We start from the raw sequence: 57,671 nt of genomic DNA, 5'->3' as shown, positions 1-57,671 counted from the left end.
TCGGAGAAGGGTATTTGGCAGAGATGCTCCATGAACTCGTCGAGAAGTATAAACTGTTGAACAGTAAAAAAGATCTCCAAGTGATCTCCAGATTGCCAGATCCCGATATCCGAACTTTATTTGACGCCGAGATTGTTCAGCTTATTGTAGAGAACTTATTGTCAAATGCCTATAAGTATAGTGAAAAGGGAAATATTGAAGTCAGTCTTCATTATGAAAAAAATCAATTAGTCAACTGGGCAGTATTGACAGTCTCCGATACAGGATGTGGAATTTCAGCAAAAAATATCGATTCAATCTTTGATAAGTTTTATCAGGTATCAAGACCTGGAGTGCAAGGTACTGGTATCGGTCTGGCTATGGTCAAAGAATTGATTGCGATTCATCAGGGCAAAATTAATGTAGACAGCACCGAAGGCGTAGGCACAACCTTTACAGTACGATTTTTAGCAAACCATGTTATTGTCGAAAAAGAAGAAGAGCCAACTGCCAACTGGGATCAGGAAAATGTTGAAATAGAAAGCGTACGTCCGCTACTTCTATTGGTCGAAGATGACCCTGATCTACGGGATTATCTAGGTGATATCCTACAGACACATTATCAAGTCTTACGAGCAGAAAACGGCTTGAGCGGATTTAAAATCGCAAAAGAGCAAGTTCCAGATTTGCTCATAAGCGATATTATGATGCCCGATATGGATGGCTTTCAATTGGCTGAAAAATTAAAAGAAGATCGGGTCACGAGTCATATCCCCTTAATTCTGTTGACCGCTAAAGACACCGATTTAGATCGACAGCGCGGCTATGACTTAGGAATAGATTCCTACCTGACCAAACCGATCGGACGAACATTACTGTTTAAACGTATAGACAATTTATTACGTAAGCAGAAGAATATGTATGCAACTATTTTACAAAAGATAAAAGCCGATACGTTCGAAAGCCAGCCTTCAGAACAAGCGATGCCCAAAGAAGATCTTTGGCGGGAAAATATTTTTGTGCAAGACTTTGCAAAGATCGTGGAGCAGCATATGCAAGATGAGGTGCTTGATGCCACTACATTAGCAGAGAGAATGAACATGAGTCAATCCACCTTGTATCGAAAACTCAAAGGGATAACAGGTAAAAATATCAATCAGCTTGTGCGTAAGATACGAATTCATAAAGCCGCCGAATTGCTCCTTTCAGGACGTTACAATGTCACTGAGGTCTCTTTTATGGTAGGCATCAATAGTGCCATTTATTTCCGGCAATGCTTCAAAGAAGAATTTGGAAAGCTCCCTTCCGAATACCAAAAATCAACGATCAATAGCAAAAAAGCTTAAAATTAGAAAATCTGTCTCAGATGTTTTAAAAACGTATATTTTGACCGAAAAACATATGTTAATTGACGGATTTATATATGGTCAGACTGCTCAAAATGGGCTAAGTTTGACCTTATAATTCAATTATAAATCTAGTTAAGAGCCGCAGCGATGCAATTTATATAACCCATATAAATTATGATTAACCATCCTGATGTATTTGCTGACTAGATTCATTTATTTACTGTTTAATTAGTATAACTATTTATGAACAACCTAAAAATTGTTTCTGTTTATGCCATGTTGAGCGTTGCGCCAGCTTTGGTATATGCTCAAGGAAAGATTACGGGGCAGGTTACAAACAAATCAAATGAGCCTATTCTAGGAGCGAGTGTTATTGTTGAAGGCGGAACGAATGGAACCACCACAGACAAGTCGGGTAAATTTGAACTGAACGCCAATAAAGGTGTTCTCGTCGTATCTTATATTGGGTACAAAACGCAGAGAATACCATTAGATGGTACGACAAATCTCAAGATTCAACTGGACAATGATGACCATGTCTTAGAAGATGTCGTTGTTGTCGGTTACGGAACACAGCGCAAAGCGACGTTAACCGGATCTATTTCCGAAGTGAAAGGTAAAGATCTTGTTAAAAGTCCCCAACCCAATTTATCTAATGCCCTAGCAGGACGCTTTTCAGGAGTGGTCATCAACAACCGTAGCGGTGAACCCGGATATGACGGATCTTCAATTACAGTACGTGGACAAGCAACAACAGGAAATAATGATGTCCTAGTTGTCGTAGATGGAGTACCCGGGCAAGTAGGAGGGTTAGAACGGTTAGATCCAAATGATATTGAGAGTATCTCCGTACTCAAAGATGCTTCAGCAGCAATCTATGGTAACCGTGCCGCCAATGGGGTTATTCTAGTCACAACAAAAAAAGGAAAAAGCGGTAAACCATCCATATCCTATAGTGGAAATTTGGGCTTAAGTTCCCCAACCCGATTGCCAAAGATGGCAGATGCGGCGACTTATGCCCTATTGAGAAATGAGATAGCTCAAGGCACCAATGAAGCAGGAGGCATGAATCAAATTTATTCCGAAGATCAGATCAAATGGTTTAAAGATGGTTCCAATCCACTCTTGTATCCCAATACAAATTGGGCAGATGTTACATTGAAAAATACCGCCCTTCAAAGTCAACATAATCTATCGGTTTCAGGAGGCAAAGAAGACGTTCGTTATTTCATGTCTCTAGGATCAGTATATCAAGATGGTTTGTTCAAAGAAGGAGTGACAAAATATAAGCAGTATAACTTCCGTAGCAATCTAGAAGCAGATGTTACAGAACGTTTAAAAGTTGGTTTATCCCTCGCCGGAAGACAGGAAAGTAGAAAATTTCCAACGGCATCGGCTGGAGATATTTTTAGATCCATCTATCGTGCATATCCTACAGTAAATGCATTTTACCCTAATGGATTACCATCAAGAGGTATTGAAGGAACAAATCCAGCCGTAATCGCAACAGACAAAGGTGGTACAGTAGATAATCCAAAGCAAGTGTTCAATGGGATCTTACGAGCAAGTTATAAATTACCTTGGTTAGAAGGTCTATCTGTAGACGGTTTCCTCTCGGTGGATAAATCGATGAATTTTAGTAAAAACTTCAGTGTACCTTATGTTTTATATGATTACATTCAATCAGAAGATAAGTATAAAGAATCCATTGTCGGAGGAAATAACAATAAAGCGACCTTGACTGAGTCCCACACAAATGAATCGTTGATTACCAACAACATTAAATTGAATTTTGAACGAAAATTTGGAGCACATTCAATCAGTGCGTTTGTTGGTTATGAGCAAAGTAAAGGGCATTTAGAATATTTTGATGCGCAGCGTTTCAATTATCTGTCGACCAAATTGCCAGAACTGTCACAAGGAGGATCTGCTGCTACAGATTACCTAAATTCGGGTTATAGTACCAATTATACCCGTAGAAGTATCATTAGCCGTGTCGCCTACAACTTTAGCGAAAAGTATTTATTTGAAGGACAGCTTCGGGCAGATGGATCATCCATATTTCCAGAAGGAAAAAAATGGGGATATTTCCCATCCGTCTCAGCAGGTTGGCGTGTAAGTAAAGAAGACTGGTTTGCTGATCAAATAGGTTTCTTTGATGATCTCAAGATCAGAGCTTCTTATGGTACATTAGGAAATGACAATGTAAAAGGATTTCAATACTATGATAACTATACCTTAGTAGGAAATGGCTTTGTTGCACTGCTGGACGATAAAAGTCAAATCGAGCCCAATGTGAAACTGGCAAAATTAGCAAATCCAGCCATCACTTGGGAAGTCTCTAAAAAACTGGACATCGGTTTGAATGCACAGTTCTTAAAAAACTTTACTATTGAAGCGATTTATTTTCAACAAAAAAGATCAGATATCTTAACAGAAAGAAATGCATCGATTCCAGCAATATCAGGTATCGTCAATCCATATAAAGAAAGTAGTTCCACACCTCTTGTACCTTCAGAAAATATCGGTAAGGTAAACAGTTCAGGTGTTGAAGGAACCTTGACTTATCAAAAATCAGGAGACTTTAGCTGGGGTGCATCAGGTAATATTACTTACGCAAAAAGCAAAATTATATTCATCGATGAAGCCAGCGGTACCCTTGACTATCAACGTCAAACAGGGAGACCACTAGGGACATATTTGCTCTACAATGCAATAGGACTCAACAGATCAACAGAAGATCTTGCTGGATCACCTCAAGCAAAAGGTGCTCAGGTCGGAGATTTGATCTACGAAGATTTCAATAATGACGGTAAGATCAGTGCAGATGATATGTACCGTACAAAATATGGTAACATTCCACAGATCACTTATGGGTTCAATCTAAATGCGGCCTATAAAAATTTCGATGCTTCCATTTTATTTGCAGGTCAAGCCAAGGTCAGCCAATATGTACTTCCCGAGTCCGGTACCGTAGGAAATTTTTACAGCACATGGGCAGACAATCGTTTTCATGCCATCGGCAATCCGCAAGGAACATATCCAAAAGTATCTGACCGAGCATCTTCGGCTGTCAGTGGCGGACAGTACAATAATACCTTTTGGTTAAATGATGCCTCTTTTTTACGATTGAAGAATGTTGAGATCGGATATTCACTATCAAGTGACGTATTATCAAGATTAAAATTGGGAGGTCTACGCTTTTATGTCAACGGATTTAATCTATTGACCTTTACAAAAGTAAAAGATTACGATCCCGAAGGAAACAGTGGAAGCGGTCAGTTTTATCCGCAACAGCGCATAATTAATTTTGGTGCAAATTTAAAATTCTAAGGAGGTTTAACAATGAAATCATTACATAAATATATCGCATTATTAGGCTTAGGAGCTATTATTTTGTCCGCCTGTAATAAAAATCTGCTGGAAGTGACCGCTACAGATCGAATCTCCACAGATGCCATCGAAAGCGATACTGCAGTCCTCGAAGCTTTTATCATGAATAGGTATCTGGGGGAGAAAATTATATCCAATGAAGCAGACGGCACAAATCCAGGTTTTGGACGTGGATTTGAATATTCATTATGGTCATCCGTCACAGACGAATCGATGTACACCAATGATGACGCAACTTGGGTTGTGCTACGTGGACAGCTATCCCCTGAAAATACGGGTGCTACAGGATCAATTTGGGCACGTAGCTACCGCAGTATCAGAGAATGCAATTATGCCAAAAAAGTGTTGGCCAATATCACCATGAGCGCAACACATAAACGTCATCTCGAAGGTGAACTTCAATTTATACGCGCCTTCAGATACCATGATTTGATTCGCAATTTTGGACGTGTTGTCTTGATGGGAGATACCGTATACGGTTTAAATGATGATTTAACCAAAGCAAATCTGTTTGAAAGAAAATCGATCCAAGAAAGCATGGATTATGTCATTAAAGAATTAAATGAAGCAATTGAAAAATTGCCAGCAGACAATCATCAAGCAACTTGGGTAGCTGGTCGAGCGACCAAAGGAGCAGCGATGGCATTAAAGTCCAGATTACTACTGTACGCAGCAAGTCCACTTTATAATGCAGGAACATGGGCAGACGCCGCAAAAGCAGCGCAGGATTTGATTTCGCTCAATAAATATAGCCTGTTTACAGGTGGTTATAGAGAATTATTTTTAACAGATCGTAACCCCGAAACTATTTTTGCACGCTATTATACCAAAAATGCCAACCATGTGCATTTAGAAATCGCCAATGGCCCCAATGGTTATGGCGGTTGGGGAGGCAACACACCATTTCAAAATTTAGTCGACGCGTATGCCATGAAAAATGGACAAGTTCCATTCAATGAAGATGGTACAGTAAACACCGCTTCCGGCTATAATCCAAACAATCCTTATGTCGATCGTGATCCTCGTTTTGATGCGACCATTTTATACAATGGATCCATTTACAGAGGACGCGCTGTTGAAACTTTTACACCAAAAGGTCAAGACAGTCAAGAGGGTAATGACAACTGGAACACATCCAAAACAGGATATTACCTGCGTAAATTTATGAATGACGCATATCCATTGCAAAATCCTTGGGGAAATGCAGGATTCCAGCCTTGGAATTATTTCAGGTATGCCGAGATTTTATTGAATTATGCAGAAGCAGCAAATGAAGCCTATGGACCAGATGTTCTTCCAGCTGGAGGTACGCTGACTGCAAGACAGGCATTAAATCAAGTGCGTGCTAGACCATCAGTTGAAATGCCGGCGATAACCGGCGGAACATCAAAAGACGAATTTAGAAAGCATGTACGCTATGAACGCCGTGTAGAATTAGCATTTGAAGAACATCGCTTCTATGATGTCAGACGATGGAAAATTGCGATGGTCACTGAAAATGTTCCAGCATACGGTGTGACGATCACAAAAGATGCAAATGGCTTTGTCTATAAACGCAAAGAAGCCATCTCCGGACGTTCATTTGAGGAAAAACATTATTGGCTTCCGATACCACGTTCCGAAATCTTATCTTCAAATGGGCAGTTGGAACAAAATCCATCCTATTAGTCCATTTAGTTGAAGGTAGATAGGTATGCATGTTTGATAAATGATACATTTCAGGCACGCATACCTATCTCTTTAAATTTTATTTTATAAAGAAAAACAGATCATGTACATGCGGTTTACAATTATAACATTCTTATTGATCAACATTGCAGCAAGTGTCTTTGCACAAGGATATAAGTACGGTCCTGCAGACAAAGATTTTGCTGGTTATTTATTTGCGTATTTCAAAGGAAATGCGGTAGAAGACGAAGCAGTATGTTTTGCTATCAGTACCGACGGTTATACTTATCGGGCATTAAACAACAATCAGCCAGTCCTAGATTCAAAGAAAATCAGCAAAACAGGTGGAGTGCGCGATCCACATATCCTTCGTGGAGAGGATGGTAAAACTTTTTACATGGTCATTACCGATATGACCTCATCTAGTGGTTGGGATTCCAATAGGGGGATGATCCTCTTAACATCCCAGGACCTGACAAACTGGAGCCATTCGCGCATTGACATACAAGAGCGCTTTAAAGGTCAAGAAGATCTCAAAAGAGTATGGGCACCACAGACCATATTCGATCCGGCAGTTGGAAAATATATGGTTTATTGGTCTATGCAGCATGGTGCAGGAGCTGATATTATCTACTATGCGTATGCAAATAAGGAATTTACAGATTTCGAAGCAGAACCAAAAGTACTTTATCTTCCCAGAAATGGCAAATCATGTATCGATGGAGATATAATATTAAAAAATGGACTATTCTATCTCTTTTATAAAACCGAAGGTCATGGCAATGGCATAAAACTAGCAATAACAGATTCCCTGACTTCAGGAAAGTGGATAGAACAGCCCGGTTACAAACAGCAGACCAAAGATGCGGTAGAAGGATCGAGCGTTTTTAAATTAAATCATTCCGATCAGTACATCTTAATGTATGATGTATATGGAGTAGGCAAATATCAGTTTTGCGTATCCGAAGACCTTGATCGTTTTAAAGTTATAGACCATGAGATCGATATGGATTTCCATCCAAGACATGGATCCATCATACCCGTTTCAAGACAAGAACTACTAAATCTGACGGCAAAGTGGGGGACACCAAAAGGAATAAATCTAACATTTAAGAAAAATCCCATATTAGATGGTTTTTATGCTGACCCTGATGTGTTATATTCCAATAAAACCAACGCATATTATATCTATCCCACTAGCGATGGCTTTGATGGCTGGGGCGGTCATTATTTCAAAACTTTTTCATCTTCAGACCTCAAAAACTGGAAGGATGAGGGCGTCATTTTAGATCTAAAAAAAGATGTGCATTGGGGACCCCGTCATGCATGGGCACCTACCATTACCGAAAAAAAGATCAAGGGAGACTACAAGTATTACTATTACTTCACTGCTGCGCAAAAAATAGGAGTTGCAGTATCCGATCTTCCGACAGGACCATTCAAAGATTCAGGCAAACCTCTGATTGATTTCAAACCCGCAGGAATAACAGGAGGGCAAGAGATAGATCCAGCAGTATTTAATGACCCAAAGTCGGGCAAAAGTTATCTGTACTGGGGAAATGGATATCTTGCCGTAGCAGAACTTAATAAAGATATGATCTCCATTAAGAAAAATACCGTCAAGGTACTTACACCTGATAAAACCTTTCGCGAAGGCATATATGTATTTTATCGTCATGGTCTTTATTACTTTATGTGGTCGGAGGAAGATACCCGTAGCGAAAATTACCGTGTACGTTATGGAACATCCAATTCACCTGATGGTCCCATAACGATTCCACAACATAATTTGATATTACAAAAAGATGCAGCTCAGGGTATTTACGGTACAGGGCATAATTCGGTATTACAGATACCCGGAACTGACGAATGGTATATCCTCTATCATCGGTTTAACTACCCTGATGGTATCAATATGGGCGATGCTGCAGGCTATAACCGTGAAGTGTGTATAGATCGTTTATATTTTGATGCACAGGGCGCCGTTATACCAGTTATTCCCACACATTAGTACATTACTTAGCATAAAAAAGTACCATGATAAAATCATTCAAAAATATCACCCTTTTACTGGCTTCCTTAAGTATAGGATGCACTTTAGGGTATGGCCAGCCAGGATTTGGTGTCGCACAACGTATCAATACAGAGTGGCGGTTTCACCTGGGAGATACCGACGGACAGCTTTCAAAAGACCAACATGATCGTGCTTGGAGCAAGGTCCAGTTGCCGCATGATTGGAGCGTCAAATATCCATTGAGCCCAAGCTTAGCAAGTGCAACAGGCTATTTGCCAGGAGGTATTGGCTGGTATCAAAAACAATTATCAGTACCGGTGGAAGATCAAGGTAAAAAAATCTTTCTTTACTTTGAAGGCGTTTACAACAGAAGTGAAGTTTTCATAAACGGAAAATCAATCGGCAAACGACCAAATGGATACATTTCATTTTCGTACGACATTACACCCTATATCGAGTTTGGAAAAGCCAATACAGTTTCAGTCCGCGTAGACCATAGCCAAAGTGCAGATTCGCGCTGGTATACCGGATCAGGTATTTACCGTGATGTCTGGATCGTAAAATCCAATCCCATCCATATCGATCAGTGGGGTGTATACGCCTATCCGGAGTTGAAATCAGGAAAAGGTAGCTTACATAGCGAAGTCACCGTGGTCAACAGTCAAAATACGAGTAGTCCCATTCTTATAAAACAAGAGTTGATCGATCTCAATAGCAAAATCGTAGCACAGAAATCGCATAAGCTAACATTAGCTGCATCTGATAGAGCCACCATTCAGCAAAAGCTTTTTGTTGCAAATCCACAACTATGGAGCTTGGCCAATCCGGTGCAGTACACGTTGAAGACCACGATCTGGCAAAACGGTCAGTTGATCGACCAGTCCGAAGTCAAGACCGGTTTCCGTACCTTCACATTCGATCCCAACAAAGGTTTCGCTTTAAATGGAGAGTGGATGAAAGTAAAAGGAGTCTGTATTCATCATGATGCCGGAGTCTTAGGCGCAGAAGTATATCCAGAGGTGTGGAGACAACGACTGCTCACCTTAAAATCACTTGGTGTCAACGCCATTCGGACCAGTCATAATCCGCAGGCTACTTCCCTTTATACCTTATGTGACGAACTGGGTTTACTCGTCATGAATGAAGCATTTGACGAATGGGAATTTCCTAAAAGAAAATGGTTGCAAGGTTGGAATTTTGGCACACCTGGTTTTCAGGGAACCTACGATTTTTTTGAAGAGTGGGGAGAAAGAGATCTGGCCGATATGGTCAAACGAGATCGAAATCACCTTTCGATCTTTGCCTGGAGTATAGGCAATGAAGTCGATTATCCCAACGATCCCTATTCACATCCCATTCTTGGAGGAGAGAAAACGGAGGGCGGCTTTACCCAGGCCTCTTATGGAGGATATAAAAAAGATGCTCCAGATGCCATGCGCTTAGGTGATATCGCTAAAAAACTGGTAGCAGTCGTCAAAAAATATGACAGCAGTAGACCGGTTACAGCGGGCTTGGCAGGAGTCGCGATGTCTAATGAAACAGCCTATCCAACAGCACTTGATATTGCAGGGTACAATTACACCGAAAGCAAATATCAGGAAGATCACCAGCGCTATCCAAAACGTGTTATTTTCGGTAGTGAAAATAGGCATGATATGGCAGCATGGCAGGCTGTGCGCGACCAAGAGTATATATTTGGACAGTTTTTATGGACAGGCATAGATTATTTAGGAGAGTCAGGAAGGTGGCCTTCACGCGGGTTTTATTCAGGTTTGTTGGATTTTGCCGGATTTATCAAGCCTCGCGGTTACTTTCGTAAAGCTTTATGGTCAGATACACCCACCGCTTATCTAGGAACATATCCATTGAGCGGTCGCGCAGGAGCGACAGATGTCTGGTCCGCTTTAGAGGCAGAAGAAGGAAAACGCAAAAATGAAGCACCTTCGATGGATGCTTGGCCAATTTGGAATTATCAAGAAGGACAACAGATAAGAGTAGTCTGCTATACCAATAGTGCACATGCACGACTGGAATTAAATGGACAACTTGTAGGCCAAGAAAAGACCTATGATGATCGATCGGGAATTATCTTTTGGGATATCCCTTATGCAGCAGGAAGGCTCGAAGTTGTTGGATTAGATCAAGATCACAAAGAAATCGTGCGACATGCTATCCAGTCAAGTCAGCGTCCAGCAGCTATCCAATCCACCCGAGTTGGAGATCCTAAGGTACACCATGATGGCGTTATTCAAATTGCTTTACAGATTGTTGATGAGCAGGGTATCCCGGTGGTGCTTTCTGAAGATGAGATCACATGTGATATCGTTGGAAATGGAAAACTATTGGGTATGGAAGCAGGAAACAATGCTGACATGGGAGATTATACCGATAATAAACAACGAGTTTATCATGGCAAAATGATTGTCTACATTCAAGCATCCGGAAAATCAGGAGATCAGATTGACGTAAGATTTACCGCACCTTGGTTAAAATCAGCACGTGTACAATACACCATTAACTAAGATGTATGCAGCAGAAGAGGATCAGTATATGGATCCTCTTCTGCTGTATTGATATGTTTTTACCTGTTTCATATTTTCTTGTTTTGGTATCAATACTAATTATCTTTACTTTCTTTCCTCTGTGCAGATTTATACTATTGAGATCATAGAGACAATACGGTATCACTTTTGCGCCACTACCCCCCCCCAGTATATTTTCTTGATGTCCAGTCACATTACTTTAAATTAATTTCACATCTGAATTATTGGGATACCAAGCATAAAATAAGTTTTCATCCGTACTTGTATTTGTTGCCTGTGCATTTTATTGACCTCAATATCAACTAAACCATGAAATACAGTGCACTGCACCCTTGCGGAGTATTAACTATATTTTTTTTAATAATTATAAAAATATATCTTATTTACGGACAAACTTTGTAAAGTTCAGTCCAAATAACAAATTTTTGCTACTTTACCATACGCCGGAAATGAAGAGAACGTCAAATAAGTGTACCTTTGACATTATTTACTGTCCTAAATAACGGGGTAGAAATCTATTTATTCAAAAAGTATTTACAGGATTGAAAAGAACAATTATTATTTGGTTGCAGGTTTGCATTCTATTTTTTTTTACAGTAATATCTGTTTTGTGTACATCCCTTCAGGCTCAGGAATCTCCGTATCTGTTTAACAATATGGGCATCAAAAATGGTTTGTCAAATAGTCGCGTTATTGCGATTTCGACAGATCAAAAAGGATTTTTGTGGTTTGGCACAGCATCGGGACTGAATCGATTTGATGGTTATGATTTTAAGATTTTCTTGCATAATGAAAAGGATACAACAAGTATTAATGATAATTACGTTGATAAGATAATCAAGGGGCCACTCCATTCGCTTTGGATCTATACTCCTAAAGGCTGGAATAAATATGATCTGAAAAGTGAAAAATTTGAATCAAGACCACGCTCTTGGTTATCTAGAATTGGTCTCCCACATGAGTGGTTCAAAACAATCGTAAGCGATCCATTTGGAAATTTTTGGTTCCTCTATCCCGGTGAAGGGATTTACAAGTACATAACGAAGAGTCGTCAATCATATCTTTTCAATACGACCAATAGCTTACATCCACTCTACAGCAATGATATTTCATCATTGACCTTTGATCCTCCAGGTAATCTTTGGGTTGTCTACGCAAATGGGATGATCGAGGTGCGTCGTTATTCGGATCATAGGTTGATCAAGCGATATTCTATTTCTGAAAATATCAGTTCTCAGGACTATCAGATTTTTATAGATGCTGAGGGCGATGTTTGGGTTTATGTACCTGGGAAAAAAAATCCTGTATATTGGTATAAGTTAAAGGAAAAGGTGTGGGTTGTTCTTGATACCTATTCAAAACGATTTCAACTCAATAATGATATTGTCAATGGGATCGTGCAGGATGATCAAGGTAAAATCTGGATTGCTACTGATCATGGAGGCATCAATGTTGTGGATAAGTCAAAGGAATCAATTCATTATATTTCCAATGATTTTAGCATAAAAGAAATTTCACCAAGTAATGCGATCAAGTCGCTTTTAAAAGATCCTTCGGGTACGATTTGGATGGGTACTTTCAAATCGGGTATCAATTCGTACAACCAAACTAAGTCATCTTTTCCACATTTTCGCCACAATCCAAAAAATTCGACAAGCTTACCTTTTGATGATGTCAATTGCTTTGCAGAAGATCAGGTTGGCAATCTGTGGATTGGCACGAATGGACGAGGTTTACTTTATTTCGATCGAGTAAAACAGACTTTTACAACATATTTGCAGGGAAATAAGGGTAATGGACTTTCGAGTAATATCATTTCGAGCCTCTATGTAGACCGAGATAATAAACTTTGGATCGGAACTTATTTCGGGGGACTTAATTGTTATGATGGAAAGCAGTTTATTCAATATCGGCACCATAGCAAAATTCCTCATAGTCTTTCTGATGATAGTGTCTGGGAAATATTTGAAGACCGAGCAGGAAGATTGTGGATCGGGACGTTGAATAATGGGATGCAGCTCCTGGACCGTAAAACCAATAAATTTATAGATTATCGCTACGATCATCCTTTTAACTATTCGGTCAATGCTATTATTGAAGATAGAAAAGAAAATCTATGGGTAGGCGGATCAGCAGGTATCGAGTTATACGATAAGAATAGAAAACTGCTGCAACACTTTGCTTATGAGCAGGGAATTGAAAATAGTATATGTAATACCACAGTCTTAGATATCATTGAAGATGCTAGAGGATGGATATGGATTGCGACGCGTGATGGTCTCTCCATTTACAATCCAGAAAAGAAGAAATTTTTCAAATACCATAAAATAGATGGATTGCCGCATCAAACAATATTGCGCCTGATCAAGGATAAAAAAAATAATATCTGGGCAAGTACGCCCAACGGGCTGTCAAAGGTCACAGCTCATTATTCCTCCGATCAAGTAAGATTGTCTTTTAGAAATTATGATGAAACGGATGGTCTTCAAGGTAATACTTTTAATGACGATGCAGCTTTTATTACTCGATCCGGTGAACTGGTTTTTGGAGGAAGTAATGGATTTAACCTTTTTTTTCCTCCTTCTGATCAATTAAAAAGAAAAAATTATCCGCTTTTTTTCACGGATTTACAGCTGTTTAACAATAGCGTTCGGGTAGGGGAAAAGTATAATGGCCAAGTCATTTTATCAGAGAGTATATCAGCTACACAAAAACTATCACTACAGTATGATCAAAATGCAATTGCCATCCAATTTGCAGCACTTAATTATATAGATCCCGGGAAGATCACCTATAGTTATCAATTACAGGGTCTGCATGATAAATGGGTAACGGTAGATGGCAATAATCGAAAGATTAGTTTTACAGGATTAACACCAGGCTCCTATACACTTGTCGTGAGGGCAGAAGAAAATGGGGTTATTAATCCCGTTTATGCTAAACTGGAAATTAAGATTTTACCACCATTTTGGGCTAGTACGTGGGCATATGTATTTTATGTATTGGTTATCGTAATAGGTTTATGTTGGTCAAGATATCGAATTATAAGTAGTGCTCGAATCAAGTTTAAAAAAGAACAGCAAGAACTGGAGCAGCTAAGGCGTCAAGAGTTAGATGCAATGAAAATTCACTTTTTTACGAATGTGAGTCATGAGCTTAAGACACCGCTCTCTCTGATTATAACACCTATAGAAAAATTTTTGGAACAAGCTTTCCCTGAAAATGAATCTCGACAGTTTAGGTTGATACATCGAAATGCCAGACGTTTGCTGAATATGGTTGATCAACTATTGGATTTTCGAAAACTGGAATTGGGAGAACTTCATGTGCATAAAAAAACTGCTCGAATATTTGAGTTTTGTAAGGAAGTATTTGAAACGTTTTCTGATTTAGCGGAAAAACGTAATATTCATTTTTCTTTCAGTATCATGGGTGAGGAGAGAGAAATAGAATTTGACCCAGATAAAATAGAACGCATATTGTTCAATTTATTGACAAATGCATTTAAATTTACGCAAGAAGGGGGACATGTAACCTTGTCTGTTCGTAATCTCGACAATAAGTCCATAGAAATAAGGGTTATTGATACAGGAATAGGAATTGCCAACGATAAATTAGAATTAATTTTTGAGCGTTTTTATCAAAATAAAATGCCGGATAATATCATGAATCAGGGGAGTGGTATTGGACTATCCATCAGCCGTGAATTTGCAAAGCTTCATCAAGGTACATTGCATGCCGAAAGTCAAATCGGACAAGGGAGCGAGTTTATTCTTCGATTAGCAATACAATCTGAGCCAGATCACAAAATAATACCTGAAGGTACTGTTATTCCTGTTGAAGATAGAAAACAGTCGCTTAAAAAGACGGTCTTATTGGTAGAGGATAATGAGGATTATCGCCACTACATGAAAGAGTTTCTCGAACCTTATTTCAACATTATTGTGGCATGTAATGGTAAGGAAGGATGGCAGAGGGCACTTTCCGAACATCCAGATCTTATTGTCAGTGATCTCAACATGCCAGAGATGAACGGTGCCGAGCTCTGTCAAAAAGTAAAGGCAGATAAAAGAACTGCATTTATTCCCGTTATTTTGCTTACAGTAGTGAGTTCTGAGCATAGTCAGCTTCAAGGATTGGAAAAAGGTGCTAATGACTATATTACAAAACCGTTTCGGATGGAAATGTTAATTTCTAAGATGAAAAATCTCCTGACGCAGCAGGACCGATTCAAAGAAACTTATCAAACACAGGTCAGTGTGACTACAAGCGAACTCGATACAACCTCCGCCGATAAGGAGTGGATTAAAAAAGTGCTGACCTATATCGAAGCAAACATGGGCAATTCGAGCCTTTCGGTACAAGGTCTCGGCGAGGAGTTTGCCGTGGGCAGGGCGACCCTATATCGAAAGATTTTTGAATTAACAGGCAAGACGCCTGTTGAATTTATTCGTAGCGTCCGTTTACAACGTGCACAGCATATGTTGGAAACTAAGCAATGGTCCATCGCCGAAATTGCCTATCAGGTCGGATTTACTGATCCTAAATACTTCAGCAAAGTGTTTCGGGAAGAATTCGGTATCACACCTTCTACGTATCAAGAAAAACACCGTTAAAATGATTAAATAGGGGAATTTGAAACATTTTTCCCCCTATTTAATGCAAAAAATCCCCCCTCATTGCATCCTCAATATGCTAATTTTGACCTTACGGTATAACCAATTTGATTAACCACTCAGAATACCGTAAAGGGAAATAATTTCAAAATTATAAACGAACTGATTAAATATGATATGCTTGTCCACTGACAGTCATTCGACCTGTCTTGAACGCTCAACAGTACTATTTTCTAAAAAAGTAGCCTTTTTAGGAATATTTATGGCGTCAATCACCTGTATGGCTCAGGCTCAAAATCGCATTTCTGGAAATGTGGTTGATGAGCAGAGGCGCCCATTGACCGGTGTCAATGTTAGTGTCAAAAATTCAAATCATGTTACATTAACCAATACCACGGGAGATTATTCGATAAAAGCACTACCTACCGATACGCTTATTTATACTTTCGTTGGTTACTTACCGCAACGTAGGTTAGTAGGAGATCTGAAGGCGATCAATATCCAGCTGTATAAGGACAATATCCAGATTGATCAAGTAGTCGTAGTCGGGTATGGCAAGCAAAAGCAACCCACTGTGACAGGATCTGTGAGTGTTGTGGATGGAAAGGATCTTGTGCAAACACCTGTAGCCAATGTAACAAACATGCTTGTAGGGCTAGCTCCAGGTATTACTGGCGTGCAAAGCAGCGGTGAGCCCGGTCAAAATGCAACTGCACTGCGTATCCGTGGCATATCAACACTCAATGGATCTAATCCCTTGGTCGTGATCGATGGGGTACAACAACCAGCAGAAAATCCTTTTACGATGTTGAACGCGATCGATGCTCATGATATTGAAAATATCAGTATCTTAAAAGATGCTTCAGCAACAGCTGTATATGGTATCCGAGGTGCCAACGGAGTGATTATCGTGACGACAAAAAGAGGCAAATCTGGAAGACCTTCTTTTAACTTCTCTGCAAATAAAGGGTATACGACACCAACTTCATTGATTCCTATGACTAACTCGCACGATTTTGCTTCGAGTAGAAATGAATCGATCCGTAAACTCGATGCATCGGGAAATGGTGTCTATAATAATATGTTATTTTCCGATGATGAGCTTTGGAAATTTAAAAACAACCGCGACTATACAGCTGCTGAAATTGGAGCGATGTCTTTGACGGCACAGCAAAAAGAACAGCTACAAAATAGTCCAGCATTATACTATACAAGCCACGATTGGTACAAAGAATTGTTTAGCGGAAGAGGTAATCAAAATCAATACAACTTAAACGTATCAGGAGGAAGTGAAAAATTCAAATATTCCAGTTCAATCGGTTATTTTGATCAGACCAGTATTCTCAATTATACAAAAATAGCAGGTGCCGATGTAGATCCTAAATTTTCAAGATATACATTTAGAAACAATTTTGATATTGATGTCGTCAAAAATTTGCAGATCAGCATCAATATTAGCGGGCAATTTTTGAAAAATAAGATTGCCAATCCCAAATCGGACAACTTTAGCAATGTTGAAACTTCGGATTTGGCATCGCGTTATCAAGCGATACTCATGAATATTAAACAGGGGCCATTTATTTCCCCGGGAATTGTTGATGGTCGTATCGTTCTACATTTTGTTGGTGCAGATGGTAGCCCGACCAACCCGATCGGTACAGTAAAAGGAGGAAATGGAGGATATCCGAGTCAGGTAATCAATCCTTTAAATCTAGTGACGAGAGGATATGGTGTGACACAAGGAACAAACTTAAGTGCACAGACTGTCCTAAAACATAAGATGGGGTATATCACAAGAGGTCTAGCATCACATTTTACTGTCGCATACGATGATAATTATGCCAAAGGATATACAGTGACCCCTGGCGTACCCACTTACTCGGCTTACCGAAATCCGCAAAACCCCAATGATATCGTCTACATAGGCGGTATGGTCAATGCTGATAATAGCTTGACAGATTATTTATTTAATTCGAGTTTCAGAAAGATCTATTATGAAGCCGGAGCAGATTATTCTCGGGATTTTGGCAAGCATCATGTATCGGGCCTAATATTGGCAAATGCTCAAAAATATATAGCCAATAACTTAGCTTTTAACACTCCTTCAGGGTTAATGAGTTTAGTAGGCCGTGCGACCTATAATTATGCCGAACGCTATTTGGCCGAAGTCAATATGGCATACAATGGAACGGAACAGTTTGCCCCGAGCAATCGCTTTGGTTTTTTTCCTGCATTTTCTGCTGGATGGATTATCTCAAAAGAATCCTTTTTGGAGGATAGTAAATGGTTAAGTTTTGCTAAAATCAGAGCGTCCTATGGCGAAGTGGGTAATGATCAAACTGAGGCAGCACGCTATCTGTACCTAACCAATTCCTGGAGTCTGTCCGATCCCAACAACGGCTATTATTTTGGAAGTACAGATGGATCCACGACCAATCCACAAATTAGCGGAGCGATCGAATCAGCTGTTGGAAATCCACGAGTGGTTTGGGAGCGTGCCAAAAAGACCAACGTACAGCTCGATTTGAAATTTTTCAATGACAAGTTAGCATTTTCAGGTACCTATTTTGCCGAAAAGCGATCAGATATTTTAGTCCGGCCCGCTATTATTCCAGCAAATCTGGGTGTGGCTGGCACACCTGTTTCCAATGTAGGAAAGGTTAGCAATAGCGGATGGGAATTTGAGTTAGGCTGGGATGATAAGATCGGTGATGATTTCGCTTATTTCTTCAAAGGCAACTTCTCTTATGCCCGCAATAAAATTGATTATATGGCAGAAGCTGCTTTCCCTTATCCTTGGATGAACCAAACGGGGTATATGATTGGTCAGCCTAAAGGTTTGGTCGCTGATGGGTTTTACAATACTGCATCAGATCTTGCGAATCGACCTTATAACACCTATAGCAATCTCGTGGATGTAGGTGATTTGAGATATAAAGATATTAATGGTGACGGTCTGATTGATAATAAAGATATGATTCCGATTGGTCATCCTGTATTTCCATTGATCTCCTATAATTGGCGTCTAGGGATGTCCTACAAAGGTTGGGATATAGCTACGTTGTTTATTGGTACAGCCAAGGGCTCTTATGATATTAGTAATACCTATTATGGTGGCAACCGCATTGTAGAGGCGGTTAATGATGGACGATGGACACAGGAAAAATATGAAAATGGACAGGACATCTTTTATCCAGCTCTTAATGCCATTGATGGTGTATCGCAAGCTTCGAGAGTAAAAAGTACATTTTGGTTACGTTCTACAGATTTCTTGCGATTGAAAAATGCTTCGGTAGGATATACCATTCGAGATAGTAAAGTGTTGCAACGGGCAGGTTTAAGTCAAGTACGTGTTTTTGCAAGTGGAAATAACTTGATTACATGGACAAAACTGGTTAAAGGGATTGATCCAGAATCAACAAGCCAAAATAGTAATGGCTATATCTTCCCGCTTGTTCGGACGTACAACTTAGGCATGAATATTTCATTTTAAAAATTACAATTATGATCTATATAATACAACGCTATTGGCGAAAAGCTCTGTTTGCTTCGCTACCCTTTGTGATCTTGGGAAGCAGTATATCCTGTCAAAAAGATTTTTTACAGGTTCCTCCAGGCGGTAACCCTACCGTTGATACAGTTTTTAACCAATCATCAAATGCTTATAATGCCATAGCAGGAGCATATTACGCGTCTTTGCGCCAAGGTTTAAACTGGAGTGGTTATTATTCTCCGAGTACTGATGATCAATTGGCAGGAAGTCAGGCATTCTGGGTCCAGATACCAGGCAGTGTGGCTGCGGTATCCATTCTTGGTGGCGGTTTTACACCCAATTTCAATAGTCAGGACATGGGTTCCAATGGTGGATATGGCAATGATGGCTATACCGATAATTTTCAAGCGATCCGCAAGGCATATCTTGTCAAGGAAAATATAAGTCGTGTACTTGATATGACAGATGCGGATAAAGCAATAGTAAGGGCAGAGATGCAAGCTTTAATTGCCTACCGTTATACCCAAATGTTTATCATGTATGGCGGAGTGCCCATTATATCGCAAAGTTTTCCACTGACGACCATAGACAATTTGGATGCATTGGCCATACCACGTGCTCCGTTACAAAATGTGCTCGATACGATCGTGACTTGGTGTGATCAGTCTGCAGCGACCTTGCCCTCACGTTGGGCAGATAATTCACTGGGGCGTATGACTAAAACGGCAGCTTTGGCCATCAAGGCTAAAGCGCTGATGTATGCGGCACGTCCGTTGTTTAATTCAGCGACACCTTACTTACAGTTAGGTGCAAATAATAATCTGATCAGCTTTGGAGTCTATGATCCACAATTGTGGAATAAGGCATTGGCGGCTAGTGAAGCGGTTATTAAAGAGGCAGAAGGAGCCGGTGGATTGCATATTATTAATACGGGCAATCCGCTTGAAGATTATGGTACAGCGACTTCTACCCCAAGCAACCGTGAGGTCATATTGGCTTTCAAACAGCAGGTACCTTCATCTGGTGGTGCAGGACCGTATAATATTTTTAATGTAGTCAACTATCATTATCAAGCCAATGGTGCTGTTTTATCAAGCAGTATGCTCGAAAATTATTATCAAGCAGATGGTACTGATCAAACTTGGCCAGGTGTTGGTCAGACAGCGCCATTTTCAGAGTACATCAGCAAATTTAAGCAGATGGAACCCCGTATGCGCGCCGATTTTAATGGATGGGAAATGCAGGCTGATAATAATCCAGGTGACCCCATATGGCATATGAATGAGCACTATAAAGATATCAATCATTTTGGAGCAGGACAACCTACTAAATTTTATTATAAAGCTGGCCGTCGAGAGTGGTTCGACTTCCCGATCTTTCGCCTTGCAGCATATTATTTAAGTTCTGCAGAGGCTTACAATGAAATAGGTCAAGTATCTGAAGCCTTGAAACGCTTAAATGTTGTGCACCAAAGAGCAGGACTTCCAGCGATTACTGAAACCAACAAAGAAAAATTACGTAAGATCATCCAGCGTGAATGGGCAATTGAGTTTATCCAAGAAAAATACCGTTTCAATGATTTGAAACACTGGAAAGAGAGCAATATTGATCAAGGTATTATCGGAGGACCTATTCGTTTCCTTGCTTTTAATAATGGTGGAGATGCATTGCCTTCAAAAAATACAAATTATGGAAATACAGTTCGTTATAATGGGTTTTGGCACCCGAGACAATTTTTGAATCCTTTACCGCAAAGTGAGGTGAACAAAGGTTATCTCATTCAGAATCCTGGATATTAATTGGTAAGACTGAACCTATTAGAAGACTTTAAAATATGAATACCTATTCGATGATAAAAAAAGCTACAGCCCTTCTTTTTGCAGTTTGGTCGGGCGGCACATCGCTTGTCATGGCTCAACAACCTGGTGATATGATCACCACGGATTCCAGTGCCGGCTGGAAAGCAAAAAATTACGCTTCAGTAAGCGGTAAAGATTTAGAGAAAACACCTGTTGCCAACTTGACTAATACCCTTTATGGCCGTTTAAATGGATTGATGGTGGCGCAAAGCAATGGACAGCCTGGGTACGACCAAGCATCTATGTTGATGCGTGGCAGAGGGACTTATGATCAGGCTGCTATAGTCTGCTATGTAGACGGATTCCAAGTGGATATATCCTTTTATTTTCAATATCTATCTGCTGGTGAGATTGAAAATATTACCCTGTTAAAAGACCCGGTTACCTTAGCTACATTTGGCATGAAAGGAGCTAATGGGATATTGTGGGTGACTACAAAGCGGGCTAAATCAGGTCAGTTTCGGGTAGATGCACAGATGATATCCGGAATCCAGCAGGCCGCAAAGATTCAAAAGCCCTATGGTGCATATCAATATGCTAGCCTTTACAATCAAGCGATCAGTAATGATCGCTATGCGATCAATGGAAATCGTTATCAATGGACTCCAGCTTATAATGATGCTTCATTGCAAGAATACAAAGACGGACGAGGAACGGATGTTGATTGGTTAAACGAGTCGTTAAAAGAGAATGCTCGTTATACCAATGCATATGTGAATATGCAGGGAGGACTCCATGAGGTGGCCAAATACAATCTTTTTATGGACTATATGGATCAAGCTGGCTTGTTCAATATTCCTAGTTCATCTGAGTCAAGCCGCAATGCAGGTATTAAACGTTACAATCTGCGATCAAATGTGGATTTAAAATTCTTTAAAATTTTTGAAGGTAAAATTGATTTAGGTGGTCGAATTGAAAGTTATAATCAGCCATTTAGTAACAATACTTATGATAATGCTCGCAATTTTTGGAGAGAATTAACAACTTACCCCAATAATATTTACCCTGTACGCGATCCGATTTCAGGACAGTGGTCGGGCAATACTTTATATTCCAATAACCCAGTGGCACAATTAAATGCTGTAGGTATGTACACGGCACATGATCGCACTTTACAAGGTAACTTTAGTTTACGTGAAGATTTGGGTTTTCTGACTGAGGGCTTATACTTGGAGCAAGCCCTATCATTTAACACTTGGTCCCGCGTGATCCAAAATAAAACGGCAACTTATGCACGTTATTATGAAGGTAAACCCGCAACGTCTGATCAAAATACGCCGATCAAGTTTGGAACGAATACGCCTTATGGCCAGTTGACCTGGAAACAATCAAATTTATCTGCTGGATATAATCGCCAATTTGGAGTCCATTCTGTTCATGCGGTGGCTAATTATTATGCTAGTGACATGGTTCCTGATGCCAATGAGGATGCATCTAAAATTGCCTACCATTATCAGCAAATTGCTGGAAGAGCAAGATATGGCTACCAAGATAAGTATCTAGCCGAATTGGGCTGGTCCTATAGTGGATCCGATTCGTATGCTCCTGGGCACAGATGGAAATTCTATCCTGCCGTTTCACTGAGCTGGGTCTTATCGGAAGAAGGATTTCTGAAAAATAATGCGGTTGTCAGTCATGCCAAACTTCGCGCATCAGTAGGCAAGAGCGGCAATGATCAGACCTTGCAAGGGAGATATCTCTACCAACAATACTACCGTTTTTTACCTGGTAGCGTAACCGGCAATACGGATCTTTCATTCAATGGAGGCATTGGTTTGGGGCGTCTAGCAACACCAGATATCACCGCCGAACAAAGCATGAAATATGAGCTTGGACTGGATTTAACGATAGCAAATAAAGTAGATTTACAGGCCAATTGGTTTAGCGATAGACGAAGCGGTATTATCACCAGAAACAATCTTGTTGCAGGTTATTTAGGTTATACAGGAGCTGATATGTTACCTTTTCAAAATATAGGAAAGGTGACTAATGAGGGTTTTGAATTGGGTGTAAGCTATACTGATCGTATCGGTGATGTCCAAGTCAATATGGGTGTGATGGGTACCTACGCGCGCAATAAGATCACTGAACAAGCAGAAATATCAAATAAAAATTCCTTCTCCAATACCACCGGACTTGCCATCGGTACCCCAATGGGGTTGGTCGCAGATGGATTTTATCAATTTGAAGATTTCAATCCAGATGGTAGTCTAATCGCAGGTTTGGCTAAACCTAGTTTTGGACCTGTTCAGCCCGGAGATCTCAAGTACAAAGACTTGGATCAAAATGGTTTTGTAGATCAAAGTGATATCACGAAAATTGGTAGACCTAGTTATCCTAAATTATATTATTCATTCAATCTAGGCCTATCTTACAAAGGTGTGGATCTTTCAGCTTTGTTTCAGGGCGCTTCTGGCTTAGATGTCAATTTATTGGGAGCGGCATATAATCAAGTGGTGCCTTTTGTTGGAAATACCACTATTTATCCAACAGCCGGCAATGCTTGGGCATATTATCCGACAGAAGGTATTGATACACGAAATACAGCGACCTCTCCGAGACTAACGACGCAGAGCAATGCTAATAATTATACCAATTCTACGTTTTGGATGAAAAATGCGGATTTTCTCAAATTGAGATCACTACAGATTGGTTATACTTTGCCTGCTGATGTATCACAAAAATTCCATATGGAAAAATTCAGGGTATTCCTCACTGCTGTCAATCCATTTGTTTGGTCTTCTTTTTATCGCCAGTACAATATGGATCCAGAGACTCCTGCCGGATATCCAGCACTTCAATCTTATAATGCAGGAATTTCGTTTACCTTTTAATTGTTAAATTTATGTATCTACGTGACCATATATCTTTTAAATCCATTTTTGCACTAGCACTTTTGGGCTTATCAAGCTGTGGCAAGTCATTTTTAGACACCCGCCTTGACACCCAGCCCATAGAGCACAATATAGATGATAACTACAATAGTTTGATTCAACTGGCCAATGCACCCTACGCATATTTATCCCAACGCAATGAATTTTCCGCATTAGATGGAAACCTCTTTGCCGCCGTGACCGATGAAGCAGTGCAGACCAATTCGGTAGGTGATGTGTACCTGTTCAACAACGGTAACTGGGGTGCCTTCAATAATCCCGACGACCGGTACAATATGTATTATTCAGGCATTTATTCGGCCAACTATTTTTTGGAGTATCTCACCAAAAAAGGCGGTGATTATAAAGCCCTACTGGCCGTCAATCGCGACACGATCACCCAGGAAGCACGTGTGAAATATCAAAACGATGTAGTCTCCATGGGCTGGTCGATTGCCGAGGTGCACGTATTGCGTGCCTATTATTACTTTGAGCTCATTAAACGTTATGGAGGTGTACCGCTATTGACAAAAACATTCTCTGTTAATGAAAAACCAGCTATTGCAGCTTCGTCTTTTCAGGATATCGTTGACTTTATCGTCACCGAGATCGACAGCCATCACAGTAAATTGCAGCCAAACTGGAAGACTTCTGCCTTTGCTAATCAGGATGGGCGGTTTAACCAGGGGGCGGCGCTCATGCTTAAAGCACGTGTACTGCTCTATGCAGCGAGTCCACTGCATAATCCAGGTAATGATATCGTAAAATGGCAACGTGCGGCCAAGGCAGCAGCCGAGGCAATTAAGTTTGCCGATCGTATGGATGATGCCGGTGGTAAAAATGCATTGGATAATAATTACAGAAATTATTTTCTGGGCAATAATACTTTGAATAGTGCTGAAACCATTATGGCTATACGCTACACCGCAAGCAATGATTTAGAAAGAGCCAACTATCCAGTCGCTACTGCGGGCGGGCGAAGTGGAATTACGCCCACAGAAAATTTAGTCTCGGCGTATGAAAAACTTGGTGATTTTTCGTCCAGCATGCCATATGCAAACAGGGATCCAAGATTGGAGTATACCATCGTATTTAATGGAAGTAACTGGAATAACCGTAACATCGATCAATCTGCTGGTGGAACGGATGATATGACACGTATGAATGCAAGTAAAACGGGTTATTACTTGAAAAAATTTGTCAATGATAATGTCAACTTGATCAATAATGCCATTAATCCGCATAACTGGCCACTATTTCGTTATGGCGAGCTGCTATTGATCTATTCTGAAGCTATGAATGAAGCCTACGGTCCCGATCAGGCAAATGGTTTCGGATTGACAGCAAGGGAGGCGCTGAATAAATTGAGAGCACGTCCTAGTGTCCATATGCCGGCTGTGCACGCAAATGGCAAAGCAGCTCTGAGAACAGCCATCAAGCACGAACGTCAAGTTGAATTGGCATTCGAAAATCACCGCTACTGGGATTTGATCCGGTGGGGCGACGCCGCAACTGTACTGAACCAGACGATCTACGGAGCAACGATCACAAAAAATGGATCTGGATCGGTAATCTATGGAACCAAAGCTGTTCAAAATCGCGTTTTTGTAGCGCCAAAGATGAATTTATATCCATTTCCGCAGGCCGAAATAAATATTTCAGGTGGTTTACTGGTTCAAAATCCAGGTTGGTAGCAAGCACTTCTAAATTTTTTAAAACATGAACGTGATGAATCTAAAAAATAAAATATATGTTACCCTAATGGCTTGGGCACTGTTGATATCCTTCTCTGCTTGTCAAAAGGATGATTCAGCAAAAGAATATGGGAGTTCCGTGATTTATATGCCTCAGAGCGTTAATTTTTCCTTGGGATCGACTGCTATATACCCCGTACCCGGATCATCCAATGGTATAAGTCCTACTGGTATGAACTACGAGGTTGACGAAAAAACGAATAAAACGAAGATCATTTTAGGAGCATCATTGTCTGGAACGACAAAAGGAGCTTATAGTGTCGATATTAAGGTTAATGCAGATACGGTTGAGCAGTTATTGAAGACGGGTGTATTAGGTTCTCATTATAAATCACTGCCTGCAACAGGTTATACCCTACCGAAAAAATTAGACGTGTCGGAAAGTGGATCGGCTACATTTTACTTAGAGGTAGACAATAGCGTGATCACGGATCCTGAAAATTTTGGAAAACATTTAATCTTAGCGGTAGAAATTATCAATCCAAGTCGATATATCCTAGATAAGAAACGATCGATTACTTTAGTAGATGTTAATATAGCTGGATTATTTCCTTCCGCAAATTCAAGTTCGGAGATCAATGTTACTGCTGGTACAACAATCACCATCGCAGGTCAGAATCTGAACAAGGTAACGGCATTGAAACTTACTCATACACAGATTGATCTTTCTATTGTATCCCAGTCCGCTAACAGCATAGAGGTGAAGGTGCCCGATATGGATGGTATTTCGAGGACTACCATTGATTTGGTGACGCCATTTGGTACAACAACAAGCGCATTTGAACTTATCAATTTGGATCTTGCTTTTAAGGTCTTTACAGATAGCTATGGTACCAATATTACTGCAAATACCGATGGTGATGATTATGGATCGTCGCAATCCATATCAACAAATGTGGCCAAAAGAGGAACGGGCTCTTTAGCCATCAATTATGCTGCGAACAATTATTCACCAGGCGGTATTCTTAATACGGCAGGTTTTGAAGATAAGGGATATCATTACATCACTTTTTGGGCCAAAAGCACAACCAAAGGTGCCGGAAATGAAGGCATACAGATGTCACTAATGGGAGATGGAATGCCTGAGGGATACGGTAATGATTTTGCAGGGATTGCACTGATACTGACTAATGAGTGGACCTATTATAAAATTCCGATCGGAAAAAGTGCGAGTAAACCGATGTGGAGTACAGGCTCGACATTCCGAAAATTGGGATGGAGATTGAATAACTGGAACGTTCCTAAAGATGAGGTGATCTACTTTGACGATATTCTATTTGTAAAATAAAAAAATTAAAGTTTAACATATATATTATTATGGCTAAAAAATCCTATTTATTGTTATTAACACTGTGTTTTTATTTGTGTTGTTGTTCGAAAAATAATGCAGAAATAATCTCTGGTGCTGCCGAAGTAAAATCCTTGGATGCCTCATTTACTCAAGTATCCAAAGTTTCTGTGGCTGGTAGCCCTTATGACGGAGAGTTATATCTTTCGTACAGTGGGGGAAATGGTGCTTCCTTTGATACGGGTACTACGGTACCTTCTACAGGTGTTTCGGGTCTTACTGCAACCTTGCAAAAGGGGCGCCTAGAAAAAGGATATGGTTCCCTTCTTTATCAGATAAGCGGAAATCCTTCAAATGCCGGGACAGCTTCATTTGCAGTTTCCTTTGGTGGAAAATCAAGTGTAATCCAACTCGAAGTAAAAGAAAAAACAAACCCCAATCTACTGTATTGGGGATTCTTTGATGATTCTGGAACAACAATGTCATTTTACAATGGCTTTGGTAAAAAACCAAGTATGGCTATGATGTTCAATGGATGGCATGCCACTGGTGAACGTGATTTCCCTACAGCTTTTTGCCAAGAGGCGAGTGCTGCTGGTTATGTGCCTCATGTGACATGGGAACCTATGATGGGACTTGAAGAGTTGATTTCAGGTAAATACGATGCTGATATCAAGCGATATGGCGAAGCATTAGCAAAATTTGGTAAACCTGTGGTATTGCGTTTTGCTCATGAATTTAATGGTGATTGGTATCCATGGAGTATTCATAATGATCAACTTGTCCCAGTATCTACCTATATAAAAGCATTCCGTTATGTACATGACAAAGTACGTGCTGCCGGAGGTACAAATGCTCGTTGGGCGTGGGCTCCAAATAACGCTAATGGCAACAAAAATCCTCAAACTGTAGAGTCGTACTATCCTGGAGATGCCTATGTGGATTTGATCGGTATGGATGGCTACAACTTTGGAACCTCACAAGATTGGTCTTCTTGGCAAACTTTTGCGCAGGTATTTGGTCCGCTTTACAATCGTTTAACTGCTGCTTATCCTAACAAACCTATATTTATTGCTGAAATGGGATGTTCATCTACAGGAGGTGATAAAGCAGTTTGGGTTAAGGATATGTTTACACAATTAGAAACACAATTTCCTAAAATAAAATCCTTTGTTTGGTTTAATATTAACAAGGAAACAGATTGGCGTTTTACACACGAACAGCATGTAATTGATGCCTTTAAATTAGGATTGACTAACCCAAGAGTGGCGAGCGATCCGACATTGGGAGGCGCAATACAATAATTCAAAAATCTATATAAAAAAAGAATAGCTATAAAAGTCGTATTTGAAAAACTTGGAATATGGAAACCTTTTTGGGAGTTAATAGGTGAAATTGACTCCCGAAGAGCAGCATATAAAGATTTTAGAGAAAGAAAATATAGATTCACAACCTCAACTCGAGATATTAAACTATTTCGAACCATCATGTGCAAAGGGAATTGCGAAGTATCAAAAAAGACCGTGGTCATCTTTAATTCATTAATAATTTTTTTTTTTAATGGCATTCATGATTGCTTCGCAGTTCCACGAGCAAATGCAGTACCGACTCCAGCATTCACCTGCAGAACAAGACCTTTAAGTAGTTGGAAATCTACCACTAGGATTGGATTAATTGGATTTCCCTAAATAATAGCTGTAGCTTTAGATATAGCAAATTATAATGAGTTCTACTTTCCATGACATTGACTCCAATATGGTATGATGTCAAATATTGCAACGAATAATAAGGGATTATAATGTTCATTTTGACTTTATTGACTTATCAAATGTTGATGAATTAGTAAGAAAAGCAAATTACAATAAATCGGCTCAATAAACTGGACAATAAAAACAATTTTTTAAGGGCGTGTAACATAGAGATCAATTCCTAAGATTAACCCCAAATCTTTCAAAGAAAGATTCTTTATATACTTCACCCAGTGGAATTTCATCTTCTCCCAGATAGATAGTGTGATGATCGAAAGAGGCGATATGATTCACGTTGACCACATAAGATTTACCCACGCGGTGGAAAATGCTTTCGGGGATTTTTAGATGGATGGTCTTTAGGTTCATTGCAGTGATCAGTTTCTGACATGTGGTATGCAACACGACATAATCCTTTAGGCCTTCAATAAATTTAATATCGGCATACATCACCTTATGGAATTTTCTATCCGCTTTGATTAATATAAATTCGGAAGTGCTAGATGCTATTACGTTTTTTTGTTGATCGTTTGCGAGTAGTTGATGGTATAATTTTGCCTTCTCTATGGCTTTAGCTAATCTGGTCTTTATAATCGGCTTCAACAAATAATCAATCGCATCCAATTCGTAGCTTTTTAAAGCATATTGCGGATAAGAGGTGGTGAAAATCACCAGTGTTTCCTTAGGCAGGTTTTCTGCAAATTCTATCCCTGATATCAGTGGCATTTCGATATCCAAAAATATCAGATCAACTTTATGGTCTTTCAGGTATAATTGTGCTGCAGGCACATTGGAGAAGCTACCCGATAGCTCCAGGTCGGACACCTCCAGTATCAAGGTTTCCATTTCAGCTCTTGCCAAAGGCTCGTCTTCTATGACTATATAATTCATAAGGGTATACTTAGTTTGACGGTATGAGTATAATCATCGTCTATGGTTTGAAGTCGGCAGTCATCGCCGTAGAGGAGTTCCAGCCGCCGGCGTATGTTCGCTAGTCCGATGCCCCCTGGCTTTTTGTTCATTCTATGGCTGTATACAGGATCTTTTGAATTGGCACAGGTGACGCATAGCCTGTTGTCTCGTTTTTCAAAGTGAATGTTGACATAGGACTCTTCCAGCCCGATAGATACACTATGTTTCACCGCATTTTCTACAAAAATGGTAAATAAATTGGGCGGTATTAACAGGCTATTGATTTCCTCTTGAGGGATATCTGTAGTAATGGAGGTCGTAAAATTTTCACGTCTGGTTTTTTCGAGCTCGATCAAATTGGTAAGAAAATTCAATTCTGACTTGAAAAAAGTTTTATCAGCCGTGTTTTCGTACAACTGGTAGCGTAAAAAATCGGATAATTTGAAGATCATACTCTCGGCCTTTTGAGTGTCGGTACGCATCGTGGCTTTGATCCCATTGAGCATATTAAAAAGGAAATGCGGCGATATCTGATTTCGGAGTATATCCATCTCGATGGCGACAGAATTATCTTTTAACTCATTGATTTCCGCATTGTCCAACGTCCATCGCTGAAAAAGCTTAATCATCGTGGTAACGAGGATAATAGGGATTAAGGACATCAGTGCGTCATAAAATACCGTACGATAAGTATCTGTTGACTTTTCGAAAGCTAGGTCGGATGGAATTTGCCGAAGCAGCCAGGAGATTGAAAGCAAAAAAACAAATACCAATAAGAACAACAGAAAGAAATATCCAATATAATGTTCCCTAAAAAATAGTCGAGGTACAAGTATATAAATATTGGCATAGCTCATCATCATCATACTTACGTACACAGTAACAAGATTATAATATTTATGTGGACTTGGAATATCTCTTATCCAATAGGAAAATGCCAGCAATATCAAAACGCCTGTCAATAGACACAGATGTCTTGCCAACCTATATCGGTTTTCCACCATAAAGTGGCTTACTTTTATGACCTTCATTTTAGGCTTACTACTCATATTAAAACATGATGGATTATTGTGTTTGTATAACAAATATACGCTCAAACCTTGCGCTATCCGTCTATTATTATACAAAATAACCTCGTTTTTATACGAAAATTGTGTGCAGAAGTTTTTTGTATAATTTCTGGCAGGCTTGGTATAATTAAAAAAGTTCCTCTCTACCTTATTAGTTTCTTTGTAGAAGATGATCGTCAAAAATGATTTTTGGAGTGATAAGATTGAAACTATCCTCCATTTCAAAATCACCTTGAGTATATGGAAATAATAAAAAAAATGATATTACTGGCTGTGCTGTGTTTTTTGTCCTCAAAAGGTAAATCACAGACAGCGGATACACTATCGCAAAAGCAAAAACTTCAGGACACGACCAACATGAGGCGTAATGCTTTAGCTTATGCCTCTCGACAATTCGCTATGGTTCGGCCTTTCCATGTTGAATTCAGTCAACTTGCTCCTTACAGATATACAGCGAAAAGAGATGGTATCAGCCTTCCCGATAACCAGGTTTCTACCTATCATCAGATAAAAGCCAATGCCAATTTGTATTTTTTAGCAAACAAGAAGTTGATACTCGGAGCAACCTTTTTATATCGGTATATCACTGCTGAAAATAACTTTACAATACCATCTAGCGGTCTTATGAAAACCGTGGAAGATGATTTTACGTACCATTCTACGTCGTTCAACTTCACCTATATTTGCAAAATATTCAATAAACCCTTCGTTTTAAATACCAGTCTCATTGTTGACGGAAGCGCGAAGCATTTTGAAAGACTAAAAGGATTAGCTATGGGTACTATGGTACTTAAAGCGGATAAGCGAACGAAATTAATGGCTGGCATCTTGGTACATGTGGATCCGAGTACGAAACTACCTTTGCTGCCAATGATTACGTATGAACGTACATTGACTAACGGAATAATGATCGATTTGATGATGCCCAAGCAGTTGCTTGTTCGAAAGCAGGTCTTGGGGAGAGGCAGAATTTCGCTGGGAACAGAACTTGACCGAAACGGTTTTTATCTTAACAATATGAATGAGCAGATGCGTTCGCAGAGATATGAATACAGACAGATTGAACTTGATAATGGCGTGATATATGAACACCTGATTGGAGATTATCTCATATTGACCGCCCGAACAGGAGCAAAATGGATAGCTATCAGCCGGTTGTTTGAAAAAGAGAAAACGTTTAGTAAAGAGTGGTTAGAAATCGCTGCGAAGCCCACCGCTTATTTTAATTTAGGAATTTCCTTCAATCCTTTTGCAAAGAAAATGTTAGCCAAATCATATATTAAATAATTTAAAATGCGAAACGTAAAGATTTTCAGTACAGATATAGAAAATGTAACTCAGGTCAATCATATCCGTGTAGCCATCTGCTCGCTATTTCCTCACAGTATCGTGACCGTTGACCTGGAGGATTGCGATCAGGTACTTCGGGTAGAGGGGAATATTCCCAGCAGTGAATATATGATAAGTTTACTCTCCAAGTTAGGGTTTCGTTGCCAAGAGCTAGAATGACGATAAAGAGATTACTCTTCCAGCTATATACCCTTCAAAAGCATTTGCAAATACCTATTCAGTGATAAACTATACATTACAGGCATTACTGCTAAAACAAATGACCGAAACCAATTGAGTACACTCCATTGATGGAAGGTTCTCTGGATCAGTGTTATATCTTGTGTTTCACCAAAAAGGACCTCATTTAGAGGAAAGAAAAATACGAAGGTAAGTAAGTCGTTCAATAGGATTGCGAGTAATGCGGTCACATGATACCAACGTATTTTCTTGTCGGTTTTCCAAAATCGAATAACGCAGTTGATACCGACGATGTGCACCAATGGCGCATGGAATTTGAAAAAATCAGCCGGACTTTTAAAAGCAAAATAGTTTCTGGCAACATCAATAGATTGCGGAAGCTGGTGACCCCAATTGGGCGCATCAACGAAAGAATGATACAGGTTTACAAACAGTAATCCGCTGCTGATCACAATAGCCATATGCAGTACAAAAATTTTAATTTTCATTTTTTTAATTGGATGAAATTGTGATGGAGTTTTGATCAGTGGGTCAGGCGAAACATATCTACCAAAAATTTCAGACCATCTTTAGCGTGCATATTTTCCATAGATTGCAACGTCACCTCAGTGATTTCGGCAGCACGCTGGCACATTGCCCTTTCATATTTTGAAATAGCCGTTTTGATATCGCTGACATCTGGTGCTGTAAGTTGTTCTACGAGTTCCAGTGCATCCAACATAGCCATATTTACCCCTTCACCAGCGTAGGGAGGCATACGATGTGCTGCATCACCCAACATCGTTAGGTTCGACAAACTTTCCCATTGCTGCTCGGGAGGAAAGTGATATTGCGGACGTGGGACAAAATAACTGTCATCACTTTCAAATAATTCATGCCATTCACTTCCCCAATCGGCAAAACGCTCTTTAAACCAATCGTATATTTCCTGCTTGTTTTCAAAGTTGATACCCGAAGTTTTTACCCAGTCTTCTCTTTCCTTAGTTCCGGTGTAAAAGGATAGTGATCCATCGCCTTTTGCACTTAGAATAATGCTTTTTTCCATTCCCAGCGTAAATATTTTTCCCCCTTTAACCAGTTTCCAGAGTTCCGGCGCATGGGTGGCTGCATGGTAAATATTTCCCTCTACAATGGTTAAGCCTGAATAAATTGGATCAATATTGGTGAGGTATTTTCTAAGTTTTGAATTTGCACCATCTGCAGCAATGACCAGGTCAGCGTACACTGCACTGCCATTATCGAAGCAGATATTCCACCCATTATTGAGGGGCTGCATCGATACAAATTTCGAATTCCAGACCATGGTATCTTTTTCAAGAGCAGCAATAAGCAGATCGCGGAATGGTCCCCTGTCAATTTCCGGACGGAAAGAAGCTCCGCTTGTCTCTACTGGTGTTCCACTCGTATGATCGTCAACATGTATCACCGCATTGTGGTCGGTTAAACGCAGTTTATCGGCATGGGGACGATAGTGTTTTTTAAATTCATTTAACAAATCAGCGGCAATCAAGGCCTTCAGTCCCGATTCCTCATGTAAGTCCAAGGTGGCACCTTGCTGACGCACATATTGGTCTTTATCCCTTTCATACACTTTTACCTTATACCCCTTCATCTGTAACAATCTGGCAAGGATCAGTCCACCAGGACCACCTCCAACAACGGCTATTATTTTATTTTTCAATGACATCATTTTTTCATTTTGATAACACAAAATTATGTAGCCTGTACCGAATATAATAATTGAATAAGACTTAAAAATAGTCGTAAACGGCTTTTTAGACAGTCAAATGACCTAAGCTTATTTTCGGCATTCCCGTCTTTTTAGGCAGCAAACGCCCCATGTCAGAGACAGTATAATATCAATCACAAATCAACTACGGTTAACTGGAAAATTAATTGATCCTGATCATCGTGCAGTAGCAAATATCGAGTTGATAGCTGCTGCACCAATGCTGTTGGAGAACTGTTGCACTGCAAAAATATTGTTGTATAATGAGGTAAAATAGCTTATTTTAGTCTAGAAATACTCGTAAGCGGTATCATGAAAATTGACATTAAATCAAAAGATGGATTAGGAATGCTCGCCGCTTTTGCCCAAAAAGTAGGTAGCACCATCGAACATGGAAGGGTAGAAGTGCCCGAAGAGGTTGGAGGAGGCTTTATACAGGGCTATAGTTTTGATGAGCGATTGCGGATGATGATATTGAACTATCAGCTCCATCAAGACTTTGCTATTAGCCGGAGCAATCAGCCGACTCATATGCTCCTATTTAACTTTCAACATATCATCAATTCCCCTCTATCGCAAGCAGGAGCCAAATTCCAACCTTCGGTTCAAATTACGACCCAAGGATTAAATGTGGAACTTTTTGTTCCAAAAAACACCGTTCAAAATTCGATCTCATTGAGTATTGATGCCAGTTACCTACGAGAATTGATAGGACTGCGCATAGATCATCCTTTGGTAAATACCATTTTGGAAAATAAGCAACCCTTATTGTTTGAGGAGTTGGTATGTATTCCGCTGCTGGAGGTTGTCGATGAGATTGTGACCAGTAAGGTGCCGATACTGCTTCAGGATTTTTACTATAAGCTAAAAGCGCAGGAACTCATTTGTCAATTACTGATTTCGCTTGTCAGCCGGGATGACAAGAAAGTGCACGCTTTGAATATTGCCGATATCAAGATGCTGTATCAAGTAAAAGAACGGTTATTAGATAACCTCCAAGAAGCACCTTCAATTGCCGAACTATCAAAATTTAGCGGTATGAGCGAAACTAAATTAAAAAGATTATTTCACCAGGTATTTGGTAAGAGCATCTTTCAGTATTTCCAAAATTTCAGAATGCAGGAAGCTGCCCGCTTGCTGAGAGAAGAACGGCTGTCTGTTTCGGAAGTGGGATATCAGCTTGGTTTTTCCAATTTGGGTCATTTCACCAAAGTTTTTGAAGCGGTAATTGGAGTTAAGCCCAAAAAGTATAGTAAGTTAGGTCATGAAGTTATTTGAAGGATTACTTATGTTGAATACCAGGGTCAGCTCCAAAGGTTATTGATACGATTAATCTAATTGAAGATTGTCCTTACTAGATTCAAAGTCTTTTTTACATCTATTCGTCGATCATGAAATGATTTTGGATATGAGGTTTAAATGCAAAAAAAATGTAGTTAATTAGCATTTAGCTAATTACTACATCAAAAATACTGAGAATTAGAACAATTCTCGAATTCTTTTATCTTGCTACGCGCACATTGAATGCGTTAACACCTTTTTGACCGTTTTCTACTTCGTAAGTAACACTTTCGTTTTCGCGAATGTCATCCATTAAACCTGTTGAATGTACAAATACGTCCTGACCACCGTTTGCTGGTGTAATAAAACCGAAACCTTTGGTAACGTTGAAGAATTTTACTGTTCCTTGTTGCATTATATTATTGTTTTTATTGAAAATTATTTAAATCTGAACTTTTGTAAAGTCATCCAATATGACTTACAGAAGTTAATCGATCTGCTAGAAAGAAAAAGGAGGTGTATAATTTGAAGGTTGATTGGAGTCAAGCTCTAAGAGTACTGCGCACTTTTTATGAATAACAAAAATTAGCAATCGATAGGTGAAGAAAATTCAGATAGGAAATACCTACTATTTTTAATTTGCCGCAATCATGCTTGATTCTATTACAAAGGTAAGTTAAAATTATTTATATTCAAAAAATTTTTTCAAAAAGAATTAATTTTTATTTTTTGTAAAATATTAAAACTGTTACACAATCATAAGGTTAAATTTCAATATCGTGCTTTTATCCATGTTTAACAACAAAATTCAAGTAAACGAAAGGGGTTGGTAAATATTTAGTAGCTACTTTATAAAACCATGATTTGATGATCCATAAAAAAGTTTGTATGTGCGGCGATGATCTCAACCTAATAAATAATAAAATTATATTATTTCCGATAGCAATTGAGGTCAATAATACCTCAAATCAATTTTTTCGTTAAGTAAATACGTCTATAGTTTTTAGGATAGTCTTTTATTTCACCGATGATTTTATAGCCATTTTTTAGATAAAATCCTTCGGCTTGGAAGTCGAATGTGTCCAAGACTGCAATGGTGGCGCCATTTTCTACTGCGACTGTTTCTATATGTTTTAATAATGTGGAACCTAATCCTTTTGTTCTATATTCTTCTTTTACCCAAAGGATATTTATTTCAAGACCCAAGTAACAATCTATTCCGCCCAATACTCCGGCAATTTCTAATCCATGCTCATTTTTAACAATAAATTCAAGCGGTTTCCAATTTTCGGATAGAGCAGGGACTTTTAAAAAATTGTACTCATTAATTCCATCTACAATTCTTTGGGCATTTTTCTGAGTACATACTTCTATTTTAAAATCCTGATCACCAGTCATAGTTTAGTTTTTTTTGTAAGTATAAAGAAAAACTAGGATAAAGCACGTGTTACATCGGAATAGACTCTCTCTTTTTAAAATATCCAGCGATCGTTGTGCAAAAATATGGATATCCATCACATAGATCAGGGCAGATAATAATGTCTATTTCGGGGGAAATGTAACCGTATTGCTCGCGTTATCATTGGAGATAATTCTATTATTGGAGCAGGTAGTGTTCTCATTTTGACTCTATGGGTGTATCAAATGTTGATGAATTAGTAAGAGAAGCAAAAGAAGATTATAACAAATCGACACAAGAAACTGGAAAATAAAATAAATTTCTAATGACTTTATTCTTCTAAAAAGAACGTTTTTGCGTAAAGAATATTATTCTTCAGATACATAGTACTTTAAATCAGCCGAAAATACTTTGAAAATTAATCTTACACACATGCACCAAAAGATAATGTTAAGCCATACCGGTATATTGCTTTCACTCAGTTGCAAAGTCAAAATACCACCATATCCTGTAATCACAATAACAAGCATATTATAAATAACAAATAGGATACTCCTGATCCAAAAATTAATGATCTTTTTTGTCATTAAAAGATATCTTTCGATAAAATGAAAAGGCAGTAGGCTTATTATTAAAAATAAAGATCCTGCTACTAAAAAATTAGGTCTAATCACATTCCAATATTCGATTGAAGACGCATACCTGGTTGAATAATAAGTATAGTCCCCCATATAGATGAGATACCAATAATCAGAAGTTATTAATATAGGAAAGACCAAGTAGGCTGCTATTAAGTAAACAAGTATATAATTTTTCATAACTAAAATTAACAATCATTTGATCAATTATTAAGAGGAAGTGTGACCATTAACTACTTTTTTTATTTTGTCCCAATTAACTTTTTATTTCAGTTTTTACATCTGATAGATGATAATACGTTTTTGTAAAACTTTTAATATTATATCAGGAAACAAATTTTCTAATCAAAGGCATTTCTTTCAATTCCTTACGTTCAATTTTTATAATTAACAGGATGTAAGAGAGGAATAAGATTGTAGCTATCGGCAACCTGGTAAGCATTTGTAAGCTTTTATTTAAGGAAAGAGATAGATGATCGAAGTACATTTTTAGAAAGAAACATACAAGCATCATGCACAGATACAGGACTATTCGCTTTACTTGATAAGGTATGAAATAAATTTTCTGGCCTATTAAATAAGTTAAAACCATCATAGAAGCATAACAAAGTAGAGTAGTCCAGGCAGCCGCATAAATGCCCCAATGAGGTATAAAGATATAATTACCGATCAACGTTATAATTGTACCAAACAATGTAATATATAATCCCATTTGCATGCGGTCAGTTAGTTTGTACCAAACAGATAAGTTATAATAAATGCCTAAACAAATATTAGCACATAAAAGGATCGGTACTATATCTAAACCTGAACGGTAAGGTGCACCGATCAGATATTGCCAAATGTCAAGATACAGTGCTGAAAAAAGAAATGCCAAAGAAAGAATAATTACAAACCACTTCATTACTCTTGCATATACAATAGGAGCATTAGCTTCTCTTGATTGATTGAAGAAAAATGGTTCAGCAGCCATTTTAAAAGCTTGTATAAATAAGGTAATAAATATAGCTAGTTTATAATTTGCAGCATATATACCTACTACTTTTTGCGCATCGATATTTGCAGGTAGAAGTTTGGCCAACATCTGACGATCCATAACTTCATTTATCATACCAGCTAACCCAATGAAAATCATTGGTGAACTGTATTTAAAAAGCTCTATCCATAACTTTAGATCTATTTTAAATTTAAAATTCTTCCACTCTGAAGATAGCATAAGAAAAACAATAAAATTCTGTAAAATATTCGCAAGTAGTAGAAGACCTATACGATTTTGGCTATTTAACCATTGGATGATCGAATTGTTAAAATTATTTGCAGTATTCTGAGGCAACCATACTAAAAAAAGTAATGTGAAGATAATATTAACAATAATACCCGATAACTTTATCAATGCATATTTCTTTGGACGGTTTTCTTGTCTAAGTTTAGCAAAAGGTATTGAACACAAGGCATCTAATCCAATCAGACAAAGTCCCCATAATATGTATTCTGGATGTCCCTCCAGATTCATAAAGTTATTAATGGAAACTTTGAAAAATGATAAAATAATTATAAATAAAGCTGTGCTGATTATTATAGAACCAAATGCAGTCTGAAATAGTAATTGGCGGCTAATATTCTGTTTATTCGAAAAACGAAAATATCCTGTTTCAAATCCATAAGTAAATATGATATTAATGACTGCTATCCATGAATACAGTAAACTATAACCACCATAATCGCGTATACCAGAGGTATCAGCCATTAAGTAAGTAAGAATGGGTGTCAATAAATAGTTGAGGAATTTCGCTCCAATACTACTCACTCCATACCATATCGTTTGTCCCGCTAATTCTTTAATCGCCGCCAATAAAATATATTTAATTACAATAATAATAAAACTTTCATATAAATAGTGACTAGTATTTTTAATACACTCTTTGCATTTAAATTGAAATATGTGTTTTTCTAATTATGGTAATATTTTATAAACTACAATACAAACTTAAACTAAATGACCAAAGAGAGCTGTTAAATTATTGATTATCCTTGCTACCCTCAAAATGCCACACATACCGGTTTGGAGCTTGCGACAGTGCGTGATATGTCACCGTGAGAACTGATGATAACGTGCAAAAATTGATGCAGAGTAGAATGTTCATTTAACTAAGCCATCTTACATTTATCCAAGCGCATGTCATAAGAGCCGGTCCTCCTTTATCTGAAGTAAAAGTCAAGTTCATCTACTGGGTTTGTTTTAAAATACTGTTTGCGCTCATGGGTCTCCTTTACATAGCTGAAAATCAGTTTTGCTCTATCGAGCTCTCCTTGTTTAGGTGAGGTGAAAAGTTTTACTGCTCTAGCTTTCCAAATTTGTAAATAAGCACAAGCCAATTGTCTAATCATCTCGTTTTCGTCAATCGTTCCAATCATCAAATCTGGGATTGCTGTCCAACTGCCAACCTTGTTAAAGAGTTTTAGCATTGATTTTTTGAGGTCAATATTACCTGATTCGTAAATATGTGCTGCCTTTAGCAAGGCATCTTTTCTCGGAATTTGCGATACAAATTCAATGATTACGTTTCTAATTCCCAGATAAGGACTGTCCATGTTTACAAAAGCAAATTCATAGGCACTTTCAGCATCAAGTTTGCAAAGAGCTAAAAATGCTGTCTTTTTCACTCTTATTTTTTTGTCATTCAGATATAACTTAACTGCTTCCGAATACTGTTTGCCTTCGACTTCCGCAAGTCCGCTTAAAGAACCAATTACTTGAAAATTGTTCAGTAAATTGTCATTGTAAAACTTCGCAAAGTCTATGTTATATTGTTTCACTGTAAATCTTGCAAAATGTCTTATCGTAGCTGAATTATCCGCTAAAAACTTTTTGATCGTTGTTCCAAAATCATTTTGGTTTTTCAAGCAATAAAGCGTTTTGAGTCTAACGATTGTTGATTTATCATTCAACAATTGTTTGATTTCCTCTTGTCCCAGCTTATCAAAGTGTTGTACTGTTAAGTTCCTAATCAAAAAATGCTTATCAGTTAAAAACAGTTTTAATTCCTGTGAATTATTCGTAAACGAACTTGAAATATGCCTTGCTAATAGTATTCTAAGTTTGTCTGGATATTTTTCAAAGTTTTCAATGACATACGATCTGTTTGTAGAAACGATAAATTCAACAATATCTTGATAAACTCCGCTTAGGTCTGTCCGTTCAACTTTTTGAAGCCATTCAAAAATGGGCAAATTTTCAATTAAGCTGGTCAAGTAATCGGTTGTTTTATAATTATATAGTCCATTTTGAGCACTTTTTCTAACCTGTAATACCCAATCCGCTAAACGATAGGTTAAAAATTGAATCGCTCTTGGATGGTCAACCTGTGAAAGATTTTTTACCGCTTTTTCTCTTATATATCCACTTCCGTTTAATGAACTGATTGCTAATAACTCTATATATTGTTCCTTTGGAAAATTGGCTTTATAAAAGTCAATATCACTTTTTGAGATACTAATATGTTTGAGTGAGCCGTAATATCCTTTTTTGGTATCAATCTTTTTAAAAAGCTGAATTATCGTGTTGCAAGCGGTTTCTCGTATTTCTTTATTGTCGTCTTTCAGAAATTCTGTCAAATTGTAAATAAGACTTGGATAGCCGTCATCGGCAATTTTAGTCAATGCGTCAATTTTCTCTTCGGTATTGTCCTTTGAGAAAAACCAAGTCTTTTTAGATCGTCTTAAAATTTCTAAATATTGCCAAATTTCCATTCTTGCTGTGTCTTATTTTATGTTTGCTTGTAACAATTAAGCAGTGAAACTAATATACATAAAGTTTCACTACTCGATATCTAAATGTGATATGTGCCGGTATCATTTCTTTCAGAGTATTGTTGCCAGAACAATTGCTTTGTAACACCAGTTCTAACACCTTGTTCAGACTTATAAATTCAAATAATATATATTCATTATCAATGGATTATATTATTTTAAACGTTAAAATTATGTCAAGATCAGTAAGGGAAACTAAAATATTCGAAATTACAAGTGTAAATTATTGAAAATCGTTTTTATTGCGTAAATTCTTATATTAGAGTATCATAACCCTGGGTTTTCCTATATATACTTTTAGCAGATCCGATAGGCAAACTTGAATACGATTATATGGTAAGAGTAGTTGTTTTATTTGTCATTTTATTGATTTCATGCGGAGGACCTTCCGTTAAAGCACCACAGCCAGCAGTTATGGGCGATTCACTCCGCCATTCTGTTGTAAGGGAAAATGAGCCGATATCCTGTGACAGTATGGTAGCTAAACTGGTAAAGTCAAGCAATGCTATTGCATTGGCGCATTTTGGAAAACAACTCGTGCAATCACGAATTGCTGCTATGACCTCCGATAAAGCAACCATTAAATTGTATGTGATCAATGATATATCTGAAACACCTGCTGAAGAAAGACTTGTTGAGCATGCAGTAGGTTGGTTGGAATTTTACCGTCAAACAGGAAAGCTTTTGGATATTACCAATGACCCAGAAAAGCCTGAGGTCTTACATTACGATAAAACTATTCTTGAAGCTTATGATCTATTCAAAATCTGCAGCACAGAACTAGCTGCCGCTAAGCCTGGAACGCATGCTGAGATGCGAGATGTTATGCTGGCCGATGAGATCAGGTTTAATGGTAAGTTGAAACGGTTCTTTACTATGGATGAGTTTGCTAAAGTCTTTGGCAAACCGGACAGTATCAAGCTCCTGAAGGATGAAGCGCCATGTATGACCATATTCGACACCGAAGCCCCGGATGATCAATACCTATACAAAAGCGGTTCCCGATTTGAAACCAGCAAGGATAAAGTAGCTGTAGATGAGTTTTGGTTTTTGAACGGAAATTTTATCACCTATAAGGGTATCAGGATTGATGCAGGCACTACTATGGATGATATGCAACGTCTGTTTCCGACAGCCGTAAAAGGTAGGTTGGGCATGGACAAAGAAGGAAAACTGTGGGTCATACAGTTAAAAGAGGATGTAAATGGCAGCTCCGATGGGCATATCAAAATATTTTTTAAGAATGGAAGGGTTTATTTTATGCACTGGTGGTTTCCTTGCTAGAACGTAAGGATGGCACATGAAATAACCGATGGATAGTTAAAAGGAACCAGCTATTAAAATTTCTATGCACATGAAAATTAAGTTTTTGAAAAAAATATCCGTAATTGTTTTTCTGTCCATAGTGGTGCTATCCTGTGATCAGAAAGGAACAACAAACCGTGGTGTCCCATCCAAAGCAAGGCAAGTATCTGTCGCAAATGAAGCGTCGGCAGCTCTTAAGTCCAGACCACAAACTATTGAATTGGCAATAGAAAAAATAAGTAGCTCAGAATTCCTTTCTGCAAAACAACGTGCTAAAGTAAATATCCCTTTGGAGAAGATTACAGATTTAAAGATCGTTCAGGAAAAATTGGCAGGAATCGTAGAATTTGAAGAGCACGGAAATTACCTGGGTATAAAAAAGATTAATTTCAGGAATGGTCATTTTGTCCAAAATGAGGTTGACCTCAGTGAATGTGCTTTTGTTTCATACTTTCCTTCCGAGGACGTTTTGCTGTTGGAATGCGGCCACACCATGGATGTAAGCTTTGATTTGTCCACAGGACAGACTACCTATGAGATAGGAAATCTCAACTTGGTGACCATATCACCATCTGGAAAATACAGATTGAACAAGGTATTCGAAGGGCAGGAATGCTACAGCCATTTTATCCAGGTAAGGGAGAATGGAAAATTTAAAAAGATCGCCGAGCTCAATGATTTCTTTGAAAAGAAAACCGGCAAATGGCTTTGCGTAATAGAGCAGGAATTTTGGTCAGACGATTCTACTCTTTATTTTGGGCTGTTGACCGAATATAAAGAAGAAGGAAACGAATATGAATTTTATAGAGTAAACATGATCAATGGTCGTAATTAACTGGAAAATATCCAAATCGATCAATTCTTATAAGTAATTTACTGTTTAATCATATGTTTAGTTAAGGCCATGTCGCTAGATGTGGCTTTTTTTGTGTCCGGCAAGCAAGACTAGGTTAACAAGTTGATGCTTTTTTTTGACTGCTAGCCGGTTATTAAACGTTTACAAACGACTACAAACGTTTAATAACCGGCTAATAATTTTAGTTTTTCTGATGTTTGCTTAGCAATAGTTAATTATTTCAGCAAATGCTAAAATTATGAAAAATCACGTTCAACCCGTTTTTATTGATCCGACTACCGATGAGGGCTTCAAACGGTTATTCGGAGACAAGATCAACCTAATTAATTTTCTCAATATTATCTTTCGTGGTCGAAAGACCATAACAGATCTTACTTATCGGGATACCGAGCGTATTGGTGCAACCGAAGAGATCGGCAAAGTTATCTTTGATTTGGTAGTCCAGATCAGTACAGGAGAAGAGATCATCATCGAGATGCAGACCAGCAGTCAGACTAATCTAAAGCAACGCATGCTCTATTACGCTAGCAAGGTTATTTCAGACACAGTACCCAAAGGAAACCGCAAAGCCTGGGGTTATGCCATTCCCGAGGTTTACACCATTGTCCTGATGGATGGTTTTCATATGCCAGGAGGTGATCGGAGTACATATTTTCATGATACTTGCCTGTGTAATAGAGATTCAGGGGAAATATTTTGCTGGAAAATTTTGATACTTTTTGGTCAGCAAGAGACTTTCCTTACAGTTGCTTGAGTATGCAACAGTAACTCAATTAGTTTTACGAGGGTTTGGGGTTTATCTATTTAGAAATTATTAACTTTGTTAAAAGCGAAGCTGAGGTTGAAGACGAACTGGATAAAGTATTTTATATGCTTAAGAATATGTCTACGTTAAAGACCTTCCCACGGATCATGAAATCGGCTGTATTTCAACGCTTCTTTCAGTTGGCCAGCTACGCAAAATTGACAAAGGAGGAACGAACTATGTATGATATTAGTTTAAAACGTAAATGGGATGCCGAAGCAGTGCGCATGTACCAAGAAGGACTTGAAAATCAATTGCAAGAAGCTAAAAAAGCTGTTGTAATTGCTAAAGCCGAAGGCGAGCGCAAAAAAGCCATTGAGACAGCATTAGAGTTCAAGAAAATGGGTTTACCTATTGCAGATATTGCAAAAGGTACTGGTCTTAGTATTGACGAAATCGAAAAGCTGAAATAAACGATCTTAGATCATATAAATAAAAACAAACAAAGCCATTCTCCCAAGAATGGCTTTGTTTGTTTACCCTCCTTACGACTTGCCGTATTTTTTAATCAAACCGATCAACACAAAAATCCCGTTTCAGCAACAGCTTTTATTGTATCCAATGCTCTGAGTTAGAACGTCAAATATCAACAGGTTATTTTGAACGTACCATGATCGGAAATACAAAACTCTCAACAGTGTTGAGAGAATTTAATTTTGGTATAACAAATGCATTTAAAGATAGTTATATTTTTGATTTTCTGAACCTTCCAGAGCCATATAACGAAAGTGATCTACAAAGAGGCTTAATTCATCAAATGAAAAATTTCATTTTAGAACTAGGAAAAGAATTTTTGTTTATTGCCGAAGAATATAAAGTACAAGTTGGGAATAGTGATTTTTATGTTGATTTATTATTTTATCATCGAGGATTACAATGTCTGGTCGCTTTTTAGTTGAAAGCCGACAAGTTTAAACCCGAACATTTAGGGCAATTGAATTTCTATCTAGAAGCTCTAGACCGTGATGTAAAAAAAGCTAATGAAAACCCTAGTATTGGCGTTTTACTGTGTAAAGACAAAGATAGCGAAGTAGTAGAATATGCTTTAAGTAGAAGCCTTTCACCCACAATGGTTGCCGAATACCAAATGCAATTACCTGATAAAAAATTACTACAGCAAAAACTGCACGAGCTGTTTGAGAATAATCAAGTATAACAGCAATAAAATTCAAATTAGCAGATCTTTATTTGATGGTTATTTGATGATAGGAATGTTTTTAGATATAACGTCCTCTAAATCAGTTGAAAATTATTTGATGGTTATTTCATTAACATATTTCGCATTGACTTAGAAACGTTATTATTCTCGGATTACAACAGATAAATCAATCTCCACCTACCACGATACGTTTACAGGAGCCTCCCAATTTGTTTTTGGCTCCACATACAGACGATGTTGGCTTGGTACTACCGCCATTACTTCCTCCATTGCCCGAGTCTGTATTTTTATAGGCGCAATTGACACCATATCCCATACTATTTGTGCGTCATATGTTATATCAGTTTGGTTGTATCCCACATCACCATATACAGTCTCTATATTTTTTAGTATATACGCATTTATTGTCTGTTTAGATGCTAGCAATGTCTTGATGGATAGCTTTAGCTCAAAGCTGATCTTCTGATCAAATCCATATTCCCACTTTCCTTCTGTATGTTTTACTGTTTTATGGCATTGGATTTATCGGTGTAGGTGATTTCGCAACTCCTAAATTCCAATTCGTAGGTGAATTCATCAATTGGTTGTTCTCTTACGGGCTCTTGGTTTTTGCTGCACGCGCCTTGGCTGACGACATTAGTGTATGTATTTTTTTTAACCAAAAATTATTTAAAATCATAAAATGTCATTGAATGAAATTTTTTTCATTCAGATAATCAATATTTTATCGTTTTATAAGTGTTTTGTCTAAAATTCCCTTATTTAAGAAAAAAAATATTAGTATGTTTGTGGAAATATTTAGGGGTTAATTATTCTTTTGAGAAATAATATAGAATTATAAGTTTTTATTATAATAATTTAGAAATCTTAATAAATATCAGGAATTATTTGAAAAATTATTTACAAAACAAAGAAATGAATAAACATTTTATTTATCCGCTCGTCGCTGGGATTTCATTATTATCTTGTCAAAAAGATAATTTACCGGTCGAGCCTGGAGTTGAAAGTACAGTTGCGGTCAATGCATTAGCCCAGTCTAATTTGGCTAGAATTGAGTTTTCTAAAATACTTTCAAAGGCTGTTTATGACAGCAAAGATTTAAGGAATTTTATAAAAGAAATAGCCATTGAACAATTCGATAATGATTATGATGTATTTTATCCTTTTATTAAAGATAAAATAGTTAAAGATGGAATGTCATTTCGAGAAATACTCTTGCAGTATACGGATAACGAAAATACGCTTAAAAGTATCGAAGCCTCTTTGCCATTACTGAATATATACGTTCCAGATCTAACGATGTTCAACGACTTTAATGCAGAGAAGTGGGATACAAATGACAACGATATTGTTGTAACTGCATTAAACTACGAATCTGAACAAACATTTTATGGAGATGGGAATAAATTATTTAGTCTTGCTAAAAATGAGATACCGGGTTTTCCATGTTTAATTGTGAAAGATAATGAGAGGTTGAAACAGAATATCAAAGTTAAGGGTATGAGTTCAACTAATTATGAGTTTCTCGATGATGTTTTTAATAAAAAATTAAATACCAAGGGAGCCGTTATTGTTGATGGAGTCGCGCATGGCTACAGAGATGATAATATTGTTGCGCCAGCGCAAATTGTTCAGCAGGCTTTTGCTGAATTTGGTATTGATCCTATTTACTGGCAAAGAGATTATATTTATTGGGGATTGTCAAAAACAAAGCCAAAAAATGGAAGTTTCAACCCACAGGTAAGAGAGTTTATCCATAAAGTTAGAGTCAATCCCAATATTTTTTATACCATTTCAGATCAGCCTAGTGATCCGAAATTAACATCTTTTCAGCATAGTAGCGACTTAAAAGATCCAGTTCCATGGGCGGACGTTGTGAGAAGAGTGTGGACTGACGGAAATTTTGAATTCAGGTTCTATATCTACAAAGGTAAGAGATCTGCAGGTAGTAATGCCGAAAAACCTGATATCAAGAATCTGAGTATATCTCCAAGGGATTTATTTACAGTCAAAAAAGTTAAGCATACCATTAAAGGAGGTGGTATCTTTCATCGAGATAAACATACCTATTCGATCGAGTCCATTAATGATCTCGAAGGTAAATGGTTTACTCCTAATGGTACAGGAATACAGCTAGAACAGTGGGATATTGCCGAGGAGTCGATGACCATGACTATTTTTGTAGAAGAATTTGATCCAGGAGAGATTGAGGAAAAAGAAATCACAGTATCAAACAAATATTCAAGTTCAGCAAATTTTAAATTAGATCTAGGTTTAGGTGGTCTACCTAAGAAACTTGTGAAGTTGGACTTATCATTTGGTATGTCTAGTCAGAAAGAGGAAACCAAAGTACAACGCACTAAATGGACTACGACCCATACGAGTGACGCACTTGGAAATGCTACATTCTATTTTTCTGATCCAATTTTAAAAGTTGATTATTGGAAAGACAAACCAGCAGTTCGAATTTATGATGGTTATTCAGTAGGTACAGGTTCTATCGATATTATGTTATTACCAAGACCTATATAAGGTTGAATCAAAGCTATCGCTATAGAGGAAATTCTTCTATAGCGATATCGAAATTAAAGATATATGAAAAAAAATATAATAGTAGCCGGGTTTATGATGATTGGATTATTAAGTTGTTCAAAAGATCATGTTGAGGTCAAGCCCTATATTCCAGGTACTTTTAGAGGTGAAATAGGAAGGCATGGTTTTTATTTAGAAAATGATAAATCAAGAAAAGTGATTAAAACTTTAGATGGCGATGCACAATCCATCAAATTCGAATTTGAATTAGATAACAGTTTTGATCAATTTATCATCTATAATCAACTTATTGTCAATTTAAAAGATATGAAGGCTGAGACCACCTATAAAAGGTTTTTGCCCTACGTCGGTGATAACGGAGTAAATGAAAATTGGATTACTCTAATAACGAAGGATGGTAATATTGGAAACGAGAATGCAAAAATATATAGCACTTTGCAAGATCGAGAAACTTTTAACGTTCAAATTGAAAAAATTAGTGAATTACAATCTAAAGTTCCTGCGGTACAAGGAAGTATGAAAGGTTATCTGTTTAATGTGAAGAATCATAAAGACAGTATTTTGGTACAAGCTTCATTTTTGACTGAACCATTTCAATAAATCCGTGTTCCTGTGAGAAAATGTAATGCTAAATGATATTAAATAAGTATAAAAAAAGATATCTGATCACATTTCTTTGTGTGGGTATTCTTCAGATATTTGCTTCATGTAAGAAGGATGATAAGTTGCTAGAAATTAATTCTGACATCACTACGATCATCTATATGGAAGCCAATAATAATCTGAGAGGAGAAGCTCGCAAAGCCATCCATGAACTGGTGGAAGGGTTATTGAATACCAAGGCTAAAAGTAATATTCTGGTTTATATAAAGGATAATGATGATATCGGCTATCTTCTGCAAATAGTTGCAAATGCAGATCCATATCGAATAGTGAGCGATACGATCATGTCATTTCCTTTTTACCTTAAGTCAGATGCAAATCAGATTCGAGAAGTTTTGACTTATATTGATAAAAGATATAACAGTGAAACTTATAATCTTGTGCTGTGGTCGCACGGTACCGCATGGTCTCCAGGCGCAGACTATTTATCACCACCAAAATCTAAATCTTTTGGAGAAGATAGGGGGCAACAAATTGATATTATAGCATTGAAAGATGCGCTTCCTATGCATTTTAATTTTATCGTTTTTGATGCCTGTTCGATGGCAAGTATTGAAGTGTTATATGAATTTAGAGACAAGGCGGACTTCATAATAGCTTCGCCGACTGATATCTTATCTGATGGGTTTCCTTATAAAGCTTTTGTTTCAGCACTTTCATATCCCGATCGCAATTCTTTAATTCGTATTGCCAACTCATTTTTCAATTATTACGATATTCAACAAGGACTTTATAGGTCAGCTTCGGTGTCCGTTTCGGATTTATCCAAATTAAGTAAGTTAGCGTCATACCTTAAATTAAAATCCGATCATGATCGAGTATATGTGACAGACGGTGTACAGAGATTGGATTTTACACCTGGATTTCCTGTTAAGCTGTATGACTTTAGTGACTTTATAACCAAAAATTTTAAACAAGAGGATGCTGATGCCATCCGCAAATTAATGGATGAAGCCATTCTTTATAAAAATAATACCAAGGAATTTTTGGGTAACAAAATTTATAAATTCTCAGGTATTACCATTTCCTGTCCATTGCCTGATGATCCTTTTTATACATATTACTCAGAATTAAGCTGGAACAAGGATAGTTTTTTCTTTAAATAACATAACAAAGCCATTCTGCTCAGAATGGCTTTGAAGTCTTCCATTTTTAATTAGATTAGTATGTTAATGATCTAACTTTTTTTCTCCTATACTTCAAGTCCTTAATAGTGGGTAATGAAACAGAATTGTTATATGAAAATTAAGAGAAAAAAATCGGCGATGGATTCGATCCTAAAATAGGTATTAAAAACCTTGACGCAACTAAAATGAGCCACCGTCGATAGTTAATCTTTTATTAGTAATATAAGCATTTTTAATAATAGCAAATCTAAAGGACGCTACTGTAAAAAAATAGGATGCTGAAAAATGCATCCTATTTTTTTGTTTTCAGAATTAGTGATAGACACTTTATGACATCTAGTTCATCCCAATAAATTTGAACTTGAACAATTGACAGGGTGTTCCGTAATAATCCCAAAGGTGTAAGGTTGAATTACCGTCCATGCTACAGTTGGGGATATCCCAGCCACGGTTAGCATCCACTTTGGATAGGATTTTGTAATAACCATTGGAGATGGAGACTACCTGCCAGGACTGTGCATCATTGCTATAGTTCTGCCAAAGCCGAATTGAAGTTCCCAGCGTATTGCTGTTACTAGCCAGATCGATACAGCGATTTGTTGCACTGGCTTTAGACACAAAACGCCAGTAGCCATTGCCGGCGTTAATGGCAACCCACCGCTGTGCAGAAGCACCATTCCTCGTCCATGGTCTTAATACTGCACCATTGACGTCCTCTCCGGATTTTAAATCAAGTACTTTGTTGGGGTCGGTCTGAAATTCGATTTCATAAATACCATTATTGACCAGACTGCTGGTTTCGTTACAGTTTGCAACAGGATAGTTAGAGGCAGCATATTGCTGAAACCATTGCTTGCTTGGAGCTGCGCAGGCTTCCCAATCGTTGTTATAGGCTGTTCCTGCATTAGGATCACCCTTGTGTAGCAGATTATCTGGTGCAAGGAGGTTCCAGCTTACATTGCCGGATTGATCCACAATATATTTTAAATTGGCACCAAAGCCGTTTCCGCCTGCTGTGCCGGTTGTGCCGATGCCGAAGGTTTCATATCCCTGCGGTGCCCAGTCGGTCTCGGTAATAGCGATCGGTGCAATGTCTGCAATTGGCTTAACATTAATATTCCATGCATTTTGGAAGGATTGATAGTTGTTGACACCACCCCAGTAACCAGGGTATATGTGAACAGCATAACCAATATTACCACCGGTGATCTGGTTATTGACATAGCCTTGATAATGCGATTGCCAACCTGTACCTGGAATCCAGCAAATATTGTTGGCTCCGTTGTTGCGAATGATGTTGACTAATGGCTGAAAGAAGTTTTTGAGTGCTGCAAAGTGCGCATTCCCCGTTGTTCCCCATGTGCCGTTTGTTCCCAGGATCTCAACAGGTTCGTTGGCCAGTTCAAACATTACGTTGTCAGCATTCTTCAGTCCGGGGTGTTGCGAGAGAAAAGTCCATACGGTCTTGAGGTAGTTATGGTACGCATCATCGACTGCGATACGATGTGGGCATACACCTGGAGGACGTAGGATTACATACATACCTCGGCTTCGTGCATGGTTGATCAAAGGAATAATAACTTGATCAGTGTAGGTAACCAAACGGTTGTAATTGAATCTTGAGATATCGTTCTCAGGGATAGGCGAGCCGGGGTTATTGGTCCAATATGGGTCAATGTGAAGGCGGATGTAATTGAGGTGCCAGCCATCAGCAGTGCTGCTGAGCTTGTCCATGACAGCTTTGTTATAGTTCAGAGCCCCCTGCACATTATAATTGTCCCAAGTACAGTAGCCTGAATTCGCACCATATTGACAGCCATTGAACCAGGGACTGGGTGTTATGGCAACCCCATGTAAGACAACGTTATTGCCGCAGGGGTCTTTGAGGTGCCTGCCGCCGACATGCAGGGGTGGTGTCACCGCCAATGCAGAAGCATCGTTGTTGGTGTTGACTCTCAGGATTCTTTCGGATTCTTCCAGTAGAGTTTTTTCTTCCATCCGGGAGCAACCGAAAAAAATGGTTAGTAGAAAGGCCAGAAATAGCCACATTTTGTTTGTTCTCATAATTAAATATTTAAAGGGTTATTAATCTTATTTTTTAGCTATTAATGCGTTGGTCAGAATAATGAAATCGTTTCCATTCAGTTTCAGATGTGAAACCTTTTCTTTTCCTAGATTCTTTACGCTTGAAAGCATGGCATTAGGGAAATATTGGTCATGTAAGTTGTTGTTTTATAAAATAAATATATTATTAAATATAAATAAATATTTTTTCAAATAAAATTGACGTATATATCAGTAGCGTCTTAAATAATTTTTTTGGCACGAAAAAAACCGTCTTCATCGCTATTTCAGGAAAGATTTTATTTTTTAACACTAAATGTACCTCTCTGTTCGGTTTAGAATAGCGTAAACTGACCTTTTTTATCGAGCGATTTACCTGAAATAAAGGGGTCTTCAGCCCATTTCCAGAGATCAATCTTGACGAAGATATTATGTTTAATAAAGTTGACCATAAAGGACAGATTCCAGCTGTATTTCGCCCGCTTCTGACTATATTTAAAGAGCAATATTCCGATCAATGCCGTCTATATCTGGATGTACACTGCATTTTGGGATGTGCCCACAAAACTGGTGACCTTTAGTCTTCGTTTTGGATGTTTGAAGAATGTTTCAATCTCTTATCGTTCCAAATAATGGACGCTACTGATTATTTATAAGATTTTCTCACTTGGATTGCAATAGTTGCATAGATGTAATGATGTCAATTTTTAAATTTACCTGAAGTCAAGCGTCAGAAGATAGTTTTGTTAAGTGACAATATAGATCAACGTGATTTTTTAATTAAGGAGCGTAAAAAAAATCAGGATTAAGATCTTTTTCATTTGCCTTTGACAATTTGAATGTCTTAAATTTTCTTGGAATTCCTATTGAAGGAAAAGGTTTACCATTTTGTTTTAAAATTAACTGCTCCATTAGATGGATTCTCAACATTTGTAATAAAGACTCTTTTGACTCCAATAATTGTTGCTATATCTGTTCGATTAAGTTTAAACACGTAATCAGTGATATATTGCTCAATTTGTCCACAGCATTAACATTAGTAAATGAATTAAAAGCTCAGTGTAATTTAAAATTGGCGTCAGATCGATCAAGTGAGTAACAGTCAATAGAGTAAATTATAAATCCACATCTAGCACGATATGGATTTTTTTGAGTTGGTATATTTTTACAGTATGATAGGGTGATAAAATTGTGTATATATTAATTATAAATATCAATTATATGTATCCGTCCTAAGAACTACATCTTTGATTTTTGTAAGAATGGAAAGATCGAAATTATACTTCGTATGAGCTCCCATCGGTCGGTTTAACGAAGCTCAGGTCACCTTTGCGATCAAGTAATCCGAGACAGGCACCCGTGTGGAGGATGCCTGGCGTAATATGGGTATAAGTAAAGCTACATTCTACAATTGGAAGAATAAATACGGTTATCTAAGAGTTTCGGAAATCCGAAAAATGCGGTAGCTTGAAGAAGAGAATTCCCAACTAAAAAAGATTTAAGAGATGCCAGTCTTGACAAGATGATACTTTGATGCATTCTTAGTATAAGATATTGTGTATTAGTCGTTGTTAATATCGCAGTTTAAATTTAATATTATTTTGCACAATAGTAGTATTTATACTACCTTTGTGTTGTGGTATTCGAGATGTGTATGGTAGTTTAAGGCATAAATTATCCACTCACATTTAAATCTGTTTCAATATGAAATCAAGTGAATTCCACAAGATTTTGCGAAAAAGTGGCTGGAACCATATCCGCACGAGTGGATCTCACTACATTTATGAGAAGGATGGTAGAACATACCCAGTTCCCTATCATGGAAGTAAAGAAATTGGAGAAGGTCTTCGCAAGAAAATCATGAAGGATCTGGGGCTTAAATAAGCCCTAGATTCTACATGAAAACAGAAAGGAGCAAAAATATGAAAACCTTAAAAATTGTTATTGAACGTAGTGAAGATATGTTTAGTGCATATGCAGAGAATGCAGAAGGCATCTATGGCGGAGGGGATACTGTTGAAGAGGCAAAACAATCCATTTTAGATGCTATTAAAATCATAACTGAAGAGTTTACTTCAGAGAATATACCTTTCATTCTAAAAGGAAAATACAATATTGTGTATCACTTCGATGCAGAGAGTTTTCTTACCTACTATAAGGGTATCTTTACCAATGCTGCTTTAGAGAAGATTACAGGCATTAACCAGCGTCAGCTGCAACATTATTCCTCTGGCTTAAAAAAGCCTCGCCAGCCGCAGCTTAAGAAGATTGAGGATGGGTTACATCGTCTTGCAGCGGAATTACAAGCGGTGGAGTTGGTGTAGAAATGTCATCTATAATTTAATCTCTGCTTTTAATTTAGCAAGTTTTTGATCGCTTTTATCAAGAGTGGAGTGCTTAAAAATACTCTTCTTTCCATATTTGCACTTCTACAGTATACTTAAATTTAGACCTATTAACAACCTTAAATTTTAACTGTAATTAGAATGCCTTATGGAATCACTTATTCCCACAATTATATTCTGCATGCCTAAATCAAGTTTATGAAACTCTTCCTTACCTCTTTCATCTAAATTATGCATATCCATAATCAGAAGACAAGTTAGGAATGAAGCAAGCTTTATAGAAGGTTTTACCTGTCTTTCTGATATAGGTATGCCTCTTGTGGCAATAAAATGTTCAATCGAAAGATAGCCGGTATGCGTATGCATAGAAGTGTATTTATAAAGATTCGTAAATGATCTCATTTTGCATGAATGGCTTATCAATTCCGTTATTTTTAATGGAACAATTGTGAGATTGTCTCTTATAATAAACCTCCAATTTACTCTGTTATGACCAGGTTTGTATAACTTTTTAGATTCATTGAATGGTAAAGATTTATAAAAATTATTTTGTTCCAGTCTTTCTCTTGTATCAGATAAAATCGCTGCATCTTTGTCTAATACGCTCTGCGCTTCTTCAAAATCTTCTGGCTTAATATTTAGATTTTGTTTATCTAATAGTCCGTCGATTTTCCATAATAGAAATCTAAATTCTTCTTCATCTTTACTTTTTGATTCCATAAAAATATTATGGAACGTTGTATAAGTCTCTAAAATTGTCCTGAAGGTTGAGTTACATGTAAACAAATCATATCCTGTTACTCTAACTTCATCACTAGTTTTTTTGAGTTCGATTATCCCTTTGGAGAGAAAGAAAAATGAAGAAGATTGTATTGCGTATTTGTCAATGAGTAAGTAAGCAAATTTCCTCACCTCATCTGAGGGATTTTTTTTCATGCCCGAGTATACTGCTGTCATAGGGCCTAACAACAAGTGCTCATAAAAATATATGATGTTGATATCAAGCTGTTCTATAAAATCTTCTAGATTCATTATTTTTTTAAAGGATCCAAGTTTAATTAATATCCATTCCGTAAGCATTTTTATCTTTCAAATATGCTTTTAGTTCTGGGTGGAGTGGGATAACTTTTTCATCGATGTATTCTTGAATGAATGAAGCTATCCAATATTGAGCTCCTTCCGGCGGGGTAATGCCCATATCAAGATGGTCTATCATATCTGTCGAAGATATTAACGTAGCATCTGTCATTATTATTAATATCAAAAAGAATGTAGTTATGTAAGAAACTCGAGTGTTCACATTATCCAACAAGGTTTTAAGATTCTTGTCAAGCAATCTAGTATTATTGTGGCACGCATAGTTCAATCCATTATTGTGTACGTAGTCGTTAAGCTTATTCCTCAATTCTTCCCAGTAATTTGCTAAACCATAATTAGATAATACCCCAGTGATATCAGGGTTTTGTTTAAACCTATCCATGTAGTTCTCAAAGCTAATTCGAAATTTAAGTTTCCCAGGGAGATCATTTACTTTATTATTAAGCCAAGCTTCCAATGCCATTTCATCATCTGTATACTTAGGGTTTAATCTTAAGTCCATGAAAGTATTCCCAAATTCATCCACATTAGCGGTGTTTAGATTTAGTAGATCCCCCTCGATAAAGTTTTTACGGTTATTTATAACATCCAAACAATAAACGTAGAGTAACAAATCATCTCGGTACTTTCGTATTAACGTATTGGCATCCGAAAAACTTCCAATTGAACAACATAACTTGATACTATTAAGCGTTCGTACTGCACTATCTATGAGCTCTGTGTTTAAAATAATAGGTCCAGACTTCGAATGAAATATCTTTATTCGACCATAACAAACGACCAGGTTATTTAGCCCATCGAGAAAATACACATCATTTTCCAGTTTTTCGGAAAATGATGTGTACAATTCAGTTTCGTCTATTTTTGGATCAGGATTCGTTTCAAACATACGATCTTATTTATCTAACTCCATTTATTCGTAAGGTTGGCGATTGAGTATATCGCCGTTGCTCTTATAATTTTACTTTAACTAGCTAAACCCAAAACTAAAAAAATCCAATCACCTTTAAAAACTTGAAAATGTCGACACGGTTAACGTTAGCTTCTCGCTTTTAAAAGGCAGACTGATGATTTTTTTTTAAATTTTTTGTACCTTGATTTAGCAAAATGGGCATTGTTTTATTAATTTCCTGCTTGCTGATATTTATCAAAAGCCTCTTCTATTTTTTCTTGACTATACCCAATTCTTGAACACACCTGAGTTAATGAACTCTTTAATTTTGGCAAGTCTCGAATAAGGCTGTTCTTGCTCAACATAATCGCGGACATGTCGTTCTGCAGAAAGCATTGCTTCATATTGTTCGGACAGGTAGGTGTTTTCTCCAAAATTTGCATTTTCAATGGCTTTAGCTGATGATTGATGGAGAGTTTCAAACTCCTCTCTAAGCTCACCTTCTTCTCTTTTAGATCGCTCTTCAAAGCTATCTCTAGTTGACTCACTTCTTTTAATATTGTCAACAATTTCGACTTCTTCTTTTCGATATTTGTCGACCATATCAAGGATTCTTCGTCTTGAGCTTTCTGGTATTCCTTTTCTATATTCTTGGTCTTTTCTAATTTTATCTTCCTCCTGTCTGATATGTTCGTCATAGCTTGCTTTTGAAGCTTCTCTATCTGCGATGACTCCATCAATGTCGAGTTCAATATCTCTGATTTTTCGTTCAATATTGTCAATTTCTCTTCTATGATTAATCTCTCTTTCTTCAGGGCTTTCTGAGATTGACCTAATTTGATATTGTAGATTTCTAATAGATCCGAGATGTTCTGTTCCATTCCCTTCAAGTTCCTCTGCTTTTCTAATATATCTTTCTTCCAAATTTGCGTATCGACTTTCAATTTCGTCGATTTCATCGTCAACTGCTTTTGTTTCTCCTTCAAGTTTTGTTGAAAGCTTTTTTCTAAGCGCAGCTTCTTCGTTGAAAAGTCGGTCTTGTAATTTTTCTGTGTTTTTCTCAACTCTTGATATCTCTGATTCAAATCTTGATTCAGTATCTCTGTACGGTTGAGATTCCAAGACTTTTCCAATTGCTCGTATGAGGTTATTAATCTGTGCCTTTCTACAGCGGTTAGACTCTGCAAAAAGCTGTCTTTGTTCTTCATCACTATGTGATATTCCTTCTGTATCTCGACTGGGAACTCGAATATATTCGGTGTTAATTTCATCTTTATTATATAACCATTTTGTGTTTTGACTGTGGTCAAAAACCTGATCAATTTCTGCTGGTGATGCCTTTGGTATTATCACGGATACGGCATCAATTCCTAATCGTAACAAACTTACTAGTTTATCCTTATCAGGTTTATGACTAGTAGTTATATCTATGAAAAGGATAGGGGTATCCGTTTTATCAAAAAAGGTGATGTCTGGTTTGTACAATAGATATTCTGTATTAAAATCAGTAGCTTCAGTCCATTTGATGTTCCCTGATTCATCCTCATAAAAGCTCAGTTTAGCATGTACGGTGTGTGCCTCAATGATTTTAGCTGGTTTAATCAAAATTGCAGGATCAGATTCATTATCGGAGTATTTATGTACAGCAGGTACTTTGATCCGTTTATTGGTCAGCAGATTTTCCTTGGCCAATTTATGACGATATGCTTTATCCGAATATGTACACCTATTTTTAGGGCTATTTTTTTCTACATAATGACGAAAATAGGAAGTACCGCCAATTATTCTAGCTTTTACCGCTTGCATTTCTTTTTTACACTCTATACAGAAATAACGATGGCGACCTCTCTCGGCGTCA

The 57,671-nt window shown here is 37.8% G+C and carries 38 protein-coding genes and 2 pseudogenes (2 of these 40 cut by a window edge); 26 read left to right on the top strand and 14 right to left on the bottom strand.

Features of this window, described 5'->3' with window-relative positions; translation table 11 throughout:
• From AC06G9_RS16280 to AC06G9_RS16225, 12 genes are all read left to right on the top strand, one after another.
• On the top strand, positions 1-1,325 hold the final stretch of the coding sequence (locus tag AC06G9_RS16280) for a hybrid sensor histidine kinase/response regulator transcription factor (RefSeq protein ID WP_480956747.1). 2,698 nt of this gene lie to the left of the window's left edge; only the last 1,325 of its 4,023 coding nucleotides appear in the window; its start codon lies off the left edge, out of view; the stop codon is at positions 1,323-1,325.
• 246 nt (positions 1,326-1,571) lie between these two features.
• Positions 1,572-4,661: a SusC/RagA family TonB-linked outer membrane protein gene (locus AC06G9_RS16275; RefSeq protein WP_480956746.1), complete on the top strand. Its 3,090-nt coding sequence runs from the start codon at positions 1,572-1,574 to the stop codon at positions 4,659-4,661.
• Between the two features lie 12 nt (positions 4,662-4,673).
• On the top strand, positions 4,674-6,389 hold the full coding sequence (locus AC06G9_RS16270) for a RagB/SusD family nutrient uptake outer membrane protein (protein ID WP_260948640.1): 1,716 nt from the start codon (positions 4,674-4,676) through the stop codon (positions 6,387-6,389).
• 109 nt (positions 6,390-6,498) lie between these two features.
• On the top strand, positions 6,499-8,400 hold the full coding sequence (locus AC06G9_RS16265) for a glycoside hydrolase family 43 protein (protein WP_084405467.1): 1,902 nt from the start codon (positions 6,499-6,501) through the stop codon (positions 8,398-8,400).
• A 26-nt stretch (positions 8,401-8,426) separates the two neighbouring features.
• Positions 8,427-10,925 (top strand): glycoside hydrolase family 2 TIM barrel-domain containing protein, encoded by a 2,499-nt coding sequence (locus AC06G9_RS16260; protein WP_045756495.1) that lies wholly within the window; start codon positions 8,427-8,429, stop codon positions 10,923-10,925.
• A gap of 677 nt (positions 10,926-11,602) precedes the next feature.
• Positions 11,603-15,562 (top strand): two-component regulator propeller domain-containing protein, encoded by a 3,960-nt coding sequence (locus AC06G9_RS16255; RefSeq protein ID WP_052627484.1) that lies wholly within the window; start codon positions 11,603-11,605, stop codon positions 15,560-15,562.
• Between the two features lie 262 nt (positions 15,563-15,824).
• Complete coding sequence (locus AC06G9_RS16250) at positions 15,825-19,055, top strand: SusC/RagA family TonB-linked outer membrane protein (RefSeq protein ID WP_281046849.1); 3,231 nt, start codon at positions 15,825-15,827, stop codon at positions 19,053-19,055.
• Positions 19,056-19,066: 11 nt separating this feature from the next.
• Positions 19,067-20,854: a RagB/SusD family nutrient uptake outer membrane protein gene (locus AC06G9_RS16245; protein ID WP_045752875.1), complete on the top strand. Its 1,788-nt coding sequence runs from the start codon at positions 19,067-19,069 to the stop codon at positions 20,852-20,854.
• Positions 20,855-20,904: 50 nt separating this feature from the next.
• Complete coding sequence (locus tag AC06G9_RS16240; RefSeq protein WP_260948647.1) at positions 20,905-23,748, top strand: SusC/RagA family TonB-linked outer membrane protein; 2,844 nt, start codon at positions 20,905-20,907, stop codon at positions 23,746-23,748.
• Positions 23,749-23,759: 11 nt separating this feature from the next.
• Complete coding sequence (locus AC06G9_RS16235; protein ID WP_480956745.1) at positions 23,760-25,481, top strand: RagB/SusD family nutrient uptake outer membrane protein; 1,722 nt, start codon at positions 23,760-23,762, stop codon at positions 25,479-25,481.
• A 34-nt stretch (positions 25,482-25,515) separates the two neighbouring features.
• Complete coding sequence (locus AC06G9_RS16230) at positions 25,516-26,829, top strand: BT_3987 domain-containing protein (protein ID WP_260948650.1); 1,314 nt, start codon at positions 25,516-25,518, stop codon at positions 26,827-26,829.
• Positions 26,830-26,858: 29 nt separating this feature from the next.
• A complete protein-coding gene (locus tag AC06G9_RS16225) occupies positions 26,859-28,133 on the top strand; it encodes a glycoside hydrolase family 26 protein (RefSeq protein WP_052627494.1) in 1,275 nt (424 codons plus the stop codon).
• 618 nt (positions 28,134-28,751) lie between these two features.
• On the opposite strand, the gene AC06G9_RS16220 is transcribed toward AC06G9_RS16225, so the two are convergent.
• Together AC06G9_RS16220 and AC06G9_RS16215 are read right to left on the bottom strand one after the other, a co-directional pair.
• The gene (locus AC06G9_RS16220; protein ID WP_045752879.1) at positions 28,752-29,468 is read right to left on the bottom strand and encodes a LytR/AlgR family response regulator transcription factor; all 717 of its coding nucleotides are present in this window, start codon (positions 29,466-29,468) and stop codon (positions 28,752-28,754) included.
• Positions 29,465-30,538 (bottom strand): histidine kinase, encoded by a 1,074-nt coding sequence (locus tag AC06G9_RS16215; RefSeq protein ID WP_045752880.1) that lies wholly within the window; start codon positions 30,536-30,538, stop codon positions 29,465-29,467. Before AC06G9_RS16215 ends, AC06G9_RS16220 begins: the two co-directional genes overlap by 4 nt.
• A gap of 261 nt (positions 30,539-30,799) precedes the next feature.
• Here AC06G9_RS16215 and AC06G9_RS16210 point away from each other — a divergent pair, with 261 nt between their 5' ends.
• Positions 30,800-31,846: a hypothetical protein gene (locus AC06G9_RS16210; RefSeq protein ID WP_045752881.1), complete on the top strand. Its 1,047-nt coding sequence runs from the start codon at positions 30,800-30,802 to the stop codon at positions 31,844-31,846.
• 6 nt (positions 31,847-31,852) lie between these two features.
• On the top strand, positions 31,853-32,068 hold the full coding sequence (locus AC06G9_RS16205; protein WP_260948657.1) for a hypothetical protein: 216 nt from the start codon (positions 31,853-31,855) through the stop codon (positions 32,066-32,068).
• Between the two features lie 23 nt (positions 32,069-32,091).
• On the opposite strand, the gene AC06G9_RS16200 is transcribed toward AC06G9_RS16205, so the two are convergent.
• Complete coding sequence (locus AC06G9_RS16200) at positions 32,092-32,577, bottom strand: hypothetical protein (RefSeq protein WP_480956744.1); 486 nt, start codon at positions 32,575-32,577, stop codon at positions 32,092-32,094.
• A gap of 35 nt (positions 32,578-32,612) precedes the next feature.
• Positions 32,613-33,800 (bottom strand): FAD-dependent oxidoreductase, encoded by a 1,188-nt coding sequence (locus tag AC06G9_RS16195; RefSeq protein WP_480956743.1) that lies wholly within the window; start codon positions 33,798-33,800, stop codon positions 32,613-32,615.
• 330 nt (positions 33,801-34,130) lie between these two features.
• Here AC06G9_RS16195 and AC06G9_RS16190 point away from each other — a divergent pair, with 330 nt between their 5' ends.
• Entirely contained in the window at positions 34,131-35,096 is a 966-nt protein-coding gene (locus AC06G9_RS16190; RefSeq protein WP_480956742.1) for a helix-turn-helix domain-containing protein, read from the top strand.
• A 223-nt stretch (positions 35,097-35,319) separates the two neighbouring features.
• On the opposite strand, the gene AC06G9_RS16185 is transcribed toward AC06G9_RS16190, so the two are convergent.
• The 5 genes from AC06G9_RS16185 to AC06G9_RS16165 form a co-directional block, all read right to left on the bottom strand.
• The gene (locus tag AC06G9_RS16185; protein ID WP_094772339.1) at positions 35,320-35,514 is read right to left on the bottom strand and encodes a cold-shock protein; all 195 of its coding nucleotides are present in this window, start codon (positions 35,512-35,514) and stop codon (positions 35,320-35,322) included.
• 548 nt (positions 35,515-36,062) lie between these two features.
• The gene (locus AC06G9_RS16180; RefSeq protein WP_094772340.1) at positions 36,063-36,497 is read right to left on the bottom strand and encodes a GNAT family N-acetyltransferase; all 435 of its coding nucleotides are present in this window, start codon (positions 36,495-36,497) and stop codon (positions 36,063-36,065) included.
• 369 nt (positions 36,498-36,866) lie between these two features.
• A complete protein-coding gene (locus AC06G9_RS16175; RefSeq protein WP_480956741.1) occupies positions 36,867-37,316 on the bottom strand; it encodes a hypothetical protein in 450 nt (149 codons plus the stop codon).
• Between the two features lie 145 nt (positions 37,317-37,461).
• Complete coding sequence (locus tag AC06G9_RS16170; RefSeq protein ID WP_480956740.1) at positions 37,462-38,988, bottom strand: lipopolysaccharide biosynthesis protein; 1,527 nt, start codon at positions 38,986-38,988, stop codon at positions 37,462-37,464.
• A 347-nt stretch (positions 38,989-39,335) separates the two neighbouring features.
• The gene (locus tag AC06G9_RS16165) at positions 39,336-40,886 is read right to left on the bottom strand and encodes a hypothetical protein (RefSeq protein WP_094772343.1); all 1,551 of its coding nucleotides are present in this window, start codon (positions 40,884-40,886) and stop codon (positions 39,336-39,338) included.
• A 393-nt stretch (positions 40,887-41,279) separates the two neighbouring features.
• Between AC06G9_RS16165 and AC06G9_RS16160 the strand changes: the two genes are divergently transcribed.
• From AC06G9_RS16160 to AC06G9_RS16140, 5 genes and pseudogenes are all read left to right on the top strand, one after another.
• Positions 41,280-42,230 (top strand): hypothetical protein, encoded by a 951-nt coding sequence (locus tag AC06G9_RS16160; protein ID WP_094772344.1) that lies wholly within the window; start codon positions 41,280-41,282, stop codon positions 42,228-42,230.
• Between the two features lie 70 nt (positions 42,231-42,300).
• Complete coding sequence (locus AC06G9_RS16155; protein ID WP_480956739.1) at positions 42,301-43,086, top strand: hypothetical protein; 786 nt, start codon at positions 42,301-42,303, stop codon at positions 43,084-43,086.
• Between the two features lie 259 nt (positions 43,087-43,345).
• Positions 43,346-43,861 (top strand): PD-(D/E)XK nuclease family transposase, encoded by a 516-nt coding sequence (locus tag AC06G9_RS16150; protein WP_480956738.1) that lies wholly within the window; start codon positions 43,346-43,348, stop codon positions 43,859-43,861.
• Positions 43,862-43,896: 35 nt separating this feature from the next.
• The gene (locus AC06G9_RS16145) at positions 43,897-44,325 is read left to right on the top strand and encodes a PD-(D/E)XK nuclease family transposase (RefSeq protein WP_480956737.1); all 429 of its coding nucleotides are present in this window, start codon (positions 43,897-43,899) and stop codon (positions 44,323-44,325) included.
• A gap of 197 nt (positions 44,326-44,522) precedes the next feature.
• Positions 44,523-45,068 (top strand): annotated as a pseudogene (locus AC06G9_RS16140) (PDDEXK nuclease domain-containing protein).
• 169 nt (positions 45,069-45,237) lie between these two features.
• On the opposite strand, the gene AC06G9_RS16135 reads toward AC06G9_RS16140, so the two are convergent.
• Positions 45,238-45,387 (bottom strand): hypothetical protein, encoded by a 150-nt coding sequence (locus AC06G9_RS16135; protein ID WP_480956736.1) that lies wholly within the window; start codon positions 45,385-45,387, stop codon positions 45,238-45,240.
• A 599-nt stretch (positions 45,388-45,986) separates the two neighbouring features.
• Here AC06G9_RS16135 and AC06G9_RS16130 point away from each other — a divergent pair.
• From AC06G9_RS16130 to AC06G9_RS16120, 3 genes are all read left to right on the top strand, one after another.
• On the top strand, positions 45,987-47,603 hold the full coding sequence (locus AC06G9_RS16130; RefSeq protein WP_480956735.1) for a hypothetical protein: 1,617 nt from the start codon (positions 45,987-45,989) through the stop codon (positions 47,601-47,603).
• Positions 47,604-47,666: 63 nt separating this feature from the next.
• Complete coding sequence (locus AC06G9_RS16125) at positions 47,667-48,224, top strand: DUF5025 domain-containing protein (protein WP_293924323.1); 558 nt, start codon at positions 47,667-47,669, stop codon at positions 48,222-48,224.
• Positions 48,225-48,256: 32 nt separating this feature from the next.
• Complete coding sequence (locus tag AC06G9_RS16120; RefSeq protein WP_480956734.1) at positions 48,257-49,393, top strand: clostripain-related cysteine peptidase; 1,137 nt, start codon at positions 48,257-48,259, stop codon at positions 49,391-49,393.
• Positions 49,394-49,750: 357 nt separating this feature from the next.
• On the opposite strand, the gene AC06G9_RS16115 is transcribed toward AC06G9_RS16120, so the two are convergent.
• On the bottom strand, positions 49,751-51,478 hold the full coding sequence (locus AC06G9_RS16115; RefSeq protein ID WP_480956733.1) for an RICIN domain-containing protein: 1,728 nt from the start codon (positions 51,476-51,478) through the stop codon (positions 49,751-49,753).
• Positions 51,479-52,836: 1,358 nt separating this feature from the next.
• On the opposite strand from AC06G9_RS16115, the pseudogene AC06G9_RS16110 reads away from it, so the two are divergent.
• From AC06G9_RS16110 to AC06G9_RS16100, 3 genes and pseudogenes are all read left to right on the top strand, one after another.
• Positions 52,837-52,944 (top strand): annotated as a pseudogene (locus AC06G9_RS16110) (hypothetical protein); the annotation flags it as partial.
• A gap of 238 nt (positions 52,945-53,182) precedes the next feature.
• Positions 53,183-53,362: a type II toxin-antitoxin system HicA family toxin gene (locus AC06G9_RS16105; protein WP_480956732.1), complete on the top strand. Its 180-nt coding sequence runs from the start codon at positions 53,183-53,185 to the stop codon at positions 53,360-53,362.
• A 38-nt stretch (positions 53,363-53,400) separates the two neighbouring features.
• Complete coding sequence (locus AC06G9_RS16100) at positions 53,401-53,802, top strand: type II toxin-antitoxin system HicB family antitoxin (RefSeq protein ID WP_094772556.1); 402 nt, start codon at positions 53,401-53,403, stop codon at positions 53,800-53,802.
• A gap of 147 nt (positions 53,803-53,949) precedes the next feature.
• On the opposite strand, the gene AC06G9_RS16095 is transcribed toward AC06G9_RS16100, so the two are convergent.
• The 3 genes from AC06G9_RS16095 to AC06G9_RS16085 form a co-directional block, all read right to left on the bottom strand.
• Entirely contained in the window at positions 53,950-54,855 is a 906-nt protein-coding gene (locus AC06G9_RS16095; protein WP_480956731.1) for a DUF5677 domain-containing protein, read from the bottom strand.
• A gap of 22 nt (positions 54,856-54,877) precedes the next feature.
• Positions 54,878-55,810: a hypothetical protein gene (locus AC06G9_RS16090; protein WP_480956730.1), complete on the bottom strand. Its 933-nt coding sequence runs from the start codon at positions 55,808-55,810 to the stop codon at positions 54,878-54,880.
• Between the two features lie 285 nt (positions 55,811-56,095).
• Positions 56,096-57,671 carry the 3' portion of a zinc ribbon domain-containing protein gene (locus tag AC06G9_RS16085; RefSeq protein WP_480956729.1) on the bottom strand. Its footprint extends 74 nt past the window's final position, so 1,576 of the gene's 1,650 nt are visible here — the last part of the coding sequence; its start codon lies beyond the right edge, outside the window; it ends in the stop codon at positions 56,096-56,098.

This window comes from Sphingobacterium sp. MAE (assembly GCF_056711605.1).
The sequence above is the reverse complement of the archived record's forward strand: the minus strand, read 5'-3'. Positions and strand labels throughout refer to the sequence as shown.

Coding starts and splice junctions, on each gene's coding strand:
- AC06G9_RS16275 (WP_480956746.1), top strand. CDS start 1,572: ATGAACAACCTAAAAATTGTTTCTGTTTATGCCATGTTGAGCGTTGCG.
- AC06G9_RS16270 (WP_260948640.1), top strand. CDS start 4,674: ATGAAATCATTACATAAATATATCGCATTATTAGGCTTAGGAGCTATT.
- AC06G9_RS16265 (WP_084405467.1), top strand. CDS start 6,499: ATGCGGTTTACAATTATAACATTCTTATTGATCAACATTGCAGCAAGT.
- AC06G9_RS16260 (WP_045756495.1), top strand. CDS start 8,427: ATGATAAAATCATTCAAAAATATCACCCTTTTACTGGCTTCCTTAAGT.
- AC06G9_RS16255 (WP_052627484.1), top strand. CDS start 11,603: ATGGGCATCAAAAATGGTTTGTCAAATAGTCGCGTTATTGCGATTTCG.
- AC06G9_RS16250 (WP_281046849.1), top strand. CDS start 15,825: ATGGCGTCAATCACCTGTATGGCTCAGGCTCAAAATCGCATTTCTGGA.
- AC06G9_RS16245 (WP_045752875.1), top strand. CDS start 19,067: ATGATCTATATAATACAACGCTATTGGCGAAAAGCTCTGTTTGCTTCG.
- AC06G9_RS16240 (WP_260948647.1), top strand. CDS start 20,905: ATGATAAAAAAAGCTACAGCCCTTCTTTTTGCAGTTTGGTCGGGCGGC.
- AC06G9_RS16235 (WP_480956745.1), top strand. CDS start 23,760: ATGTATCTACGTGACCATATATCTTTTAAATCCATTTTTGCACTAGCA.
- AC06G9_RS16230 (WP_260948650.1), top strand. CDS start 25,516: ATGAATCTAAAAAATAAAATATATGTTACCCTAATGGCTTGGGCACTG.
- AC06G9_RS16225 (WP_052627494.1), top strand. CDS start 26,859: ATGGCTAAAAAATCCTATTTATTGTTATTAACACTGTGTTTTTATTTG.
- AC06G9_RS16220 (WP_045752879.1), bottom strand. CDS start 29,468: ATGAATTATATAGTCATAGAAGACGAGCCTTTGGCAAGAGCTGAAATG.
- AC06G9_RS16215 (WP_045752880.1), bottom strand. CDS start 30,538: ATGAGTAGTAAGCCTAAAATGAAGGTCATAAAAGTAAGCCACTTTATG.
- AC06G9_RS16210 (WP_045752881.1), top strand. CDS start 30,800: ATGGAAATAATAAAAAAAATGATATTACTGGCTGTGCTGTGTTTTTTG.
- AC06G9_RS16205 (WP_260948657.1), top strand. CDS start 31,853: ATGCGAAACGTAAAGATTTTCAGTACAGATATAGAAAATGTAACTCAG.
- AC06G9_RS16200 (WP_480956744.1), bottom strand. CDS start 32,577: ATGAAAATTAAAATTTTTGTACTGCATATGGCTATTGTGATCAGCAGC.
- AC06G9_RS16190 (WP_480956742.1), top strand. CDS start 34,131: ATGAAAATTGACATTAAATCAAAAGATGGATTAGGAATGCTCGCCGCT.
- AC06G9_RS16185 (WP_094772339.1), bottom strand. CDS start 35,514: ATGCAACAAGGAACAGTAAAATTCTTCAACGTTACCAAAGGTTTCGGT.
- AC06G9_RS16180 (WP_094772340.1), bottom strand. CDS start 36,497: ATGACTGGTGATCAGGATTTTAAAATAGAAGTATGTACTCAGAAAAAT.
- AC06G9_RS16175 (WP_480956741.1), bottom strand. CDS start 37,316: ATGAAAAATTATATACTTGTTTACTTAATAGCAGCCTACTTGGTCTTT.
- AC06G9_RS16165 (WP_094772343.1), bottom strand. CDS start 40,886: ATGGAAATTTGGCAATATTTAGAAATTTTAAGACGATCTAAAAAGACT.
- AC06G9_RS16160 (WP_094772344.1), top strand. CDS start 41,280: ATGGTAAGAGTAGTTGTTTTATTTGTCATTTTATTGATTTCATGCGGA.
- AC06G9_RS16155 (WP_480956739.1), top strand. CDS start 42,301: ATGAAAATTAAGTTTTTGAAAAAAATATCCGTAATTGTTTTTCTGTCC.
- AC06G9_RS16150 (WP_480956738.1), top strand. CDS start 43,346: ATGAAAAATCACGTTCAACCCGTTTTTATTGATCCGACTACCGATGAG.
- AC06G9_RS16135 (WP_480956736.1), bottom strand. CDS start 45,387: ATGGGATATGGTGTCAATTGCGCCTATAAAAATACAGACTCGGGCAAT.
- AC06G9_RS16130 (WP_480956735.1), top strand. CDS start 45,987: ATGAATAAACATTTTATTTATCCGCTCGTCGCTGGGATTTCATTATTA.
- AC06G9_RS16125 (WP_293924323.1), top strand. CDS start 47,667: ATGAAAAAAAATATAATAGTAGCCGGGTTTATGATGATTGGATTATTA.
- AC06G9_RS16120 (WP_480956734.1), top strand. CDS start 48,257: ATGATATTAAATAAGTATAAAAAAAGATATCTGATCACATTTCTTTGT.
- AC06G9_RS16115 (WP_480956733.1), bottom strand. CDS start 51,478: ATGAGAACAAACAAAATGTGGCTATTTCTGGCCTTTCTACTAACCATT.
- AC06G9_RS16105 (WP_480956732.1), top strand. CDS start 53,183: ATGAAATCAAGTGAATTCCACAAGATTTTGCGAAAAAGTGGCTGGAAC.
- AC06G9_RS16100 (WP_094772556.1), top strand. CDS start 53,401: ATGAAAACCTTAAAAATTGTTATTGAACGTAGTGAAGATATGTTTAGT.
- AC06G9_RS16095 (WP_480956731.1), bottom strand. CDS start 54,855: ATGAATCTAGAAGATTTTATAGAACAGCTTGATATCAACATCATATAT.
- AC06G9_RS16090 (WP_480956730.1), bottom strand. CDS start 55,810: ATGTTTGAAACGAATCCTGATCCAAAAATAGACGAAACTGAATTGTAC.